Origin of the sequence: Actinoallomurus liliacearum (genome assembly GCF_039542035.1) — a bacterium.
Lineage (GTDB): Bacteria > Actinomycetota > Actinomycetes > Streptosporangiales > Streptosporangiaceae > Actinoallomurus > Actinoallomurus liliacearum.
Genome location: NZ_BAABHJ010000008.1, coordinates 169792 through 226420 on the forward strand (window position 1 = coordinate 169792; position 56629 = coordinate 226420).

At 71.9% G+C, this 56629-nt stretch carries 53 protein-coding genes and 1 pseudogene (2 of these 54 running past the window's edge); 30 read left to right on the forward strand and 24 right to left on the reverse strand.

Annotation, left to right across the window (positions count from 1 at the left end; genetic code table 11):
* Positions 1–304 carry the 5' end (the start) of a cytochrome P450 gene (locus ABD978_RS15525; protein ID WP_345354107.1) on the reverse strand. Its footprint begins 962 nt before the window's first position, so the window shows 304 of its 1266 coding nt (coding positions 1–304); it begins with the start codon at positions 302–304; its stop codon lies beyond the left edge, outside the window.
* Positions 305–540: 236 nt separating this feature from the next.
* Entirely contained in the window at positions 541–1014 is a 474-nt protein-coding gene (locus tag ABD978_RS15530; protein ID WP_345354109.1) for a MarR family winged helix-turn-helix transcriptional regulator, read from the reverse strand.
* A 157-nt stretch (positions 1015–1171) separates the two neighbouring features.
* Between ABD978_RS15530 and ABD978_RS15535 the strand changes: the two genes are divergently transcribed.
* From ABD978_RS15535 to ABD978_RS15545, 3 genes are all read left to right on the forward strand, one after another.
* Positions 1172–3235 (forward strand): hypothetical protein, encoded by a 2064-nt coding sequence (locus tag ABD978_RS15535; protein WP_345354111.1) that lies wholly within the window; start codon positions 1172–1174, stop codon positions 3233–3235.
* 26 nt (positions 3236–3261) lie between these two features.
* Positions 3262–3870, forward strand: a complete 609-nt coding sequence (locus ABD978_RS15540) for a GNAT family N-acetyltransferase (protein WP_345354113.1) — start codon at positions 3262–3264, stop codon at positions 3868–3870.
* A gap of 963 nt (positions 3871–4833) precedes the next feature.
* Positions 4834–4998 (forward strand): hypothetical protein, encoded by a 165-nt coding sequence (locus ABD978_RS15545; protein WP_345354115.1) that lies wholly within the window; start codon positions 4834–4836, stop codon positions 4996–4998.
* A gap of 489 nt (positions 4999–5487) precedes the next feature.
* Here the strand turns inward: ABD978_RS15545 and ABD978_RS15550 are convergent.
* Positions 5488–6055 (reverse strand): annotated as a pseudogene (locus tag ABD978_RS15550) (TetR/AcrR family transcriptional regulator).
* A 171-nt stretch (positions 6056–6226) separates the two neighbouring features.
* Between ABD978_RS15550 and ABD978_RS15555 the strand changes: the two are divergent.
* The gene (locus ABD978_RS15555; RefSeq protein ID WP_345354117.1) at positions 6227–7246 is read left to right on the forward strand and encodes an aldo/keto reductase; all 1020 of its coding nucleotides are present in this window, start codon (positions 6227–6229) and stop codon (positions 7244–7246) included.
* 61 nt (positions 7247–7307) lie between these two features.
* Here ABD978_RS15555 and ABD978_RS15560 read toward each other — a convergent pair whose 3' ends face one another.
* Positions 7308–7868 (reverse strand): MarR family winged helix-turn-helix transcriptional regulator, encoded by a 561-nt coding sequence (locus tag ABD978_RS15560; protein WP_345354119.1) that lies wholly within the window; start codon positions 7866–7868, stop codon positions 7308–7310.
* Positions 7869–7936: 68 nt separating this feature from the next.
* Here ABD978_RS15560 and ABD978_RS15565 point away from each other — a divergent pair, with 68 nt between their 5' ends.
* A complete protein-coding gene (locus tag ABD978_RS15565; protein ID WP_345354121.1) occupies positions 7937–8782 on the forward strand; it encodes an SDR family oxidoreductase in 846 nt (281 codons plus the stop codon).
* Here the strand turns inward: ABD978_RS15565 and ABD978_RS15570 are convergent, their stop codons facing one another.
* Complete coding sequence (locus ABD978_RS15570; RefSeq protein ID WP_345354123.1) at positions 8783–9610, reverse strand: NAD(P)H-binding protein; 828 nt, start codon at positions 9608–9610, stop codon at positions 8783–8785.
* Between the two features lie 59 nt (positions 9611–9669).
* Here ABD978_RS15570 and ABD978_RS15575 point away from each other — a divergent pair, with 59 nt between their 5' ends.
* On the forward strand, positions 9670–10173 hold the full coding sequence (locus tag ABD978_RS15575; protein ID WP_345354125.1) for a MarR family winged helix-turn-helix transcriptional regulator: 504 nt from the start codon (positions 9670–9672) through the stop codon (positions 10171–10173).
* A 13-nt stretch (positions 10174–10186) separates the two neighbouring features.
* Here the strand turns inward: ABD978_RS15575 and ABD978_RS15580 are convergent, their stop codons facing one another.
* The 3 genes from ABD978_RS15580 to ABD978_RS15590 are packed head-to-tail and all read right to left on the reverse strand — an operon-like array spanning position 10187 to position 13253.
* A complete protein-coding gene (locus ABD978_RS15580; RefSeq protein ID WP_345354127.1) occupies positions 10187–10825 on the reverse strand; it encodes a response regulator in 639 nt (212 codons plus the stop codon).
* Complete coding sequence (locus tag ABD978_RS15585; protein WP_345354129.1) at positions 10816–12099, reverse strand: sensor histidine kinase; 1284 nt, start codon at positions 12097–12099, stop codon at positions 10816–10818. The genes ABD978_RS15580 and ABD978_RS15585 overlap by 10 nt, the downstream gene beginning before the upstream one ends.
* On the reverse strand, positions 12096–13253 hold the full coding sequence (locus tag ABD978_RS15590; RefSeq protein WP_345354131.1) for a glycosyltransferase 87 family protein: 1158 nt from the start codon (positions 13251–13253) through the stop codon (positions 12096–12098). The genes ABD978_RS15585 and ABD978_RS15590 overlap by 4 nt, the downstream gene beginning before the upstream one ends.
* A 172-nt stretch (positions 13254–13425) precedes the next feature.
* Here ABD978_RS15590 and ABD978_RS15595 point away from each other — a divergent pair, with 172 nt between their 5' ends.
* Together ABD978_RS15595 and ABD978_RS15600 are read left to right on the forward strand one after the other, a co-directional pair.
* Entirely contained in the window at positions 13426–14169 is a 744-nt protein-coding gene (locus ABD978_RS15595; protein ID WP_345354133.1) for an ABC transporter ATP-binding protein, read from the forward strand.
* A gap of 2 nt (positions 14170–14171) precedes the next feature.
* Positions 14172–16751, forward strand: coding sequence for an FtsX-like permease family protein (locus ABD978_RS15600; RefSeq protein WP_345354135.1), 2580 nt, complete (start codon positions 14172–14174; stop codon positions 16749–16751).
* A gap of 32 nt (positions 16752–16783) precedes the next feature.
* On the opposite strand, the gene ABD978_RS15605 is transcribed toward ABD978_RS15600, so the two are convergent.
* The 3 genes from ABD978_RS15605 to ABD978_RS15615 form a co-directional block, all read right to left on the reverse strand.
* The gene (locus ABD978_RS15605; RefSeq protein ID WP_345354137.1) at positions 16784–17353 is read right to left on the reverse strand and encodes a DNA-3-methyladenine glycosylase I; all 570 of its coding nucleotides are present in this window, start codon (positions 17351–17353) and stop codon (positions 16784–16786) included.
* The gene (locus ABD978_RS15610; RefSeq protein ID WP_345354139.1) at positions 17350–17778 is read right to left on the reverse strand and encodes an SRPBCC family protein; all 429 of its coding nucleotides are present in this window, start codon (positions 17776–17778) and stop codon (positions 17350–17352) included. The genes ABD978_RS15605 and ABD978_RS15610 overlap by 4 nt, the downstream gene beginning before the upstream one ends.
* Positions 17779–17842: 64 nt before the next feature.
* Positions 17843–18553: a hypothetical protein gene (locus ABD978_RS15615; RefSeq protein ID WP_345354141.1), complete on the reverse strand. Its 711-nt coding sequence runs from the start codon at positions 18551–18553 to the stop codon at positions 17843–17845.
* Between the two features lie 86 nt (positions 18554–18639).
* On the opposite strand from ABD978_RS15615, the gene ABD978_RS15620 reads away from it, so the two are divergent.
* Entirely contained in the window at positions 18640–19170 is a 531-nt protein-coding gene (locus tag ABD978_RS15620) for a hypothetical protein (protein WP_345354143.1), read from the forward strand.
* A gap of 7 nt (positions 19171–19177) precedes the next feature.
* Here ABD978_RS15620 and ABD978_RS15625 read toward each other — a convergent pair whose 3' ends face one another.
* Positions 19178–19762, reverse strand: a complete 585-nt coding sequence (locus ABD978_RS15625; protein ID WP_345354144.1) for an LOG family protein — start codon at positions 19760–19762, stop codon at positions 19178–19180.
* A complete protein-coding gene (locus ABD978_RS15630; RefSeq protein WP_345354146.1) occupies positions 19762–20568 on the reverse strand; it encodes an LOG family protein in 807 nt (268 codons plus the stop codon). Before ABD978_RS15630 ends, ABD978_RS15625 begins: the two co-directional genes overlap by 1 nt.
* 115 nt (positions 20569–20683) lie before the next feature.
* On the opposite strand from ABD978_RS15630, the gene ABD978_RS15635 reads away from it, so the two are divergent.
* Positions 20684–21166, forward strand: coding sequence for a hypothetical protein (locus tag ABD978_RS15635; RefSeq protein ID WP_345354148.1), 483 nt, complete (start codon positions 20684–20686; stop codon positions 21164–21166).
* Positions 21163–23313: a bifunctional polysaccharide deacetylase/glycosyltransferase family 2 protein gene (locus ABD978_RS15640; protein WP_345354150.1), complete on the forward strand. Its 2151-nt coding sequence runs from the start codon at positions 21163–21165 to the stop codon at positions 23311–23313. Before ABD978_RS15635 ends, ABD978_RS15640 begins: the two co-directional genes overlap by 4 nt.
* 10 nt (positions 23314–23323) lie before the next feature.
* Here ABD978_RS15640 and ABD978_RS15645 read toward each other — a convergent pair whose 3' ends face one another.
* Both ABD978_RS15645 and dapE read right to left on the reverse strand, forming a co-directional pair.
* Entirely contained in the window at positions 23324–23719 is a 396-nt protein-coding gene (locus ABD978_RS15645; protein WP_345354152.1) for a MerR family transcriptional regulator, read from the reverse strand.
* A gap of 120 nt (positions 23720–23839) precedes the next feature.
* Complete coding sequence (dapE, locus tag ABD978_RS15650) at positions 23840–24895, reverse strand: succinyl-diaminopimelate desuccinylase (RefSeq protein ID WP_345354154.1); 1056 nt, start codon at positions 24893–24895, stop codon at positions 23840–23842.
* Between the two features lie 221 nt (positions 24896–25116).
* On the opposite strand from dapE, the gene ABD978_RS15655 reads away from it, so the two are divergent.
* Positions 25117–25944, forward strand: coding sequence for a peptidoglycan recognition protein family protein (locus tag ABD978_RS15655; protein ID WP_345354156.1), 828 nt, complete (start codon positions 25117–25119; stop codon positions 25942–25944).
* 89 nt (positions 25945–26033) lie between these two features.
* Positions 26034–26864 carry a lysozyme gene (locus ABD978_RS15660; RefSeq protein WP_345354158.1) on the forward strand — a complete coding sequence of 277 codons (831 nt, stop codon included), beginning with the start codon at positions 26034–26036 and terminating at the stop codon, positions 26862–26864.
* A gap of 62 nt (positions 26865–26926) precedes the next feature.
* On the opposite strand, the gene ABD978_RS15665 is transcribed toward ABD978_RS15660, so the two are convergent.
* Positions 26927–27763, reverse strand: a complete 837-nt coding sequence (locus tag ABD978_RS15665) for a 2,3,4,5-tetrahydropyridine-2,6-dicarboxylate N-succinyltransferase (protein WP_345354160.1) — start codon at positions 27761–27763, stop codon at positions 26927–26929.
* Between the two features lie 71 nt (positions 27764–27834).
* Here ABD978_RS15665 and ABD978_RS15670 point away from each other — a divergent pair, with 71 nt between their 5' ends.
* Positions 27835–28659 carry a hypothetical protein gene (locus ABD978_RS15670; RefSeq protein WP_345354162.1) on the forward strand — a complete coding sequence of 275 codons (825 nt, stop codon included), beginning with the start codon at positions 27835–27837 and terminating at the stop codon, positions 28657–28659.
* A gap of 70 nt (positions 28660–28729) precedes the next feature.
* Here the strand turns inward: ABD978_RS15670 and ABD978_RS15675 are convergent, their stop codons facing one another.
* Positions 28730–30364: a flavin monoamine oxidase family protein gene (locus ABD978_RS15675; protein ID WP_345354164.1), complete on the reverse strand. Its 1635-nt coding sequence runs from the start codon at positions 30362–30364 to the stop codon at positions 28730–28732.
* A 202-nt stretch (positions 30365–30566) separates the two neighbouring features.
* Here ABD978_RS15675 and ABD978_RS15680 point away from each other — a divergent pair, with 202 nt between their 5' ends.
* On the forward strand, positions 30567–32225 hold the full coding sequence (locus ABD978_RS15680; protein WP_345354166.1) for an outer membrane protein assembly factor BamB family protein: 1659 nt from the start codon (positions 30567–30569) through the stop codon (positions 32223–32225).
* A gap of 106 nt (positions 32226–32331) precedes the next feature.
* On the opposite strand, the gene ABD978_RS15685 is transcribed toward ABD978_RS15680, so the two are convergent.
* Genes ABD978_RS15685 through cysD form a run of 3 tightly spaced genes read right to left on the reverse strand, consistent with a single transcriptional unit; the run spans position 32332 to position 35467 of the window.
* Positions 32332–33291, reverse strand: a complete 960-nt coding sequence (locus ABD978_RS15685; protein WP_345354168.1) for a response regulator — start codon at positions 33289–33291, stop codon at positions 32332–32334.
* Positions 33292–33302: 11 nt separating this feature from the next.
* Positions 33303–34556, reverse strand: coding sequence for a sulfate adenylyltransferase subunit 1 (locus ABD978_RS15690; protein ID WP_345354170.1), 1254 nt, complete (start codon positions 34554–34556; stop codon positions 33303–33305).
* Complete coding sequence (cysD, locus tag ABD978_RS15695; protein ID WP_345354172.1) at positions 34556–35467, reverse strand: sulfate adenylyltransferase subunit CysD; 912 nt, start codon at positions 35465–35467, stop codon at positions 34556–34558. Before cysD ends, ABD978_RS15690 begins: the two co-directional genes overlap by 1 nt.
* A gap of 364 nt (positions 35468–35831) precedes the next feature.
* Between cysD and ABD978_RS15700 the strand changes: the two genes are divergently transcribed.
* From ABD978_RS15700 to ABD978_RS15720, 5 genes are read left to right on the forward strand one after another with little or no spacing between them, the layout of a single operon-like run.
* Entirely contained in the window at positions 35832–37166 is a 1335-nt protein-coding gene (locus ABD978_RS15700) for a M20/M25/M40 family metallo-hydrolase (protein WP_345354174.1), read from the forward strand.
* 5 nt (positions 37167–37171) lie between these two features.
* Entirely contained in the window at positions 37172–38116 is a 945-nt protein-coding gene (locus tag ABD978_RS15705; protein ID WP_345354176.1) for a GNAT family N-acetyltransferase, read from the forward strand.
* Between the two features lie 3 nt (positions 38117–38119).
* Positions 38120–38719 (forward strand): hypothetical protein, encoded by a 600-nt coding sequence (locus ABD978_RS15710; RefSeq protein ID WP_345354179.1) that lies wholly within the window; start codon positions 38120–38122, stop codon positions 38717–38719.
* On the forward strand, positions 38716–39735 hold the full coding sequence (locus ABD978_RS15715; RefSeq protein ID WP_345354181.1) for a BtrH N-terminal domain-containing protein: 1020 nt from the start codon (positions 38716–38718) through the stop codon (positions 39733–39735). Before ABD978_RS15710 ends, ABD978_RS15715 begins: the two co-directional genes overlap by 4 nt.
* Before the next feature lie 12 nt (positions 39736–39747).
* The gene (locus ABD978_RS15720; protein WP_345354183.1) at positions 39748–41067 is read left to right on the forward strand and encodes a DegT/DnrJ/EryC1/StrS family aminotransferase; all 1320 of its coding nucleotides are present in this window, start codon (positions 39748–39750) and stop codon (positions 41065–41067) included.
* A gap of 92 nt (positions 41068–41159) precedes the next feature.
* Here ABD978_RS15720 and ABD978_RS15725 read toward each other — a convergent pair whose 3' ends face one another.
* Positions 41160–42305 carry an MFS transporter gene (locus ABD978_RS15725; RefSeq protein ID WP_345354185.1) on the reverse strand — a complete coding sequence of 382 codons (1146 nt, stop codon included), beginning with the start codon at positions 42303–42305 and terminating at the stop codon, positions 41160–41162.
* A gap of 95 nt (positions 42306–42400) precedes the next feature.
* Between ABD978_RS15725 and ABD978_RS15730 the strand changes: the two genes are divergently transcribed.
* Both ABD978_RS15730 and ABD978_RS15735 read left to right on the forward strand, forming a co-directional pair.
* Positions 42401–43441, forward strand: coding sequence for a LacI family DNA-binding transcriptional regulator (locus ABD978_RS15730; protein ID WP_345354187.1), 1041 nt, complete (start codon positions 42401–42403; stop codon positions 43439–43441).
* Between the two features lie 223 nt (positions 43442–43664).
* A complete protein-coding gene (locus ABD978_RS15735; protein WP_345354189.1) occupies positions 43665–43958 on the forward strand; it encodes a hypothetical protein in 294 nt (97 codons plus the stop codon).
* A 49-nt stretch (positions 43959–44007) separates the two neighbouring features.
* Here the strand turns inward: ABD978_RS15735 and ABD978_RS15740 are convergent, their stop codons facing one another.
* From ABD978_RS15740 to ABD978_RS15750, 3 genes are read right to left on the reverse strand one after another with little or no spacing between them, the layout of a single operon-like run.
* On the reverse strand, positions 44008–44313 hold the full coding sequence (locus tag ABD978_RS15740; protein WP_345354191.1) for an AzlD domain-containing protein: 306 nt from the start codon (positions 44311–44313) through the stop codon (positions 44008–44010).
* Between the two features lie 2 nt (positions 44314–44315).
* Positions 44316–45098, reverse strand: coding sequence for an AzlC family ABC transporter permease (locus ABD978_RS15745; protein WP_345354193.1), 783 nt, complete (start codon positions 45096–45098; stop codon positions 44316–44318).
* On the reverse strand, positions 45076–45810 hold the full coding sequence (locus ABD978_RS15750) for a sulfotransferase-like domain-containing protein (protein WP_345354195.1): 735 nt from the start codon (positions 45808–45810) through the stop codon (positions 45076–45078). Before ABD978_RS15750 ends, ABD978_RS15745 begins: the two co-directional genes overlap by 23 nt.
* Positions 45811–45984: 174 nt before the next feature.
* On the opposite strand from ABD978_RS15750, the gene lysW reads away from it, so the two are divergent.
* The 8 genes in view from lysW to ABD978_RS15790 are tightly spaced (at most 29 nt apart) and all read left to right on the forward strand, a layout consistent with a single transcriptional unit that may run on beyond the window.
* A complete protein-coding gene (gene lysW, locus ABD978_RS15755) occupies positions 45985–46149 on the forward strand; it encodes a lysine biosynthesis protein LysW (protein ID WP_345354197.1) in 165 nt (54 codons plus the stop codon).
* Complete coding sequence (locus ABD978_RS15760) at positions 46146–47012, forward strand: RimK family alpha-L-glutamate ligase (RefSeq protein ID WP_345354199.1); 867 nt, start codon at positions 46146–46148, stop codon at positions 47010–47012. Before lysW ends, ABD978_RS15760 begins: the two co-directional genes overlap by 4 nt.
* Before the next feature lie 2 nt (positions 47013–47014).
* Entirely contained in the window at positions 47015–48040 is a 1026-nt protein-coding gene (gene argC / locus ABD978_RS15765; RefSeq protein WP_345354201.1) for an N-acetyl-gamma-glutamyl-phosphate reductase, read from the forward strand.
* 29 nt (positions 48041–48069) lie between these two features.
* Complete coding sequence (locus tag ABD978_RS15770) at positions 48070–48912, forward strand: [LysW]-aminoadipate kinase (protein WP_345354203.1); 843 nt, start codon at positions 48070–48072, stop codon at positions 48910–48912.
* Between the two features lie 5 nt (positions 48913–48917).
* Positions 48918–51056: a M20/M25/M40 family metallo-hydrolase gene (locus ABD978_RS15775; protein ID WP_345355907.1), complete on the forward strand. Its 2139-nt coding sequence runs from the start codon at positions 48918–48920 to the stop codon at positions 51054–51056.
* Entirely contained in the window at positions 51049–51993 is a 945-nt protein-coding gene (locus ABD978_RS15780; protein ID WP_345354205.1) for a transketolase family protein, read from the forward strand. Before ABD978_RS15775 ends, ABD978_RS15780 begins: the two co-directional genes overlap by 8 nt.
* A 20-nt stretch (positions 51994–52013) precedes the next feature.
* Positions 52014–56084, forward strand: a complete 4071-nt coding sequence (locus ABD978_RS15785) for a non-ribosomal peptide synthetase (RefSeq protein WP_345354207.1) — start codon at positions 52014–52016, stop codon at positions 56082–56084.
* Between the two features lie 10 nt (positions 56085–56094).
* A protein-coding gene (locus tag ABD978_RS15790; protein ID WP_345354209.1) for an acyl-CoA dehydrogenase family protein crosses the window boundary here: on the forward strand, positions 56095–56629 show its beginning. The gene runs 623 nt beyond the window's last position; only the first 535 of its 1158 coding nucleotides appear in the window; the start codon lies at positions 56095–56097; its stop codon lies off the right edge, out of view.

A 56629-nucleotide genomic window follows, 5' to 3' on the forward strand; every position in this document is an offset into this window, starting at 1 on the left:
AGGGCCGCAAGGGCCAGTCGGGCGGGATGTTGTCCCATTCGTTCCAGCGGCGGCAGTCGCGGGCGAAGACCTCCGGGTGGCTCAGCACGTGATGAACCTCCCGGTAGCCGATCACGAACCAGGCGGGGATGTCCCCCTCGAGCACCACGGGCACGACCGAGCCGTGCTCCTGTCGCATCTCGCGGTACAGCTCCGACGGATTCCGCAGGAACCGCGGCCCGTACAGCGGCAGTACGTCGGCGTGGGCGGGACAGCCGCCCGGCGACACGTCGGCGGAGGCGGTGGCAGGCGCAGGTTCGGTCATGGCCTTCTTCCACTATGGGCTCTGGATCCGCCGACGGCACGCCGGCGGGAGGTCACGGCTTGTTCGCGGGAGACTACGGTCAAGAGTCACCACAGGGCCAGCATCGGGACGAATCTCCCCGAAAAACGCGGCCCACCAGCACCCGAAACTTCGCTTTCCGGTTGATTTCGCCCCGCACAGACGACCCTCAAAGACGGCGTACGTGCGGGTGGCGGGTGCGCGGCCCGGAGGACCGCTCAGCGGTCGACGGTCACCTCGAACAACCGTTGCAGCAGAGTGTGCAGCGCGAGCTGCTCGTCGCCGGTCAGGCCGTCGAGGATGTCCCGCTCGATCCCCTCGCCCGCGCGGCGCAGCGTCTCGACCGTGGTGCGGCCTTCCGCGGTGAGCCTGATCGTGTGCCGGCGCCGGTCGGCGGGGTCCCGGGTCCGCTCGATCAGCGCCTGGCGCTCCAGGAAGTCGACCACCGAGACCGCGTTCCGCGGATCCACACCGATCAGTTCGGCGAGGTGCTGCTGATGGGTGACCTTCACGTTCTCCAAGGTCATGAGGGCGCCATAGTGATGCGGCGTCATGCCGTGCGCGGCCAGCATGCGCGCCCATCGCCGCCGCGACTCGGCACCGAGCCGGGTCAGCAGGTAGCCCGTACTGGCACGGAGCTCAGGCGGCGCAGCAGAAGCACTCCCTGCTGATTCGTGGCTATTGTCCGCCATATCGGTGATCATACGCTCTTGAGAACATCCTCCATGATGGTCATATTTGATGGCCATTCGCCGCTCAGGAGCATTAGAGACAACGCCGCACTTCCCCGTTACCGTCTGCACTGATACACAACAGGACAGATCACAGCGGAAGAACGCGGAGCGGACGATGGCCCCTCACCCCCCGGCGCCAACCGTCACAGGCCGACCCGTCGGCGACCGGTATCGCGGCGCCGGTCTGCTGCTCACCATTCCCGCCGCCCTCCTGGCGCTCGTCACCCTGGTCGTGCCGACCGGCCAGACGATCGTGCGAAGCCTCCAGGACTCGCAGATCTTCGGCCCTTCCCACAAATTCGTCGGCCTCGAGAATTACTCCAAGCTGCTCGAGCAGGGCTACTTCTGGCGCGCGCTCGGCTTCTGGCTCCTGCTCGCCCTCGTCCCGGTCCTCGTCGCAGTGCTGGTCGGCCCGGCGCTCGCCGCCGCCCTGGACGGGGCGGGCACCTGGCCCCGGCGGGCCGGCCGGGTGCTGATGTCCCTGCCGCTCGTGGTGTTCTCCCCGGTGGCGGTCGCCGTCGCCTGGCACATGGGCCAGGCGGGCGCCGGCGGGAGCGGGATCGCGAAGATCTTCGGCCGGATCGACAGCCCCGACAAGGCGTTCGGCGTCATCCCGCTGATCACGGCCGCCGCCACGTTCGGCGCGGTGTGCGGCCTGGCGCTGCTGGTCTTCCTGCCTGTCCTGCACGGCCGCGGCGAAGGCCGGCGGATCGCCCCGGCCATGCTCGCGGTCGCGGCGATCGTCGCGCTCGCGGTGATCGCGACGAGCATGCAGGCGTTCACCTTCCCGGCGGTGCTGAGCGACTCGCCGCGCTCGACCACTCCCGTCGGACTGGAGTACAACGTGGCCTTCCTCCGGGCCGAGTTCGGCTTCGGTTCGGCCCAGGCCACCATCGTCGGCCTGACCGTTGCGGTCCTCGGCGTGGCCGCGGCCCTGATCGCGATCAAGACGAGCCTGGGCGTCAAACTCGCTCCGGCTCCCCCGCGCGGAGCACCGGAGCCCGGCCCACAGCCGGACGCGGGCCGTGGAGTGCTCGGACTGCTGGCCGTGGCCCTCGTCCTGATCCTCGCCGTCCTGGGCTCCTGGCCCTGGCTCTCCGCGCTGTTCTCCCACGGGCCCAAAGGCTCGTCCACCGCGTCCACGGCCCGCCTCTACCTGAACACGTGGATCCCGCCGCTGCTGGGCGCCATCGTCTCCGTCTGCGCGGCGTTCCTGGCCGCTCTGGGCATCGGCGGCCTCCGCCCGCTCGGCCGCCGCAGCGAATGGCTCCTCCTGCCGTTCGCCCCGTGGCTGTTCGTGGGCATCGGCCCGCTCGGCATCGCCGACTACCAGAACGAGCGGGACCTCCACCTCCTCGGGAAGTTCCCCTCCCTGTTCTCACCGATCCTCGTGAGCGTCCCCGCGCTGTTCATCCTGACGCTCTTCTGCCGGAGACACGCGGCGCGCTGGCGGGCGCAGCGCGCCGCCGGCGCCCCGGCCGGACCGTCGTTCTTCGCGACGATCGTCGTCCCGGCACTGCCCCTGGCCGGCCTGCTCGTCGGTGCGATCACCCTGATCGGCGGGCAGGGCCTGCTGTGGCCGTACCTGATCGGCGACCGTCCCGACACGCGGACGGCGCCGATCGAGCTGGTGGTCCGCGTCGAGCAGACGTTCAGCGCGAACGCGAAGGTCGGGCTCACCACGCCGATCGTCGTGGTCGTCCTGGCGCTGATCGCGCTGGCCGCGCTGCAGATCCTCTATCTGGACCGGCTCGTCATCACGACCGGCCCCGACGAGGAGGCCGTGGGTCTCTCTCAGCCGATCCAGCCCGCGGGACCGCACGTCCCGGTCCCGGGCCACGGCGGCCCCGGCCTCCCGCCGCCCTCCGGACCGGCGTTCGCCTTCCCTCCCCCACCCGGCCTGGCCCCGCCGCCGCCGTACGGGCCTCCCCCTGGATACGCGCCGCCACCGGGGTACGCGCCCCCGCCCGGCTACGGACCACCGCCTTCGCCGGCACTGCCGTCACCCGAGAGGACACCGGCCGAGCCGAAGCAGGAGCCGTCGGCCGGTCCGGAGCACGCCCCCGACCCCGCTACTGAGGCGCGGACGAGGAGCGACGCGGAGACACCCTCCGCCGCGAGAGAGGACTCGGCTCCGGAGGACACTCCCGCCGACGACCCGCAAGGCAAGGACGACTGAGGCGGCCCGCCGCCCCCGGAGGATGGATGCTCTCCCTGCCCGCCAGGGCCCGACGCGTCAGCGGATGTCGCGGCGGACGTCACGCCTTGAGCACCCCGCGGCTCGTCCTGCAGACGGCCACGCTCATCGACCTGAACATGGCCGCGGCCGCCGCCAGTGACCCGGAGGCGCAGCGGTGGCTGGGGTGGCCGCCCGATCGCCTGATCATGGAGGGTCACCGGGATCGCCTTCTCGCCCAGCGGCCGGGTCGAGGGCGCCCGTATCGGGGACCGGACGACGACTTCAGGCTGATCGCCATGGATCGCCGGAGCGGCGGGCTCGCCGGCTCCGTCTACGTGCACGGCGAAGGAGAAGCCGGCGGATTCCTGGCCCCGCGATTCCGGGCTCACGGTCTGGGCACCGAGCTGTTCGCGGGGGCTGCGGCTTTCGCACACGACCATCTGGGCATGGCCGTGGTACGCGCCGGCGCCGAAATCTCGAATTCCCCGTCGATCGGCGCCCTGCTGTCGGCAGGCTTCGTCCCGGCTGAGGGGCTGGGAGAACACGAACTCCCGGACGGACGTGTCATACCGAGCCGCTGGTTCTGTCACAGGTCCGATCAGCCGACCCGATGTGCCATCACCGGGGGCCGGTGAGCCTGCGCCGACGCTTTGTCATCAAATGCGGAGAGCGCCGAGCCGTGAGGTGACGCGCGGCGTTGGGTCCGCCGCCGGGCCGTACGAAACACTCGGCGAAGCGAGTCGTGAGTGGGGACGTTCCGGGATGATTCGCCGTTGCCGATCACCTTCACCGAGCGTTGTGTACGCCAGACCGACCGCCGCTGCGAAGCGGAGGCAGCCAGGTCGATCGGCCCCTGCCGACCCTCGACAAGAGCGACGCCGAACGCCTCGCCGTTCTCACCGAGAACCTGTTGCGTCCACTCCCCCATCGGCAGGCACACGATAGGACCTGGCGCGAAGTCGCTGTACGGGCCGACCGACCTCGTGGCGTCAGAGAATCGGGTGGCCGTGGCGGGGCATGACTCGGCCCCACGTCCGACGCCGTAGCGACGTTGCCGCCATCGTGGGACGTCAAAGTGGCTGATCGATCCGGATGGATACCGCGTAGAACCGATTTGAGCCGACCTCGCACTCGGGGGCGTACTCAAAGGGTCGGCGAACGCTCGCGCTGCCGGGTGGTTCGTGCCGGTAAGAGACGCGTTTTCGGTGGCTTCACCGAGCGTTACGTCCGCCGCAGTCATGACCCAAGCCCCCAGCAGCACCGTGATCAGGGGAGGCCCCCGCCGAGTGCGCGGGAACTCCCGCAAGGAAGGTGGGGTACGCGGGCGCCGGCCGCACGACCGCCTTCGGCGGGGATGACGCCGGAGCCCTCGGCGACACGCCTGGGTCGCGTCCCACCCACCAGGTGGTGTCTACCTGGCCGAGACGATTCATCGCCCGGGTGGACAGCGCCAAGCGTTATGGGTCACTCGGCGGGCGAGTGGGCGAGGTAGGCATCGCCGAAGTCGTCTCGGTGCTCGCCGAAGCCACTTTTCCCTGGACAGTTCTCACTAAGACGTCCCACAGCTTGTACGGGACCCAAAGAGGGAGAAGATCGACATGGGCATCAGAGACCGCCTCGCACGGCTGAGCGACAACATGACGCTGAACTCGGCGATCCGCGCGGCCGAACAGCAGGAGCTCATCGATCGCATGACGAGCAAGGCGAAGGGGAAGGGGAAGGGGACTCGCGGGGGAAAGGATTCCCAGCGGTCCGACGGCTGACCCTGCAATGAACCCTGCCCCGAACTGCGGTGATGGCGGACGCCTGACGGCGTCCGGCGACAGCCGTCGAGGGCGGAGCCAACGCAAACGGTGGCCGGGCATGTCGCCCGGCCACCGTCTTTCGCATGCTCGGATCGACCGACCCGTAACTCACTCGCGGTGCGCGACTGCTGTCACGTTCGCGCTGTCACCGGCTGGTCGCGGTTGTCGGTCAGCCGCGGGGGTAGCCCAGGCTCGTGCCGCCGACGATCTGCTTGAACTTCTCGTCGGTGCTGTCCTGCTGACCCTGGCCGTTCTGCGTTCCCTGCGCGTTCGTGGCGGACATAGGAAGCCTCTTTCTGTTGACGACGACCTCCGCGAAGTCGCGGAGTAGCTGACCCGCTCTAGGGGTGCTACAGAGGGACTGTCCGCGGAACTGAAGATCGTCAAGGCCGAACCGCCCACTATCGAAGGCGAAAGAGGGTCCCAGAGCCCTTCCCGCTCCCAGGTTCAGGAGGGATCCGGGTCGGTGGGGCGGCGTAGGCCGGCGATGAGGAGCGTGACGAGTCGGCGTGCGTCGTAGCGGGTGTCGCTGTCCGCGCCGATGCAGAGGTTCCCGACGCCGCGCATGAGCTCGTAGGCCTCCAGGTCGGAGCGGATCTCGCCCGTGTCGGCTGCGGCGTCGAGCAGTTCGGTGCACACGGGCACGAGCCGATCGAGGAAGTAGGAGTGCAGGGCGTCGAACTGGGCGCTGTCCGACCGCAGCGCCGCGGCCAGTCCGTGCTTGGTCACGAGGAGGTCGACGAACAGGTCGATCCATCGCGCCAGGGCGGCGTACGGGGTGGTCGCGTCGGCGAGGCAGGTCGGGCCGACCTCGGCGCATGCCTCGACCTGGTGCCGGTAGACGGCGACGACCAGGTCCGCTCGCGTCGGGAAGTGGCGGTAGACCGTGCCCAGCCCGACGCCCGCGTACCGGCGCGTCGACGCCCGAGGCGACGAAGACCGCTGCGGCGGCGTCGAGCAGAGCCTTCTCGTTGTGTCGGGCGTCGGCCCGCCTACGGGGGGCCTGTCCTGCCATGTCCGTCACTGTGCCGCTTTCCTGCTGCTGCGTCATCGTCGGCTTGCCAACCGGAACAGTGTTCCGTATGTTTAGCGGAACACTGTTCCGCATAGGCCAGTATGGCAGGCGGACGAGGATTGACACAGCCGGGGGCTGCGATCGCTCGCAGCCTCAGTAAGGAATGCGCTCATGCAGTACCGCACCTTGGGTCGTACCGGAGTGCAGGTCAGCACTCTCGTTCTCGGCGCGATGAACTTCGGCGCGATCGGGGGCACCACCCAGGACGACGTCACCGCCATCGTCGATGCCGCCCTCGACGCGGGGATCAATCTCATCGACACCGCCGACATGTACAGCAACGGCCAGTCCGAGGAGATGGTCGGCAAGGCCATCGCCGGCCGCCGCGACGACATCGTGCTGGCGACCAAGGCGAACATGCCGATGGGCGAGGACCGCAACCGGCGGGGCAGCTCGCGCCGCTGGCTGGTCACCGCGCTGGACGACAGTCTGCGCCGCCTCGGTGTCGACCACGTGGATCTGTACCAGATCCACCGGTGGGACCCGGCCACCAGTGACGAGGAGACGCTGTCGGCGCTGACCGACCTGCAGCGGGCCGGAAAGATCCGGTACTTCGGCTCCTCGACCTTCCCGGCCTACCGCATCGTCCAGGCCCAGTGGGCCGCCCGCGAGAATCACCTGAGCCGTTACGTCACCGAGCAGCCCAGCTATTCCATCCTCCAGCGCGGGATCGAGGCGCACGTCCTCCCCGTGACCGAGCAGTACGGGCTCGGCGTCCTGGCCTGGAGCCCGCTGGCCTCGGGCTGGCTGTCGGGCGCGATCCGCGAGGGCCGGGAGGTCGCCACCGCCCGCGCGAAGTTCATGCCGGAGCGCTTCGACACGTCCATCCCGGCCAACCGCGCCCGGCTCGAGGCGGTCGAGCAACTGGCCAAGGTCGCCGACCAGGCCGGCCTGACGATGATCCAGCTCGCGCTCGGGTTCGTCACCGCGCATCCCGCCGTCACCAGCGCGATCATCGGCCCCCGAACGCCGGCCCACCTGCACTCGCAGCTCGCCGCCGCCGACACCGTGCTCTCCGCCGACGTGCTGGACGCGATCGACGCCATCGTCGCTCCCGGCGTCGACCTGGCCGCGCACGAGAAGCACGACACCCCTCCCGCCCTGCTCGACCCGGCACTGCGGCGCCGCTGACCGCTCTCGGCCGTCGCTCCGCTCATCACCCGTCGGCCTAGCCGGAGCGGACGCGGGTCGGTCAGGAGCCGGGGCGGGGGCGGTCGTGGCGGGGGGCGGGGCCGAACTCCTCCTCCAGGCGGAACAGCAGCGCGCCGAGCAGGGAGTTCAGCCGGTCGACCTGGTCGGGGGCGAGCGCGCCGCCGAACAGGCGCTGCTCCTCCAGCGTCCGCTGGGCGGTGGCGGCGCTCCAGAGGCGGCGCCCCTCCTCCGTCAGCCGGACGGGGCGGCTGCGACCGTCCGTGGCAGGGGCGGGTTCGACCAGGCCGCTGCGGGTGAGGCGGTCGATCCGGACGCTGACCGTGCCGGAGGTCAGGCCCAGCGCGTCGGCCAGTTGCTTGGGCGTGCGCTCGTACGGGGGCCCGGATCGTTGCAGGACCGACAGCGCCGCCCAGTCGCCGACGGTGATCGACTCCCGCCCCGCCGCCCGCTCGAGGACGTGCTCGAAGAGGCGGGCGATCCGGCCGATCCGCTGGCGGGCGGCCTCCACGCCGGGGTCGACGCCGGAGGGCATCTGTCCGATCCACTGGGGCAGGTCGGTGCCGACCGAGTCGGGCGGCGTCTCCCCACGATCTCCGGTCACTGGACACATCCTTGAGTCTCAAGCTACTTTCCCTTGAGTCTCAAACTATCTGATTCGAAGGATCGACCATGCCTGAAACCGCGAACGACCCCCGCGTGTGGTTCATCACCGGCACCAGCAGCGGCCTCGGACGGGCGATCGCCGACGCCGCGCTGGCCCGCGGTGAGCGCGTCGTCGCCACGGCGCGGGACCCGCAGAGCGTCAAGGACCTCGTCGAGCGGGCACCGGAGCTGGTCCGCGCGGTCGCGCTGGACGTCACCGACCCGGCCCAGGTGACGGCCGCGGTCGGCACCGCCATCGAGGAGTTCGGCCGGATCGACGTGCTGGTCAACAACGCCGGACACGGGTTGATCGGCGCGCTGGAGGAGCTGTCCAGCGAACAGATCGACGCGGTGCTCGCCACGAACGTGCTCGGCGTCATCGGCGTGACCCGTGCCGTGCTGCCGCACATGCGGGCCCGGCGGCGGGGCCACATCGTGCAGATGTCCTCGGTCGGCGGCGCGGTCGGCAACCCCGGCCACTCGATCTACGCGACCTCCAAGTTCGCGCTGGAGGGGATGTCCGAGGCACTGGCCGGCGAGGTCGGGCCGCTGGGCATCCGGGTGACCATCGTCGAGCCGGGCCCGTTCCGGACTGACTTCGCCGGCCGGTCGATGCGGTTCGCCGACCCGATCGACGACTACCGCGACACCCCGGCCGGCGCGTTGCGGCGGCGCTTCTCCGACCAGAACGGCGTGCAGCCGAACGACCCGGCCAAGGCCGCCGAGGCGATCGTCAAGGCGGTCGACGAGCCGGACTCGCCGCTGCGTCTCCCGCTCGGCCCGGAGGCGGTGGAGCGGATCCGCCAGAAGCTCCGGCGGCAGCTCGCCGACCTGGACGCCTGGGAGCAGGTGTCGCTGGACACCCGGTACTGATCAGCGGAAGCCGTCGGCGTGGCGGGCGGCCCATTCGGCGTACGTGTGGGGCGCCCGCCCGATCAGGTCGGCCGGGGCGGGCGACACCTCGGCCATCTCCTTCGACTCCGCGCGCATCGCGATGAGGGCGTCGACGACCGGGGCGGGCACGCGCGCGGACATGGCGGCGCGGTACTCCTCGGCCGACAGCCCCTCGAACCGCAGCTCACGGCCCAGTACGTCACCGAGTATCGCCACCCGCTGTGGGTCGGTGAGCGCCTCGGGCCCGGTCAGCAGGTAGGTCCGGCCGGCGTGACCGTCGTCGAGCAGCGCGCGGACGGCGACAGCGGCGATGTCGCACTCGTCGATCGGCGTCCCGGCCACGCCGTCCCCGAGCCCGCGGACGACCCCGGTGGCCCGGATCTGCGGGGCCCACCACTGCAGATCGTTGGCCATGAACGCGCCGGGCCGCAGGATCGTCCACGACAGGCCGGAGTCCGTCACCGCCTGCTCGATGCCCGCGTGCAGACGCCCGATCGGGTTCGGCCGCTCGTACCTGACCGCCGAGGCGGACAGCAGGACCACGTTCCGGAGCCCGGTCTCCCGCGCCGCGGCGAGGAAGCCGGCGGTCCGGTCCGGCACCGGGAACAGGAACGCTCGCTCCACTCCGCGCAGCGCTTCGGGCAGGGTCTCGGGCTCCGCGAGATCGCCCCGGACGACCTCGACCCCGTCCGGCAGGTCCGCCCGGTCGGGTCGGCGGGTCATCGCCCGTACCTCGGCGCCCTCCTCCAGCAGCTGCCCGACCACTTGCCGGCCGACGTTCCCGGTCGCTCCGGTCACGAGGATCACGGACGTCTCCCTTCGACTTCCCAAATACTTCGTATTTCCGAATATATACACTGGGCGTCGTGACCGAGCACGCACCACCGCAGGCGAGCCGCCGTCCCGAGCCCGCGGAGATCAGGGAGGTCCTGGCCCACGTCCCCCTGGTGGCGGCGTACTTCCAGCGAGCGCGCGGCGACATGCCGCCGGAGTTCTACGAGGCGTTCCGGAAGCACGGGCTCACCGCCCGGCACGGCGCGGTGCTCAGCCACCTGTTCGTCGAGGAGTCCCTCAGCGTCACCGAGCTGTCGCGGCGGATGGGCGTCTCCCTGTCCACCGCCAGCGAACTCGTCGGTGACCTGAGCCGGGCCGGCTGGGTCGAACGCCGCGAGGATCCGGCCAACCGTCGCCGGACGCTCGTGTCGATGCCGGACCGGCAGCGCCCGGTGATGGAGGAGTTCATCGCGCGCCGATCCGCACCGCTCCTGCGCGTGCTGGAGAGCCTCTCCCCACGGGACCGCGCGGGGTTCGTCGCGGGCCTGACCGCCTGGGCCCACGAGGTGCGCGACTGGCAGAGCACGGGCCCCTGACCCGTGCGCGCCGTCAGCCGCGCAGGTGGGCGAGGACGGCGAGCACGCGGCGGTGGTCGTCGGGGGCCGGTGGCAGGTCCAGCTTCATGAAGATCGAGCCGACGTGCTTGACGACGGCGGCCTCGGTGACGACCAGGCGGCGGGCGATCGCGCCGTTGGAACGGCCCTCGGCCATCAGCTCCAGCACCTGGCGTTCCCGGACCGTCAGCCGTCGCAGCGGTGAACCGTCGTGCCGGCCGGACAGGAGCCGCCGGACGACCTCGGGATCGATCACGGTGCCGCCCTCGGCGACCCGGGTCAGGCCGTCCATGAACTCCGCGATGTCGCCGACGCGGTCCTTCAGCAGGTAGCCGACGCCGCCGCCGGTCTGCAGCAGGTCGGCGGCGTAGGACCGCTCGACGTACTGCGACAGCACCAGTACCGGCAGGCCGGGATGGTCACGCCGCAGCTCCAGCGCGGCCCGCAGTCCCTCGTCGCGGTGGCCCGGCGGCATCCGCACGTCGGTGACGACGATGTCCGGCGGGTCGGCGGCGACGGCGGCGACCAGGGCCGGCGCGTCGGCGACCGCCGTCGTCTCGTGGCCGAACCGGCCGAGGATCTGGATGAGGCCCTCGCGCAGCAGCACCGAGTCCTCGGCGAGCACTACCCGCACGGCATCTCCACCCGGACGATCGTAGGGCCGCCCGGCGGGCTGGACAGCCGGAGGGTTCCATCGTGGACCGCGACCCGGTCGGCGAGGCCCTGCAGTCCCGTGCCCTGCCCCGGATCCGCTCCGCCGGACCCGTCGTCGTGGATCTCGACGACGAGCAGCCGGTCGAGCATCCGCGCGGACACTCGGGCGTGCCGGGCGTCGCCGTGCCTGGCCGCGTTGGTGAGGGCCTCGGCGACGACGAAGTACGCGGCCGACTCGAGCTGCTCCGGCGGACGTACGGGCAGGTCGACGTCCACCTCGACGGGCACCGGGGAGCGCTCGGCCAGGGCTCGTACGGCCGCGTCCAGGCCACGGTCGGTGAGGATCGAGGGATGGATGCCCCGGACGAGGTCGCGGAGTTCGGCCAGGGCGGCGCGCGCCTCGTCCTGCGCCTTGCCGATCAGCTCGCGATCCCCATCGAGCCGCGCGAGTCCGAGCAGCATGATCAGCCCGGTGAGCCGCTGCTGCGCTCCATCGTGCAGGTCGCGTTCGATGCGCCGCCGCTCGGCCTCGAACGCGCCGGCCATCCGGGCCCGCGACGCGGTCACCGCGACCAGCCGCTCCCCCAGCTCCGCTTCGCCGGACCGTACGAGGAGCGCGCGGGCCAGCGCGGCCCGGGCGCCCGCGAGCAGCGTCAGCGCGTAGAGGCCGGCCACCGCCACCACGACCCCGACCGGCACGAGCGCCCACGCCTCGCCCGGCGTGTCCACCGTCACCAGCGAGCCGTACTGGATCCGGTCGCCACCGCCCACCAGCGCCGGCGCGGCGATCTGCACGGCCGCGACGGCGATCAGGTTCGAGACCACGGCGCCGTCGAACACCGACAGCGCCCCGTGCAGGAGTCCGTAGCCGAGTTCCCGCCAGGACGCGGTCTCCCGCAGCCGGTACCGGATCCAGGGCCGTAGTCCCGGGCGCGGCACGGCGCCGTGCGGCGACGGCGCCGGGCGCGGGTCCAGCCAGCGCAGCCTGCGGCGTTCGACCGCGGCCAGCGCCACCGCGAGCAGCGGAACGCAGGCCAGCAACACCACCCCGGCGACGACGGGCGTCAGGAGCAGGCCCAGGCCGAGCAGCGCGAGGGTGAACGCCAGCCAGACCAGGCCGATCGGCACGCCGGTGACGACGTACGCGAACGCCCGCCAGGGCCACGCCGAGAACAGGAAACGCAGCGGGTTCCGCGCCATCGACCGCCAGACCGTCGTGCGTCCGCCCGCACCGTGGTCCCCCGTCCCGCTCACGCCACGACCGTACGCGACCAGGCCGCCAGCACGGTCGGGTAGAGCAGGTAGCCCCAGCGGGTGGCGGGCAGCAGGCAGATGGCCAGGCCGAAGCCGAGCGCCGTCCGGCGTGCGGCGTCCGCGGCGTCCCGGGGCGGGCGGAGACACAGCCAGGCGGCGATCGTCACGGCGGTAAGGCCGAGCAGCGCCAGGGCCACCGCGTGCCCGGCCGGTCCGAGGCCGGCGAGCAGATGCCCCGGCAGTGGGCTGTCGGCGGGCGAGGTCACCGGCGTGAGCCCGAGCGGGAACAGCACGACGTTGGTCAGGAAGGCGGCGGGGTCCAGCAGGGCGGGCACGCCGATGACCGGGACGAGCACCGCGGCCGCGGTGCCGACATACCTCGGCGCGCCGGACCGCCCTGTCAGGAACAGCGCCGTCACCAGGACCGGCCAGGCCGTCGGCTTCAGCGTCGCGGCGACGCCCAGGACCGGCCCCGCCCATCCGGGGCGCCGCCGGGCCAGTACGAGGCCCAGGCAGGACAGGCCGAGCACCGGCAGATCGTCGCCGCCCACCGCGATCGGCAGCGCGACGACCGGCGAGACCAGAACGAGTACCGGCAGGCCGCCCCACTCAACGCCCCGCACAACGCCGCCCCGCTCAAGGCCGCCTCGGGCGACCAGGCCGGCGAGGACCATCGCGACGGCGAACACGGCGGTGAACAGGAGACGGGGGTCGAGCCCGGTGGTCCCGAACACGGCCATGCCCGGCAGGTACGGGTCGTACGCGGTGTACGCGCCGGCCGGCACGGCGCTCGCCGGGTACGGCGTGCCGTGCCGCAGGAGGTGGGCGCCGGACCGGGCCACCACGGCCACCTCCTCCTGCGCCGTTCCAGTGACGACCAGAACGACGAGCGGGACCAGCGCCGCACCGGCGAACGCGCAGCCGCGACCGGCGGTACGGCTCACGGTGGAGACACCGGCGGCCATCGCGTACCCGACCGCCGCGATGACACCCCACGTGCGATGCGCCGCGGGACCGGCGACGACCGCGAACACGCCCGCGAACCCCGAGAACGCCGCGAACCAGAGGGGTTCCGGCGGGAGGCGACGCGGCAGGCCGCCGGTGGGGCGGGGTGTGGTCCGTCGTGCGTCGGGCGGCGACGCGATGATCGTCATGCCGGAGCTCTTCCGTCGAGGGTGGGTCACCACCAGCGAACCGGCGACGCGCGGAAAGATCAGTAGAGCGGGATGCCGAGGTGAGGTAGGCCCTGCCGGGTGGGGGCAGCCCTACCGGGAAGCTCCAGACCGCGCCAGTGCGGCCGGGCTCCGCCACGGGTTGGCTTGAGGCATGACACAGACGACCGCCCTGCTACCCGTCGCCCGGGCGTACTCACTCGTGAAGACGTACGGCTCCGGGGAGAACACGGTGGCCGCGCTGCGTGGCGTCTCGGCCGCGTTCGCCCGCGGCCAGTTCACCGCGATCATGGGCCCGTCCGGGTCGGGCAAGTCGACGTTCCTGCACTGCCTCGCCGGGCTGGACACCGTCTCGTCCGGTGCCGTCGTCATCGACGGGATCGACATCACCAAGCTGTCGCGGACGCGGCTGACGAGGCTGCGCGGCGAGAAGCTCGGCTTCGTCTTTCAGTCCTTCAACCTGCTGCCGATGCTGACCGCCGAGGAGAACATCCGGCTCACCGCCCGGATGGCCGGGCGACGGGTGGACCGCGAGTGGTTCCGGATCCTCGTCGACGCGCTCGGGCTGCGGGAACGGCTCGGCCACCGGCCCGCCGAGCTGTCCGGCGGCCAGCAGCAGCGGGTCGCGGTCGCGCGGGCCCTGCTGACCCGGCCGGAGGTGGTGTTCGCCGACGAGCCGACCGGCAACCTCGACTCCTCCGCGGGCGGAGAGGTGCTGCGGTTCCTGCGCGCGGCGGTGGACACGTACCGCCAGACCGTCGTGATGGTGACCCACGACCCGCTCGCCGCGTCGTACGCCGACCGGGTGCTGTTCCTGGCGGACGGCCGGATCGTCCACGAGCTGGCCGGTCCGACGATCGACGCGGTGCACGGCGTCATGCGCCGGATGGAGGGCTGACCATGTGGCTGATCGCCCGCCGGTCCTTCGCCCAGGACTGGGCGCGGCTGACCGCGACGGTGCTCGCCGTGCTGTTCTCCGTGGGGCTGATGTCGGGATCGCTGCAGTTCGCACTGCGGGCGCAGGCCGCGGTGTCCGGGTCGGACGCGAGCGAGTACGCCAACGCGGACGTGGTCGTGCAGCCGCCCGGCGCGGACCCGGAGGAGTCGTTCGCCGTTCCCCGGGGTCAGGTGCGGCCCGGCGCGATCGGCTCCGTACCGGGCGTCGCGGCGGTCGCCGGGGACGCCGCCGTGCCGGTCACGGCCATCGGGGCGCACGGCCGGCCGGTGCTGCCCCCGGCGGGCGCGGGGACCATGCTCCGCCCCTGGATCCCCGACCCGCGCCTGAACGCCTACCACCTGGTGGCCGGGCGGGCCCCGGCCGCCGACGACGAGGTGGCCGTCGTACGGCACGTCGCGACGGCCGGGCACCTGGCGACCGGGACCACGATGACGTTGCTGCTGCCCGAGACGTCGAGCAGGGTGCGCATCGTCGGTGTCGTCACCGTCCAGGGCCGGGGGTCCGTGGCGTCCGGCGACCTGGTCCTGGGCACGCCCACCGCCGTTCAGAAGGCGGCGGGCCTGGCGCCGGGTACGTGGCAGAGCCTGTGGGTGAAGGCCGCGCCGGGCGTTCCGGCCGGCGAACTCCGGAACCGGCTGACCGCGCCGATGCGCCCGGCCGTCGTGCGCACCGCCGCCGGCCTGCGGCGCCACCAGTCGGCAGAGCTGCAGAGCATGGGCGCGTCGGTGGGCGGGGCGATCGGCATGCTCTCCTCGGTGGCGGTGTTCACCGGCCTGTTCGTCGTCGCGAACGCCTTCGGGACGATGGTCCGCCAGCGGACCCGGCGGCTGGCCCTCCTGGCGGCGATCGGGGCCCGGCCCCGGCAGATCAGGCGGCTGGTCCGTCTCGAGGCGCTCGTCCTCGCCGTGGTCGCGTCGGCGGGCGGCCTCCTCGTCGGGTACGGCGTGTCGGACGTTCTCACCCGGCTGTTCGCGCAGGACGGCTTCGACATCTCCGCCGGCGAGGTCACGGTCGGCTGGATCTCACTGGTCTTCCCCTTCGCGGCGGGCGTCGTGACCACGCAGCTGGCGGCCTGGCGGCCCGCCCGCCGCGCGTCGCGGGTCGCGCCGATCGAGGCGCTCCGATCCGCGACGACGGAGAACCAGAACCGGAGGTGGCCCCGGATCGCGGGCGCCGTCGCGATCTTCGGGGCGTCCTGGATGTTCTTCGGCCCGGTCTTCGCGGTGGCGAACGACCCGACGTCCGTCGGAACCGACCGGACCGTGGGGATCATGATGCTCATCATGCTCGGATGCATGGTGTGCGTGTCCGGGCTGGCCGTGCTCGCGCCCTTCTTCGTGGGCCCGCTCGGCGGCCTGGTCGGACGGCTCGGCATGCTCGTCAGCGGCGAGGCGGGCCGGCTCGCCCGCGCGACCATCGTCCGCAGCCCGCGCCGGGTCTCCTCGGCCGCCGCCTCGCTCATGCTCGGCGTCGCGCTCGTCGTCACCACCGGGCTGCTGATCACCTCCATCAACGACCGGTCCCGCGCGGCCGGGGCCGAGGCCCTCGCCGCCGACCACGTCATCGCGGGGACCGGCCGTACGTCGAACGGGGCCGCGACGCTCCCCACCGACACGGCGGCCCGTGCCGCGCGCGTCCCCGGCGTGACCGCCGCGGTCGCGCTGACGCGGACGGAGGTACGGCTCGTGTCGCCGAAGGTCAAGGCGTTCGACAGCGACCCCGGCATGCCGATCTTCCTGGCCGTCACCGGCGCGTCCGACGTACGGCCGGTGCTGCGCTTCGGCGGGCACCTTCCCGTGCTGCGGCCCGGCGAGATCGGCGTCACGTCCCCGCTGGCGAAGGCGTACGGCCTGCGTCCGGGCCGCCGGATCGTCGTGCACGGCACACGCGGCGACGTGACGCTCACCGTGGCCGGCCGGTACCACGACCCCTCGCACCTGTTCGCCGACCAGGCGCTGGTCGCGCCGGCCACGATGGCGACGCTGGATCCAAGCGCGAGCACCTCGGCCGTCCTCGTCCGGGGCACCGCGTCGGCGGCGGCCCTGACGGCGGCCGTCTCCGACGTTCCGGTGGCCCGGGTGTACGGTCGGGCGGCCTACGTGCGGGTGGCGGCGGCCGCCATGCGGCAGGGCGTGCGCGTGATCTACGGGTTCATCGCGATGTCCCTGGTCATCTCGCTGTTCGGCATGGCCACGACGGTGGCGCTGAGCGTGTCGGAACGGACGAAGGAGTTCGGGATGCTCGGCGCGGTCGGGACCACCGTCCGGCAGATCCGGTCGATCGTCCGCTGGGAGGCCGCGACGGTCGTCCTGCTGGGGGTGCTGCTGGGCCTGGGCACGGCCGTCGGCACCGTCGCGCTGCTGCACGTCGCCACCGGCAGTTCTTTCATCCGGGTGGACCTGCCGTGGTGGCTGCTCGCCGCCGTGGTGCTGGGCGCCGCCGTCGTCACCTGGGCGACGTCCGCGCTGCCCGCCCGCCGCGCCGCCGGAGTGCCGGTCCTGGAGGCCGCGAAGGCGGAGTGACCCTCACCACGTGGCGCCTGCCGGGTCGTCCCCTACCGGTAGGCGCCGCGGCGGTGGCAGTCGACGAGGTGGTCGTCGACCAGGCCGCAGGCCTGCATGAGGGCGTAGACGGTGGTCGGGCCGACGTGCCGGAAGCCGTGCTTCTTGAGCTTCTTGGCGAGCGCCGTGGAGCCGGGCGTGGTGGCGGGCACGTCGCTGCTCGTCTTGGGCGCCGGGGCGGCCGGGTCGGCGTGCGCCCAGACGAGGGCGGCCAGGCCGTCGGGCAGGTCGAGCGCCGCCCGGGCGTTCGCGATCGTCGCGTCGATCTTGCGGCGGTTCCGGACGATGGCGGCGTCGGCCAGCAGCCGCTCGACGTCGGCCGGGCCGTACGCCGCGACCTTCTCCAGGTCGAAGCCATCGAACGCCCGCCGGAAGCCCTCGCGCTTGCGCAGGATCGTCAGCCAGGACAGCCCGGACTGGAACGCCTCCAGGCACAGCCGCTCGTACAGCCCGTGGTCGTCGCGGACCGGGCGGCCCCACTCGTCGTCGTGGTAGGCGATGTAGTCGGGAGCGGAGACGCCCCATGGGCACCGCGCCAGCCCGTCCGGTCCGATGACAGTCATTCGAACATGTTAGCGAGGCGGTGCAGCGATGTCCGCAACATGACGCGGGCGGCCGGACCGACCGCGAACCAGCCGACGCGGCCGAGCGGCCCGAGCGGCAGGTCGAGCAGCTCGGCCCAGGTGACGCGGCACCGGCCGTCCGGCAGGTCCAGGAGATCGAACCGTCCCTCGCCGCGTACGAGACCGCCGGTGTGTCGCACCAGGACACGGTGCGGTGGCCGCCACTCGCTGATCACCATGGTGTCGAGGAAGCCGACGGGACCGACGCCCGTCCACGCCTCGACGCTCGCGCCGTCACCCGCCCCGCCCTCCGCGCGGGTCAGCGGCACCCACTCGGAGTGCCGCGGCCAGTCGACGAGGACGTTCCACACCTGCTCCGCCGTCGCCGGTACGTCGGCCGACGCGTGCACCGCAACTCTGCTCATGCGTCCTCCTTCGTCGGAGGAGTGACCAGAGGCGCTGCGCTCATGATTCGCTCGCTGCGCTCACTCATGCGTCCTCCTCCCGCCGCTCGGTCTCGGCCGCTCGTTCCGCAGCGTCCTCGTCGTCGGCCGCCGGGCCCTCGTCGGCGTCGCGGTCGGCCCGCGGGTCGAAGACGACCTTGTCGACGATGGTCTGCGGCGGACTCGCGGGCCGATCCTGTACGGTCTGCGGCGGATTCGCGGGCTGGTCCTGCACGGTCTGCGGCGGATTCGCGGGCCGGTCCCACAGCGTCTGCGGCGGATCCGCGGGGCGGTCCCGGGGCTCCTCACGGGTGTGGTGCGGAAGCGGCGGCAGGTCGCCCTCACGCGAGGACGGCGGATCGGACGGCGCGAACGGATCGCGCAGGTCCATGGAGTCGGGCGCCGGGGAGGCCGACGGGACGGCCGGGCGCCAGGTCTGCTCCGGCGGCTCGTTCAGGTGCCGGCGCGCCTCCGCGAGCTCCTGCTCGAGCACGGCGATGCGCGTGTCCCGCTCGGTCAGCTCGTGCGCGAAGCGTTCCAGCGCCTCGTCGGTGATCTGCTTGTGGTAGCCCCAGAGCCCCATCGGCAGGCGGAGCAGCACGGCGTCCGTGCCGCCGACCGGGCGCCGGCCCGGCAGCGACAGCCGTGGATGGTCCGGATGCTCGACGGAGAGCTCTCCGCCGCCACCGGTGGCCACGACGACGATCGCCGCCAGGACGGCCAGCGCGGCGAGGGCCACGGTGATGGTGACAAGCATGTACCGATCGTGCCACAACCACGCGGTACGGTGGGTCAACCCGCTCAGCGGACGCCGCACGCGCCGCATATGCCACGATCAGGACCATGGAGCTGCGTCTCGGGACCCGGGTCATCTTTCCCGGCGCTTTCACGGTGATGACGGAGGGCCCTGCGGAGGGCGCCGACATCGCCGAGGTCGCCGCCGACCCGGAGATCGTCCGCGCGGTCCGGGCGGATCCGCGGGCACCGGTCATCGCGGTGACGCCGTCCTCGGAGGAGCAGGCCGCCGCCTGCGTACGGGCCGGGGCCGACCTGCTGATCGGGGACGCGTTCGCCGGCGTGGCCGCGGCCACCGGGGCCGCGCTGCTCTGCTCGGCGCCCGAGCGGGCCGTCGGGGTGCGTCCGGACGGTGTGCTGGTCCGCGTCACGGACCCCTACGAGGCCGAGCGCCTCGCGGAGGCCGGGCGGGCGGTGATCGTGGACGCGGCCGAGCCCGCCGTCGCGTCGGTGTTCGCCTGGGCCGGCGCCCGGGTCTTCCGTGCGGCCGACGCCGACGCGATGCGGCAGGTGCTCGACATGGTGGCCTCGATCAAGGGCACCCGTCCACCCGCCGTATCGCGGCGCGGCCTGGCCTGACGGCGGATCAGGGCTCGGACTCGACGTAGTCCTCGGCGGTCGGCTGCATGCGCACGGGCGTGCGTTCCAGGTGGTCGAACGCCTCCTCGACCGTGGTGGCCCAGCCGATCGCGTCGAAGATGCGCGGCCGGGCGAACCCCTCGTCGAGCAGGTGCTTCATCAGATCGCGCAGCGGCTCGTACAGGCCGTACGGGTCGAGGATCGCGATCGGCTTCTCGTGCATGCCGAGGACGCGCGAGGTCCAGATCTCGAAGAGCTCCTCGAGCGTGCCCAGCCCGCCGGGCAGGACGAGGAAGGCGTCGGACCGGCGGTCCATCTCGCCCTTCCGCGCCCGCATGTCCTCGGTGACGACCAGCTCGGCGGAGTCGTCGTCGGCGATCTCCACGTCGACGAGCGCCTTGGGGATGACGCCGACGGTCTGGGCGCCGCCCTCGCGCGCGGCGCGGGCGACGGCCCCCATGCAGGACACGGTGGCGCCGCCGCTGACCAGGCTGTGTCCTCGCCGGGCCAGCTCGGCGCCGGCCTCGGCGGCCAGTTCGACGTAGCGGCCGTCGATGCGGCCGCTGGACGAGCAGAAGACGCAGACGCGCATCAGCTTCCGTTTCCTCCCGCCTCCGCGTCGGCCTCCTGGGCCGCGCGCTCCTCCCGTTCCCGCTCCTGCGTCTCGTGGGCGCGTTTGATGCGCTCGACGACCTCGTCGGGGTCGTCCGTGACGTACATCAGCTCGAGGTCCTCTGGGGAGATCTTGCCCGCGGGCAGCATCTGATCCTTGATCCACTGGATCAGGCCGCCCCAGTAGTCCGTGCCGACGAGCACGATCGGGAAGCGGGTGATCTTCTTGGTCTGCACGAGCGTGATCGCCTCGAACAGCTCGTCCAGCGTCCCGAACCCGCCGGGGAGCACCACGAACGCCTGGGAGTACTTGACGAACATCGTCTTGCGGACGAAGAAGTAGCGGAACTCCACGCCGATGTCGATGTGGTCGTTCAGCTTCTGCTCGAACGGCAGCTCGATGCCGAGCCCGACCGACAGGCCGCCGGCGTCGTCGGCCCCCTTGTTGGCGGCCTCCATGATCCCCGGCCCGCCACCGGTGATCACGGCGTATCCGGCCTCGGCGAGCAGCGCGCCGATCCGCTCCGCCAGCTCGTACTCCTCCGAACCCGGCTTCGTACGGGCGGAGCCGAAGACGCTCACCGCGCGCGGCAGCTCCGCCAGCAGGCCGAACCCCTCGACGAACTCCGCCTGGATACGGAGCACCCGCCAGGGGTCGGTGTGCAGCCAGTCCGAGGTGCCGCGGGAGTCGAGCAGGCGCTGATCGGTGGTGGTGGCGGGGATCGCGTTGCCGCGGAGGGTCACGGGACCCTGTCGTCTCCTGCGCGGCGTCTCGTCAGGTCGCATGGCCTAACCGTAGCCAGCGACGCGACCGCTTTCGGCCGACCTCGGGGTATACCCGTTGGCGAAGAAACGATGCTTTCGTAATGTATGTCGATTTGTCGGGTTCTAGACTCCTCCCGTGAACCAAGCGACTGAGGTCCTGGAGCCGGACCCCGTTTTCGTCGATCCGACGGGCCGACGGGGACGGATCATGCGCCGTGCCGGGATCGCGCTCGGGTGCCTCGTCGCCGGCTACCTCGTACTCATCGGGGTCGGGCTGGCCACCGGGGCGCGGGTGCCGCTCACTCCGTGGCCCCAGGCGCGTCCCGCCACGTCCGGCCACGGTCACGCCGCACAGCTGCTCATGCCCCGCGGCGGGGCCCGCAGCTCGCTCCCGACCCCGGGCTCGACCGATCCCCGGTCGCCGAGCGGCCCGACACGGACCGGCGGCGCGTCCGGCTCCCCGAAGGCCGGTGCCGCTCCCGCCGGTACGAAGCCCACCCCGGCATCCGCGACCCCGACCACCGGGCCGACCACCTCCGCTCCGACCGCCACGCCGGCCACCCACGGCAAGGGCAAGGGCGTCGGGCTGACGAAGAGCCCGCACCCGAAGCACTCATGACGGGCCGCGAGAAGCGGCGGCGTGACCCACGCGGCCACTGGATCCTGTTGTTCCTCGGCGCCCTGACGCTCGTCGGCGGTCTCCTGCTGGGGGGATACGCCCACGGCGTCGTCGGAGAGTCGACGCAGCACGAGTACACCAAGAGCGGTTCGGCGCCGGCCGCCGTCGCCGACGGCGGTCCCGTCGTCAACCTGTCGGGCGGTGCCCCCGAGAGCGTCCGGGCCCCCCGCCGTACGATCGCGCTCACCTTCGACGACGGACCCGACCCCCGCTGGACCCCGCAGATCCTGGACGTGCTGCGACGTCACGGGGCGCACGCGACGTTCTTCGTCATCGGCGCGCACGTCGCCGACCATCCCGACATCGTCGACCGGGCCATCCGCGAGGGCGACGAGATCGGCTCGCACACCTACACCCACGTCGACATGGCGAGTTCGTCGCCCTGGCGCATCCGCTTCGAGCTCGACCTGACCCAGCGCGCGCTCGCCGGCGCGGCCGGAATCCACACCCGGCTCATGCGGATGCCGTACTCCTCGGTGCCGGACGGCCTGTCGGCGCCCGAGTACCGCGCGGCGCAGGAGGCCGGACGGCAGGGCTACGTCGTGGCGCTCACCGACCAGGACACCGAGGACTGGCGGCGCCCGGGCGTGGACAGGATCGTGCAGGCCGCGACGCCCCGGAAGGGCGCCGGCGCGGTCCTGATGTTGCACGACTCGGGCGGCGACCGGAGCCAGACGGTGCAGGCCCTCGACGTGCTGCTGACCCGCCTGTCCGCCAAGGGGTACCGGTTCACCACGCTCAGCCAGGCGATGCGGCTGCCGTCCGCCGACGTGCCCGCCTCGACCCTCGACAAGGTGACCGGAACGGCGCTGATCGACGGCCAGCGCTGGTCCGGCCGGCTGACCGGCTGGCTCGGCGTCCTCTTCGCGATCGCCGGTGTGCTGACCACGCTCCGGCTGCTCGCCCTCCCGCTGTTCGCGCACGTCCACGTACGGCGGGTGCGTCGCGAGCGCCGTCGCCGCGCCGGCGTGCGACAGGAACCTCCGCCGCCGGTGTCGGTGATCGTCCCGGCGTACAACGAGGAGGTCGGACTGGCGGCGACGGTGCGCTCCCTCGTCGCCACCGACTACCCGGCGCCCATCGAGGTCCTGATCGTCGACGACGGGTCCAGCGACGACACCCCGGTCATCGGCGCCCGGCTGGAGCGGGAGCTCGCGAACGTCCGGCTCGTCCGGCGACCGAACGGCGGCAAGCCGGCCGCGCTGAACACCGGCATCGCGCACGCCTCCCACGAGGTACTGGTCCTCGTCGACGGCGACACGGTCTTCCAGCGCGACACGATCGGCAACCTCGTCCGCCCGCTGGCCGACCCGCGCGTCGGAGCGGTCAGCGGCAACACCAAGGTGGCCAACCGCAAGGGCCTCATCGGCCGCTGGCAGCACCTCGAGTACGTCATCGGGTTCAACCTCGACCGGCGGATGTTCGACGTGCTCGAGTGCATGCCGACCGTGCCCGGCGCGATCGGGGCGTTCCGGCGGGAGGCGCTCGCGTCGGTCGGCGGCCTCAGCACCGAGACCCTGGCCGAGGACACCGACCTGACCATGGCGATCTGCCGGGCGGGCTGGCGGGTCGTGTACGAGGAGACCGCCCTCGCCTGGACCGAGGCGCCGTCGTCCCTGCGGCAGCTCTGGCGGCAGCGGTACCGGTGGTGCTACGGGACCCTGCAGGCGATGTGGAAGCACAAGCGGGCGCTGGTCGAACGCGGCCGGTCGGGCCGGTTCGGCCGCCGTTGCCTGCCGTACCTGACCATCTTCCAGGTCGCGCTGCCGTGCCTCGCCCCCGTGGTCGACGTCTTCGCCGTGTACGGCATGTTCGTCATGAACCCGTTGACCGTCGCGGTGTCCTGGGTGGCGTTCACCGCGGCGCAGGCGGCGGCCGCGACGTACGCGCTGAAACTCGACGGCGAACGCCTCAGGACGCTGTGGGTCATGCCGCTCCAGCAGATCGTCTACCGGCAGCTGATGTACCTGGTCGTCATCCAGTCGCTGGTCACGGCCGTGCTGGGCGCCCCGCTGCGCTGGCACGTCATCCGCCGGACCGGGACGTTCTCGGAGGGAGACCCCCTGCCGTCCCGGGTCGGCGTCTGACGGCCCGCGGTCACCGGCCGAAGCGGGTGCGCTCGATCTCCTCGTACGCGTTGATCTTGTGGTCGATGAGCTCGAGGTCATGCTGCAGCTCGTCGATCCGGGCGGCCACCTCCGCGCGGTGCGCCACGAGCAGCGCCTTGCGGTCGGCGGCCGTTCCGTTGCCCTCCCGGGCCAGCTCGGCGTAGCGCAGGAGGGTCGCGATGGGCATCCCGGTCGCGCGCAGCCGGGTGAGCAGGGTGATCCAGGACAGGTCGCGCTCGGTGTAGCGGCGGTGTCCGCTGACATCGCGCTCCGGGGGCTCCCGGAACGCGCCGATGCGCTCGTAGTAGCGCAGGGTGTGGGTGGAGACGCCGGTGCGCTCGGCCGCCTCCGCGATCGTCAATCCGTCAGCCAGGACCTGGCCCATCAGGCCACCTTCCCGCGTCGATGCCGCTCTGGGGTCCGGGGGAACTCGTCGGTGTCGTCGGTGTCGTCGGTGCCGCGGCCCACGTCATGAGCCGCGCCGCTCGGATCTCGGCGGCGGCGCTCACGAAGTGAGCCAGGCCCGCATCCGCTCCTCACTCGCGAAGATACGCGGAATCTCGACGTACTCATCACGGGTGTGCGACAGGCTCGGTTCACCGGGGCCGTAGTTGACGGCCGGGATGCCCAGCTCGGAGAACCTCGCGACGTCGGTCCAGCCGAACTTGGCACGCACCGCGCCGCCGGTGGCCTCGGTGAACGCCGCCGCGACCGGATGCGTCAGGCCCGGGCGCGCACCCGGCGCGCCGTCGACCACGGTGACCTCGTAGCCGTCGAACAGCTTTCGGAGGTACCGCTCGGCGTCGGCCAGGGACTTGTCGGGCGCGAACCGGTAGTTGATCGTGACGACGCACTCGTCGGGGATGACGTTGCCCGCGACCCCGCCCCGGACGAACACCGCGTTGAGTCCCTCGTGGTACTCCAGGCCGTCCACCACGGGCCGCTTCGGCTCGTACGCGCGCAGGACGTCGAGCACCGCGGCGGCCTGGTGGATGGCGTTCGTCCCCATCCACGACCGCGCGCTGTGCGCCCGCTCGCCGGCGACCTTGACCTCGATGCGGATGGTGCCCTGGCAACCGCCCTCGACGATGCCGCCCGACGGCTCCATCAGGACCGCGAAGTCGGCCTGCAGGAGCTCGGGCCGGGTCAGGCCGATGCGCCTGAGGCCGTTGCGCTCCTCCTCGATCTCCTCGCACTCGTAGAAGAAGTACGTGACGTCCCGGGTGGTCTCGGGGATGGTGGCCAGCTTGAGCTGTACGGCGACGCCCGCCTTCATGTCCCCGGTCCCGCAGCCGTACAGCCGGTCGCCCTCCACGCGGGAGGGCAGGTTGTGGTTGATCGGCACGGTGTCGAGGTGCCCGGCGATCACGACCCGCTCGCTGCGGCCCTGCGACGTCCGCGCGATGACCGTGTCGCCGTCCCGCTCGACGGACAGGTGGGGCAGGGCACGCAGCGCCTCCTCGACCGCGTCGGCGAGGGCCTTCTCGTTACCGCTCACCGATTCGATGTCGACGATCGCCGCGGTCAGGGACGCGACGTCCTGAGTCAGATCAAGCCGCATGGGGCCTGAGCCTACGCCAGTGATGCCCGGATCCGGCCAGCCGCCCGGCGGTCTGCGGCCGCGCCGTTAATCAGCCTGAACTGCGCGGATCTGCCGACCTGCCAACGAAGGCGGCAATATTAGGGGATTTTTCCACTTACTTACGGCTTGCCTCGTTGGTTATTTACCTATGAGAGGGAGCGAATCGCCGTTTGTTTTCGCCCGGAAGGACCTCCCCCGCCATGGACCATCCCCCCGCCCACCCCCGCAGCCGGCCCGCCGCACCGCCCGACCCCGCCACCACCGGCCCCGACCTCGCCCGCCGAGACGTGCTCATGCGCGCGGCCGCCGTCGCGGGCGGCGCCGTCCTCCTCGGCGCCGCCGACCTGACCCGCCCGCGCTCCGCACACGCCGCCACCAGGCCGTACGTCTACACGCGCGCCGAGTGGGGAGCACGGCCCCCGACCTCACCCGCCACCATCATCAAGGCGCCCGATCACCTGATCGTGCACCACATGGCCTTCCCGAACTCCACCGACTACTCGCTCGCCCACGCCTTCCAGCTGTCCCGCGACTGCCAGGACCTCCACATGGACACCAACGGCTGGAGCGACACCGGGCAGCAGCTCACGATCAGCCGTGGCGGCTACGTGATGGAGGGCCGCAACCGCTCCATCGAGGCCATCGGCAAGGGCGCGAACGTGATGGGCGCCCAGTGCGCGAACGAGAACGGCCACACCCTCGGCATCGAGAACGAGGGCACCTACACCACCGAACTGCCGCCCACCGCCCTGTGGAACTCGCTCGTCCAGACCCTCGCCTGGCTCTGCGACCTCTACGGGCTCTCCCCGGCCACCGCGATCGTCGGCCACCGCGACTACAACACCACGCAGTGCCCCGGCGACGCGCTCTACGCCCAGCTCCCCCGGCTCCGGTCGGAGGTCGCCGGTGCGCTCGGCCTGGCGTACGCCGCGCGCGCCGAGGCGTCCGGCACGCGATCCGGCCTGCCCGGACCGCGGAGCCTCGGCGACCACGGCCCCGCCGTGGGCGCCGCCGACCGCCGCCCCTGATGGCCGGGCCACTCCGCCCCCGGCCACCCGAGTCCACCCGCCCGCACGGTAGTCCCACCCCCGCCACTCCCGATCCCCAGGAGGAATCCGTGGCCCCGTCCCCCCGCCACCGCATCGCCCGCAGGCTGACCACGGCGTTCGCCGCGCTCGCCGTCGCCGGAGGCGTCCTCGCCGCCGCGCCCGCGGCCGGCGCGTCTCCGAACCCGATCACCCACCCCGACAAGGACCACGCCGGCTCGGGTCTCGCCGCCCGGAGCACCTCCGACGGCACGGTCAGCCCGCTGGTCGCCGGGCTCCCCGGCCTCGACGTCTCCAGCCACCAGGGCAACGTCGGCTGGAGCACGGTGAAGAGCAACGGCGCCAAGTTCGCCTACGTCAAGGCCACCGAGGGCACGTCGTACCAGAACCCCTACTTCTCGCAGCAGTACGTCGGGTCCTACAACGCCGGACTGATCCGCGGTGCCTACCACTTCGCCACGCCGAACACCTCGAGCGGCGCGGCGCAGGCCGACTACTTCGCCGCCCACGGCGGCGGCTGGTCCAAGGACAACCAGACGCTGCCCGGCGCGCTCGACATCGAGTACAACCCGTACGGGGCCACGTGCTACGGCCTGAGCCAGGCCTCGATGAAGAGCTGGATCCACGCGTTCATCAACGAGTACCACGCCAAGACCGGCCGGTATGCGGTCATCTACACGACCCTCGACTGGTGGACCTCGTGCACCGGCAACAACGACGCGACCTTCGCGACGAACAGCCCGCTGTGGATCGCGAAGTACAGCAGCTCGGCCGGCACCCTGCCGTACGGCTGGAGCTTCTACACCATCTGGCAGTACGCCGACAGCGGCACGTTCCCGGGTGACCAGGACACCTTCAACGGTGACGCGTCGCGTCTGCTCGCCCTCGCCAACAACACCTGATCAGAACTGACCGAGGTGCCGGGGCCGTGCCCCGGCACCTCGCGCGTTCAGCGGGATGTGGGTCAGGCGCTCAGGCCGTGGTCCCGCAGGACGTCGTTGAGCTGCGACTTGTCGTGCCGCACACCGGGCTCGAGACGCTTGATCACCAGCACGGCGGGCATCCCGAAGGTGCCGCCGGGGAACTCCTTCAGCCGCGTGCCGCCGACCGCGACGCACCAGTCGGGGATGCGACCCCGGCCGAGCTCCTCGCCGGTCTGCACGTCGATGACCGGCATCGAGGCGGAGAGGTTCGTCCCGGAGCCGACGACCGCGCCCGTGCCCACGCGGGCCCCTTCGACGATCATCGAGCGGCTGCCGATCATGGCCTCATCCCCGATGATGACGGGCTTGGCGTTCGGCGGCTCGAGCACGCCGCCGATGCCGACGCCGCCGGACAGGTGGACGTTCTTGCCGACCTGCGCGCAGGACCCGACCGTCGCCCAGGTGTCGACCATCGTGCCGGAGTCGACGTACGCCCCGATGTTCGTGAACGACGGCATGAGGACCACGCCCGGCGCGAGGTAGGACCCCCAGCGGGCGATGGCGCCGGGCACCACGCGCACCCCGTCGAGACGGGTCTTCAGCGGAATCCGGTCGTGGTAGTGGAAGTCGCCCACCTGCGCGCGGGCCATGCCCAGCACCTTGAAGCTCAGCAGGATCGCCCGCTTGGCGCGCTCGTCGACGATCACCTCGTCGGTGGCCTCGTCGACGAACGCCACACGCGCCTGCCCGGCGTCGATCAGATCGACCGCGCCCACGATGGCGGCTCGGGCGTCGGTGTCCTCGGGGCTCAGGTCGGCCCGGCGCTCCCACAGCTCATCGATGACGCTTGAGATCGGGCTGGTGAACGTGTCGGTCATGCCGGTGAGAATAGCGGCGGCACCGTCGATGAATGTCCGGCAGGGTGTAAGGAACGGGTACCTTCGTGCCCGTGAGTCGGACGAGTGGGAGGCGGCTGCGGCTGGCCGTCATCGCGTTGATCACCACGCTGGTCATCGTCGGCGGCGGTGTCGCGCTGTACGTCCACTTCCGTCCGTATCTCCACGGCACCAACTGCGAGGCCCGTACGAGCACCGGAGTCATGCCGCTCGACCTCGACCAGGCCGCCAACGCCGCCACGATCGCCGCCGTGGCCCTGCGCAAGAAGCTCCCCGAAGAGGCCGTCGTCATCGCGTACGCGACGGCGCTGCAGGAGTCACACCTGCGCAACCTCGAGAGCGGCGACCGCGACTCCGTCGGCCTGTTCCAGCAGCGCCCGTCGCAGGGCTGGGGCACGTCCGCCCAGCTGAAGGACCCGGTCTACGCCGCAAACCGGTTCTTCAACGCGCTCGTCAAGGTCAAGGACTACACCGGGCTGCCCGTCCACGACGCGGCCCAGCGGGTGCAGCGCAGCGCGGACGGCAAGGCGTACGCCCGGCACGAGGAGGACGCCCGGGTCATGGCCGCGGCCTACACCGGCCGCGTGCCCGGCGCCGTACGCTGCTGGTACCCGCCGAACAAGCGCAAGAAGCAGGACCAGTCGGCGCAGGCCCTCGACACCCTGCGCAAGACGCTCAAGCGCAAGGACACCGGCGACGGGATCACCGCGGCCAACGCCCGCAGCGGGTGGACGATCGCGACCTGGATGGTCGCGCACGCCCAGCCGTACGGCATCCACGAGGTGCGCTACGCCGGCCGGCGCTGGCGGTCGGCGCAGGGCCACGACGGCTGGACCAAGGACTCCGACGCCCCCACGGACCGCGTCCTGATCAACTGAGACTGACGTCCGCTCTAGGTAGATGACATCTACGTAGATTCGTTCTACCAAGCGAAAGGCCTCACGGGTCCTACCGAGGGGTGGCGAGGGCGCGCTGGTGGATCTCGCTGACGACGTAGCGGGCGGACAGGAACGCGCCCGCCTGCCAGCCCATGAAGCGCGTCAGCCACTCACCGGCGAAGTACACGCGGCCGTGCGGCTGGTTCAGCAGGTCGTACTGGCCGCTCGTCCAGGACGGCCAGGCGACCCACCCGGTCTCGATGTGCGGGATGCGGTCCCACGCCACGGCGAACGCCGAGACGACCTCCTTCGCGTACTTCGGGCCGTGGATCTTCACCCCCTGGGCGAGGGCGTGCTTGATCCGGTCCGCCGGCGACATCCGGTCGAAGGCGTCGGTGCCCGGCCCCTGCGTGTAATAGCCGAGCAGGACGCCGCCCTTGCCGTGGTACCCGTGGGAGGGGTACCAGATCTGGCTGATGTCCAGGTCGGTGTTGGTGATCCCGCCGTAGATGCGGTCGTCCTCCTCCCACCACCGCCGCCGGTACTCCAGGCCCAGCTTGCCGACGTGGACCCGGGTCGGGTACTCCAGGGCCGCCTTCACCGCGGCGCCCAGGTTGTTGGGGACCCGCGCCATGAGATAGGCGGGCAGGGTCGCCACGCAGTAGTCGCCCTGCGCCATCCGCTGCCGGCCCTTCGCGTCGCGGTACCGCACGTGGACGGCGTCCGGCTGGTCCGTCACCTCCAGGACCTCGGCCTGGTACTCGATGCGGTGGCCGCCGATGCGGTCGGCGAGGGCGTACGGGATGCGGTCCATGCCGCCGATCGGCTGGAACATCATCATCGCCTGGTCCCAGCCGAGTTCGAACGACAGGTTCCGGCCGAGCTGGGAGGCGAGCACGTTGTGCAGGGACGGCGGCGGCCCGAGGACCGTGCCCGGGTGGTCGGCCGCGTCGGGCAGGACCGAGTATCCCCGGCGGTCGGTGCCGGTGTACCTCCACTCGCCGCCCGTGCGGGTGAGGGCGCCGAAGTCCTCGAGGAACGCCATCAGCCGGTCCTTGTCGTCGGCGGACAGCTCCGCGTCGAGCGCACCCTGAGTGGTCGCCTTGGCCAGCAGCTCACTGATGTAGCCGTACGTGTCGGCCTTGACGGCGCGGTCCGTCGTCCGGACATCGGACATCGGCCCGGCGTTCTGGTAATAGACGTAGGCGTCGGCATTCTGATTGACGAACGGCTCGATCGCCACGCCCAGTTCGCGGCAGTAGTCGAGCGTCAACATGAACTGCGCGATCCGTGCCGGACCGGCGTTCAGATAAAGCCCGGGCGCGAACGTGGCGCGCTGTTCGTAACCGCCCAGTTCGCGTTCGACGGTGCCGCCGCGGACCGTCCAATTGCGCCCGCCGGGACGGTTCTTCGCCTCCAGGATGCGGCAGTCGTATCCCGCCTTGCCCAGTTCGTACGCGGTGGCGAGCCCGGCGATGCCGCCGCCCAGGATCACGACCTTCGGGGCCTTGCGGCCCGACAGCGCGAAATCCGCGCGGCTCGGCGGGACGAACGGGCGTCCCGCCGCGTCCGCCGCCGTCGGCGCCAGGCCGAGTGCGCCCATCGTCTCGAACAGGACTCCGGCTCCGCCGGCGATGCCGACGGCCCGCAGGAATGATCTTCTGGTGACCGCACTCCCCATGACGCCCTCCGGCCGATTGCCCATCGGCTGGGGACGATAATCGCTTTGCGGTTCCACTTTAACGAATCGCAGGAATTGTCATCCGGAATTCGTCGGACCGATTATCCGGCACGACCTCTTCATCGCCGTGATTACCCGCCGGTCATCCATATGACGAATATTGGCGGCGCTCGGAGCACGCCCATTTCGGCCGGTTACCGTGGATAAGCCGTCAAGGAGGGAGCTTATGCGATTTCCAGCGGGAAGACCTTTGCAAAGACTGTGGGTGGCACTGGCCGGGGCATTCCTGGTCGTCGGCGCGCTGGCGGGCGCCGTGGCGTGCACCTCCCATTCCGCCTCTGATGTCTCGGCGCGTGACGCCGCAGCGCCACAGCGGACCGCGGGCGAGTGGCCGTCCGGCGGCCAGAACATCTACGACACGCACGGCAACCCGTACGAACACCAGATCAACGCCTCCAACGCATCCCAGTTGACGACGCGCTGGACGGCGACCATGCACGGGGACGTCTCGGCGACCCCCGCGGTCGTCGGCGGCGCGATCTACGTGCCGGACTTCGGGGGGTACTTCACCAAGTACGACGCCCGGACCGGCCGGGTGATCTGGTCGCACAAGGTGTCGGAGTACACCGGAGACCAGAAGAGCTTCTCCCGGACCAGCCCCGCCGTCTCCGGGGACACCGTCTACATCGGCGACCACTACGGCCTGCACGCCACCGGCTCGGCGCCGCCGGTCACCGCCGACGCCGCCCGGCTGCTCGCCGTCGACGCCGCCACGGGCAGGCTGCGCTGGAAGCTCGTCCTGGACAAGCAGTTCGCGGCCTGGCTCACCCAGTCGCCACTCGTCCACGACGGCGTCATCTACGAGGGCATCGCGTCGGGCGAGGAGGACCAGGCGGCCGCGCCGAACTACCAGTGCTGCAAGTTCCGCGGCAACCTGGTGGCGATCAGCGAGCGCACCCACAAGGTGCTGTGGCGGACCTACTTCCAGCCGCCGAACGGCGGGACGACCGGCGGCTACAGCGGTGCGGCGATCTGGAGCGGCACCCCCGCCATCGACCCGGTGAACAAGACGGTCGTCATCACCACCGGGAACAACTACGCCGTCCCCGCCAGCGTGGAGAAATGCCGCAAGGCCGGCGGCACTCCGGAGAAGTGCTTCTCCTCGGAGAACCGCATCGACTCGATCATCGCCGTGGACCTGCGCACCGGAAAGATCCGGTGGTCGACCGGCGCGAAGATGTTCGACGACTGGAACTCCGGATGCCTGCCCGGCGCACCGCCGAACAACTGCAAGCCCGACCACGGCCCGGACGCCGACTTCGGCGACGGCGCGCACATCTCGGTCGTCAATGACCACGGGAAGCAGCGGGTGCTGGTCGGAGCCGGGCAGAAGAGCGGCATCTACTGGCAGCTCGACGGCGCCACCGGCAAGATCCTCTGGAGCGCGGCCCCCGGCCCGAGCGGGCAGCAGGGCGGCATCCAGTGGGGCAGCGCGACCGACGGCAGGCGGGTCTACGTCGCCGAGTCCAACGCCGACTCCCACCCGTACAAGCTGCCGAACGGCAAGACGATCGACTACGGCTCCTTCTCCGCGCTCGACGCTCTGACCGGAAAGCTCGTCTGGCAGATCGCCGATCCGTCGAAGGGGCATGACAAGGCGCCGCTCACCGTGGCGAACGGCGTGGTGTACGCCGGTTCGACGACCGGCCACATGTACGCCCTGGACGCGGCCACCGGAAAGGTCCTGTGGGACCGGAAGGGCCAGGGCTCGTCACTCGCCGGGCCGGCCGTCGTGGACGGGCTCGTCTACTGGGGGAACGGCTACACCGCCAAGTGGGCCACCCCCGGCACGACGTTCTACGTCTTCGGGCTGCCCGGGCACTGACCGAAGGGTCGCGGAACGACCGGGCGGCGGCGCGGCGGACGAACTTCCAGTCCGTCCGCGCGGCCGCCCGGTCTCGTCGTCCGGGCGACCCCGGTGGTGCGTTCGGTCATGTCCGCGTCCGCGCGGCCCTGGTGGAGTGTTCCGTCTTGTCCGCCCGGCCGTTGACCATCCCGCTCCCGGGTGATCCGTCGTGGGACGGACGACCGTTCATGGCCCGCCGGTTCACCGACGTGCCCCGGGCCGGCCCGTCCACCGGCGGGCGGCCGTTCGCCACCCGCCCGTTCACCGGGGTCCTCCGGGGCGGCCCGTCCACCGGCGGGCGGCTCTTCCGGTCGGCTCCGGGCGCGGTACGACGGCCGCTCGGGCCGTCGGCCGGTGAGCGGTCGCTCCCTCCCGGCCCCAGGCGCCGGGCCTCCTGCATCAGGCCGGCGCGGTAGGCGAACGAGACGAGTTGCGCCCGGTCCTTCAGGCCGAGCTTGCAGCGCAGCCGGTAGACGTGGGTCCGTACGGTGGTGGTGCCGATGAACAGCTCGGCGGCCACGTCCTCGATCGACAGTCCCCGCGCGAACAGGGTGAGCACCTCGCGTTCGCGGGCGGTGAGCGACTCGACCTCGGACTGGAGAGGGGTCTCCGTCGGCGCCTCCTGGCGGCGGAACCAGTCCACCAGCCGGGTCGCGACCTGGGGGGCCAGCATGGTCTGACCGTCGGCCGCGGCGCGCACCGCCGAGCCCAGCTGCTCGCGGGTGACCTCCTTGACCAGCAGGCCGTTCGCCCCGGCGTGCAGGACCCGCGAGATCGTGTCCTCGTTCTCCATCATCGACAGGACGACGACCCGCGGCTTCGGGTCGAGGTCCTCCTGGTTGAGTCGCCGTACGAGCTCGAGGCCGGAGATGCCGTCCAGGGCCAGCCCGGTGACCACCACGTGGGGCTGGTGCCGCCGCGCGAGGACCATGGCGTCGATGCCGCTGCCGGTCTCGTCGATCACCTCGATGTCCTCTTCGGCCGCGAGCAGGGCGGACAGCCCGTGTCTGACGATCGACAGCCGGTCACAGACGAGTACACGCATGAATTCTTCCCTCAGTCCTGGGTTCGGGTGTCGACCATCCCGCCGGCGACCGTACGGTTCGTGTTCGGGTCGAGGAGGATGAAGCTGCCGGTGGTGCGGTTCCTCGCGTAGTCGTCGCACATGATGGGCTGCGCCGTGCGCAACTTGATCCGGCCGATGTCGTTCGGACCGAGCGAGTCGGTGTTCTGGCGGTGCAGGGAGTTCACGTCGACCCGGTAGACGATCTCGCGGAGCTGGGCACGGACGCTGCGGCTCGTGTGCTTCAGGACCAGGCGCGCGCCCGGCTGCACCGGCGTGCTGTCCATCCAGGAGACCATCGCGTCGACGTCCTGCGTGACCACGGGATGGTTCCCCGGCCGGCAGATGAGGTCGCCGCGGGCGACGTCCAGGTCGTCGGCCAGCCGCAGCGTCACCGACATGGGCGGGAACGCCTCGTCGATCGGGCCTTCGGCGGTGTCGATCGACTCGACGCGGCTGCTCATGCCGCTCGGCAGCACCAGGACCTCGTCGCCCGGCCGGAAGACGCCACCGGCGACCTGACCGGCGTAGCCTCGGTAGTCGTGGAAGTCGTCCGAGCGCGGGCGCACGACGTACTGCACCGGGAACCGCGCGTCCACCATGTTGCGGTCGGAACGGATGTGCACCGTCTCCAGGTGGTCGAGGATCGTGCCGCCGTGGTGCCAGTCCATCGTGTCCGAGGGGGTCACCACGTTGTCCCCGCGGAGCGCCGAGATGGGGATGAACGCCAGGTCGGGCACCCGCAGACGGGTCATGAACCGCGAGCACTCCTCCCGCAGGCGGTCGAAGTCGGCCTGCCGGTAGTCGACGAGGTCCATCTTGTTCACCGCGATCAGCCAGTGCGGCACGCCGAGGAGCGATAGCAGGAAGGCGTGCCGCCGGGTCTGTTCGGTGAGTCCGGTCCGGACGTCGACGAGCAGCAGCGCGAGGTCGGCGACCGAGGCGCCGCAGACCATGTTCCGGGTGTACTGCACGTGCCCGGGCGCGTCGGCGATGATGAACTTGCGGCGGGACGTGCTGAAGTAGCGGTAGGCGACGTCGATGGTGATGCCCTGTTCCCGCTCGGCGCGCAGGCCGTCGGTCAGGAGCGCGAGGTTGGTCTCCTCCAGCCCCATGCGGGTGCTGGAGCGGGCGACCGCCTCGATCTGGTCCTCGGTGATGGACTCGGTGTCGTAGAGCAGACGCCCGATCAGCGTGCTCTTGCCGTCGTCGACCGAGCCGGCGGTCACGAAGGTGAGCAGTTCCATCAGAAGTAGCCCTCCCGCTTGCGGTCCTCCATGGCGGACTCGGCGAACCGGTCGTCGGCGCGCGTCGCGCCGCGTTCGCTGAGCCGGGAACGTGCCATCTCCTCGATCACCTCGGCCGGGGTGCTCGCGTCGCTCTCGATCGCGCCGGTGCAGGTCATGTCGCCGACCGTCCGGAAGCGCACCCGCATCTCGCGCGCCTCCTCGCCCTCCTCCTGCGGGAGGAAGGGATTCTGCGCGAACAGCATGCCGTCGCGGCTGAGGACGGGCCGGTGGTGCGCGTAGTAGAGCGCCGGCAGCGCGACCTCGTACCGCTCGATGTACTGCCAGACGTCGGCCTCGGTCCAGTTGGACAGCGGGAAGACGCGCAGGTTCTCCCCCGGCGCGATCGTGGCGTTGTGCAGGGTCCACAGCTCGGGCCGCTGGTCTCGCGGGTCCCACTGCCCGAACTCGTCGCGCAGCGAGAAGATCCGTTCCTTGGCGCGGGCCTTCTCCTCGTCGCGCCGTCCGCCGCCGAACAGGGCGTCGAAGCGGTGCTCGGTGACCGCCTCGACCAGGGCGGTGCCCTGCAGGCGGTTGCGGCTGACGGTTCCGGGCGGCTCGGTGAGCCGGCCGTCACTGATCATGTCCGGCATCGAGACGACGACCAGCCGTATACCGAGGTCGGCGAGGAACTTGTCGCGGTACTCGATGACCTCGGGGAAGTTGTGCCCGGTGTCCACGTGCAGCGCGGGGAACGGCACGGGCGCCGGCCAGAACGCGCGGCGCGCCAGGTGCGCCATGACGGCGGAGTCCTTGCCCCCGGAGAACAGCATCGCGGGGTTCTGCAGTTCGGCGGCGACCTCGCGCATCACGAAGATCGCCTGCGCTTCCAGTACTTCGAGATGGGACAGGTGCAGATCTTTCTCGACCATCGGCCCTCCACGGATTGACCCTGCAGCGAGGTACCCAGCAATGTCGAAATAAACACGAATCACGACCAATACCCAAAACGTTCACTTTGCCAGTGACCCGATGTTTATACGCCCAGTAATCCCACTTCACCGGCCGCGATGTTGATCTTGAATGACCGGGAAAGACGTACGTCAAGACCCGTGATCCGTCGTCATCACCGCGTCCAAATATCTCCCCGAAAAGGCGCGAAGCGGCTGACCTTGCCAACGATGTATCAGCGTTAGGCTCCTCTTAGTCCCCATCCGATACGGCGCAGGTAGCGGCGTTGATGCCGCTTTTCCGGCGCCCGTACACCGCCATTTTCGGTCAACCGAAGGGTCACGCATGCCTGACCGACTCGACACGGCGGCCGACCCGGTGACGCTGACGCAACGACTGATCCGGTACGACACGACGAACCCTCCGGGGAACGAGGCGGCGTGCGTGGAGTTCGTCGCCGGCCTCGCCGCCGACGCCGGACTGCCGCATCGCCTCGTCGCCGCACAGCCCGACCGGCCGAACCTGCTGATCCGGCTCCCGGGCCGCGGCGCGGCGCCGGGCCTGCTCATGCACGCCCACGTCGACGTCGTCCCCACCAAGGACCAGCAGTGGTCGTACCCGCCGTTCGACGGCGCCGTCCGCGACGGTCACGTCTGGGGGCGCGGCTCGCTCGACATGAAGGGCGGCCTCGCCATGATGCTCACGGCTATGCTGCGCCTGCACGCCGAGGGGGTCCGGCCGGCGGGCGACGTACTGCTCGCGGTCGTGCCCGACGAGGAGGCGGGCAGCGCGGTCGGCGCGCGGTACCTCGTCGACCGCCACCCCGAACTGTTCGACGGCATGCGGTACGCCGTCGGCGAGGACGGCGGAGCGGACCTCGAACTGGACGGCGCCGTACGCCTCCACCCCATCGTCGTCGCGGAGAAACGGGCCTGCTGGCTGCGGATCACGCTGCGCGGACCCGGCGGGCACGCGTCCCGCGTCGCGCTCCCCGACAGCCCGGTGCGCCGGTTGACCCGCCTGCTGGACGCGATCGAGCCCGGCGGCCTGCCGCCCGTGCTCACGCCGACCGCCGACCGGATGCTGCGCGAGCTGAGCGCCGCGCTGCCCGAACCGCAGGCCGCCGTCTTCGAGCGGCTGCGCGCCGACCCGGCCGACGAGAGCGCCCTCGGCGAGCTGTCGGCGGCGGACGCGCAGTACCTCCGCTCGATCCTGCGGCACTCGGTCAACGCGACGGTCGTCCGGGCCGGTACGGCGACGAACGTCCTGCCGGAGGAGATGACCGTCGAGCTCGACTGCCGCGCCCTCCCGGGCGGCTTCGGCGCGGCGGACTTCGTCGCGGCGCTGTCCGAACGGGTCGGCGCCGACCTCGACGCCGAGGTGATCGTGGAGGGCGAGGCGATGCCGGAACCGGAGTTCGGCCCCTTCTACGACCAGCTCGCCGAGGTGCTGCGCGCCGCCGATCCGGACGGGGTCCCGGTGCCGATGGTCACGACCGCGTCCACCGACGCCCGCCTCTTCCCCCGGCTCGGCATCGCCTGTTACGGATGGCTGCCCCTCATGCTGCCCGCCGGCTCGGGCTACCGGGGCCTGCTGCACCGGCCGGACGAGCGCGTCCCGGTCGATGCGCTGCGGTTCGGGGCCTCCTGCTTCGCCGATCTGCTCCGCGGCTACCGGTGAGGACGATGAGCGACCTGAAGCGGCCGCCCACGACGGCGGCAGGAGACCTCGAGCCGGACCCGGACGGCCTGGAGTTCGTCCGGCTCGACGGCGACGAGGTGACGATCAGCAAGTGGGCCGGCGTGGTCGCGGTGATCACGCGGCAGGCGTACGACGGATCGGACCCGATCCACGGACTGCCCCCGCCGGACGGGTCCCGGGACACCGCCGCCGAGGTCGCCGACGAGCTGCGGGCCGGGATCGGCGTCTGGCTCGCGCTGACGCCGGACGGCACTCCCGCGGGCGCGACCCGTGTCCGCGCGCACGAGGCCGGGTACTGGGAGGTCAGCCGCGTCGCCACCGCGCCGGCCGGCAAGAAGCGCGGCGTGGCGCGCCGGCTGCTCCGCGCCATCGAGGACGCGGCGCGGGACGCCGCGGTCCCCCGGGTCCGGCTGAACGCCGTCGTCGAGCGCTGCCTGCCGTCGTTCTACGCGGCGCTCGGCTACCGGGTGGTCACGCACTGGCCGAGTCCCGACAAGCCGCTCACCGAGGTGACCATGGAGCGGGACCCGGCGACGCCCTGGGAGCCGGACCCCTTTCCCTGGACCGCCATGCCGCCGCCCGCCGCGCCGGTCGTCTGCTGGCTCACCGACCCCGCCGGGCTGTGGGCCGTGGTCGTCGACGACGCGGACGACGTGTCCGCGGCGGTGCGCGCCGCGAGCGCCCGGCTGGTGAGCGGCGGCGTCCCCGCCGTACGGCTCGCGGGCGTCGACCTGCCCACCGAGCACGCGCCCGACCCGCAGGAGCTCCTCGCCGGGATCGGCGAGGAGGGGGCCGACGTGCGGTACGCGGGCCCGGTCCGCGCCTCGGTGCCCGCGCACGTGGCCCCGCGCACCGTCCATCCCGAGTACCACGCGTTCTGGCGGCTGCCGCCGGGCCGCGAAGCAGAGATCTCCCCCTGGAGGTGGTGACCCTTGACGTCCGTTCGGCAGGAGACGACCGGGTCGATGACCCAGGTCGACCTGACCTCCTTCTTCGACAACACCGGGCTCACCGGGCGGGACGACCTGTCCGGCGGCGCCTTCAACATCTGGCGTAACACCTTCCCGGCCGAGGAGCTGCCCGGCGAGCCGCCGACCGTGCTCGGCGGCGTGCCGTTCCGGTTCCCCGACCGCGGTCCCTCGGGGGCGGACAACGTGCGCTGCGCGGGCCAGCTCGTGCCCGTGCCACCCGGCCGGTACGACTGGGTCTACCTCGTCGCCGCCGCCGAGCGCCGTACGGAGGACTTCGTCCTGCTGCACTACGCGGACGGCGCGATCGACCCGGAGTGGCTGCGCGTGTCCGACTTCTGGCCGGAGACCGACCCCCGCTTCGGCGAACGCCACGGGCTGCGCTGCCGGGCCCTGCACTACCCCCGGCACGTGCAGGAACGGATGGGCCCGGCGATCTGGCGGGAACGGGTGCCCGTGCCCCGCGAGACACCGCTCACCGCGATCCGGCTGCCCGACAACCCGGCCGTCCACGTGTTCGCCATGACGCTGCTGCCCGTGACCGAGGAGGTGGGCGCGCCGTGAAGGTCGTCCTCGACGGCGTACGGCCCTGGCGCCACGATCTGGCGGGCTGCCTGCACGCCTGTGCCGCCACGCTGCTCGCCCACCAGGGCCTGCCCCCGCTCGACGCGCTCGGCGCGGCGTGGGGCTTCTACTACCCGCCGGGCGACTTCCGGCAGGAGGAGTACTACTACCCGTGCCGGCCGGGATCCTCCCTGCTGTCGGCGATCGCGCCGTACCATCCGGTCACGTCGCGGTGGCACCTGCCCGGAGACGCCGACCGCGGCTGGGCCGAGGTCCGCGACCAGGTCGCCGCCGGCACCCCCGTCGCGGTCGCGGTGGACAACTTCGAGCTGCCCTTCCGGCCCGCCTACCAGGACGTGCACGCCAACCACATGGTCATCGTGTACGGCTTCGACGACGAGGAGCGGACCGCCCGCGTCCTCGACACGGTCCCCCCGCGCTTCGACGGCGACCTGCCGATCGAGGTCCTCACCGCCGCCCGGCACTCCGGCAACGAGGCGCAGCACGACCGGGACATGTTCTTCGCCGAGAGCCCGATCGCGGACCGCTGGCTCGAGGTCACGGTGGACCACGCGCGGCTCCGGCCCGTCGACCGGGAGGTCGTCACCGCGCGCCTGCTGCGCAACCTCGCCGGGTTCACCGCCCCCGACGACGGCGACGACCACGTGGGACTGCCCGGCCTGGAGAGCTTCCTGCGCGGCATGGAGCAGCGGCTCGTCCGCGGCGACGAGGTCGCCGACGAGCTGTTCGTCGTGGCCGGCGGGGTGCTGGCCACGACGGCGCTGCACGCCGACTGGCTGACCGACGCCGGGCGCGAACTCGACGCGCCGTTCCTCCGCGAACTGGGCCGGACCGTGGACCGCGTCGCGCACCACTGGACCGCCCTGCGCATCACCGCCGCCCTCACGCGCAAGGGGGACGTCTCCCCCCGCCGGCTCCGCCGGCGGCACGACGCGATCCTCGGCGCGACCGAGCAGGCCCTGTACCAGACCGAGGCCGTGCTGGCCGACCTATGACCGGGAGTGACCATGGACAAGCTCGCGATGCTCGGCGGCACGCGGACCGTTCCGCGTGACCGCCGTATCCCCAAGTGGCCGGTGGTCACCCCGGACGACGAGGAGGCCGTACGCCGCGTGCTGGCGAGCGGCCGCTTCACCACCGCCTCGTCCGGCGAGAAGGAGATCGCGGGGCTCGAACGGGAGTGGGCGCGGGAGACCGGCACCCGGCACTGCGTCGCCGTCAGCAACGGCACCACGGCGCTGTCCCTCGCCCTCGCGGCGGCCGGGATCGGGCCGGGCGACGAGGTGATCGTGCCCGCGCTGAGCTTCATCGCCTCCGCGATCGCGCCCCTGCACGTGTTCGCCGTCCCGGTGTTCGCCGACATCGACCCGGTGACGTTCAACGTCGACCCGGCGGCCGTCGAGGCGGCCGTGACGCCGCGGACCAAGGCCGTCATCGTGGTCCACCTGCACGGGCTGCCCGCCGACCTCACCGAGCTCATGGCGGTGGCCGAGCGGCACGGCCTCACGGTGATCGAGGATGCCGCCCAGGCCCACGGCGCGCGCTACCACGACCGGCCGGCCGGCTCGTTCGGCGCGATCAACACCTTCAGCCTGAACGTCAGCAAGAACCTCGCCACCTGCGGGGAGGGCGGCCTGGTCACGACCGACGACGCCGACCTGTACCAGCGGGCGACGATGATGCGGCAGTTCGGCGAGGTGATCCCGCGCCGCGGGTCGCGCAGCTACGTCTCCCACCTGCTCGGCTGGAACCACAAGCCGGCCGCGATCCAGTGCGCCTTCACGCGCAGCCGGCTCGCGCGGTTCGGGCACGAGTCCGAGCTGCGCGACCAGAACGTCCGGCACTTCCTCGGCCGGCTCGCGGAGCTGCCCTGGCTGCACGTCCCCACCGCGCCGGACGACCGCACCCACGTGTGGCACATCCTGCGGTTCCGGATCGACCCCGAACCCTTCGGCCTCGGCCCGGAGTTCGCCGGGCCGCTCCGCTCGGTCGTCATGCGCGCCCTGCGGGCCGAGGGAGTGCCCGCGACGCACTACCAGCTGATGCCGCTCCCGGCGCAGCGGCTGTTCCAGTCGCCGCTGCCGGGCGTCGACCGCAAGTACCGCGGCGAGGACCACCCGAACACGCTCCGGGTGATCGACGGCTCGTTCACCATCCAGAAGGCGCACCTCCATCCGGACGCCCGCCCGCTCCTCGACCTGTACGCCGACGCCGCCACCAAACTCTGGGAGAACCGCGACGTCATAGCGGCAGAGGCGAAGTCTTTGGATTACATGCCACCGTGGCGCGAGGCCGAGCAGATCGCCGACGCCGAGTGGGAGGGCTGACCGCTCGCGAGATGTCGAGATCCCTGGCGTTCGCTGCCCTTAGAGAACAGTGAACGCCAGGGATCTTCACTGGCCGTCCCCCCGCTTGACCTCTACACGGTTTCCTTGCTTGGCACCGCTCCGGCTGCTCTTCGTTTGAAAGCGACGGAGCGGGCGGTGGCGATGGTGACGGAGAGGCCGCAGACCGCCGTGACGGCGACCGCCGCGGGCAGCGCGCCGTGATCGACGAAGGTACCTCCGATCGCTGCTCCAGCGGCGATGCCGATCTGGTAGGCGACGATGTAGACAGCGGAGGCGAGGTCCTTGCTGACGGCGGCGGTGCGCAGGACCGCGGCCTGCAGCACCACGGGCATTCCACCGGCGGGCACGGCCCACAGCACGATCGCAGCGCCTGCGGCGAGATGGGAGTCGGCGCCGACGATCAGCAGTACGAGCATGCAGGCGGTCAGGCCGCCGGTGACGATCAGTGCGGTGGTTCGCGGATGACGGTCGACGTGCCGGCCGATCAGTGTCAACCCGAGCAGACCCGCTGTTCCGTGTGCGAAGAGGAGACTCGATGTCGTGGAGCCGGTGAGGTGCGCGTAGTGGGCGATGATCGCGGTGATGTAGGTGAACGCCGTGAAGTGCCCGAAAATCACGATCATCGTGACCAGGTTGACGGAGATGAGGGATCGGTCGGTGACGGTCGACCGGACATCGGCCGGTCTTCGGCCTGACGTGGCCTCTTCCGGTGGCAGTGGGTCGATCGTGGCATGGATCACCGCTAGGGACAGTGCCGCGGCGCCGGCCACGGCGACGGCGGTGAGCCGCCATCCGGCCGTCGCGCCCAGCCATGAGGTCAGCGGCAGCCCGAACAGGAACGCGAGTGAGTTCCCCGCGAAGACCACCGCGGTGGCCCGGCCGGCCTGCTGCGGACCGAGCATGCGCGCGGCGATCGGGGCGACGACCGACCAGAACACCCCGTGGCCCACGGCCGAGACCACCCGCGCGACCACCGCGACGCCGTAATTCGGGGCGACGGCCAGCAGCAGGTTGGACGCCGCGATCGCCGCCACCGGGACCAGGACCGCCGTCCGGCGATTCCAGCGAGCGGTCAGAGCGACCAGCGGCACCACCGTGACCGCGACCACGATCGCATACCCGGTGACCAACAGACCGATGGCCGAGTCGGGGACGGCGAAGCCGGCGGCCAGGTCGGGCAGCAGCGCCACCGGCAGGTTCTCCGAAGTCACTGACACGAAGCAGGCGCCACTGAGCGCTCCGAGGGCGACGCCCGCACGAGTCAACGTCATCCGCATCTGTTTAACGATACACATCCGGCTACCATGGGCCCATGTCCAGTCCCCGGTCATCGCGCGTCACCATGGCCGAGGTGGCACGCCGTTGCGGGGTCTCGGCGATGACGGTGTCGTACTGCTACAACCAGCCGGATCGGGTGGCCGCGGACACGCTGCGCCGGGTCCGGCAGGTCGCCGCCGAGCTGGGTTACCAGGGACCAGACCCGACGGCACGGTCCTTGCGCCGTCGCCAGAACGAGGCGATCGGCGTCGTGCTCGGCGAGCACCTCGCCTACGCGTTCGAGGACCCGCAGGCTCGCCGCTTCCTGGCCGGTGTCGCCGAGGTGTGCCGCGAGCGCGGGATCGGCCTGAACCTCATTCCGACCACCGGCGAGGACAAGGATGTCGACCGCGTCAGGTCGGCATCCGTCGACGGTTTCATCGTCTGGACCACGGTCGACGCCGACCCCGTGCTCACCACCGTGAGCGGGCTCGGCAAGCCGGTCGCCGTCCACGGCGGTCCCGCCGTCCCCGGCGCCGAGGTGGTCGGCATCGACAACCGTGCCTCCGCCCGCGAGCTGGCCGCGCACACCTTTCCCGGTGCCCGCCGGCCGACCGTGCTCAGCCAGCCCTTCGGCCGCGATCGCCTACCGAGGCTGGAGATCGGACCGGACCCCCAGCACGTGGAATTCCCGGTCACTCGCGAACGACTCCAGGGCGTCTACGACCACTGTCGGCACGCGGGACGCGATCCGCACTGCCTGCCGGTGGCCGTCGTGGCCCGCAACGACCGCGACGAAGCGGCAGCGATGGCCGATGTCCTCCTCGAATCCTGCGCGAGCGATGCCGTGATCGCCATGAGCGACCAACTCGCGTTCGCCGTCCTCGACAGCGCACACCGCCGTGGACTCCACGTCCCCGGCGACATCGCGGTCGCGGGTTGGGACGACGGCCCGGACGCGAGCCGGGCAGGACTCACCACCATCACCCAGTCACTGTTCGATCAGGGGCGCGCCTGCGCCCGGATCGCGCTCGGCGATCGCGGAGCGAACGGCGAAGCCGCGTGGAACGCCACAGTGCGAACGAGTACGCGATGAGCCGACCACCGTTGAGGAAGTCGGCTAAGGCCGGGTGACGAGATCCCTGGCGTTCACCGCCCTCTAAGCGCAGTGAACGCCAGGGATCTTCACTGGTCATCCCCCGCTGAACCTCATCGTGAGTGTGTGCGGAAGTGGTCGTGGCCCGCACAGTCATCCCCGGCGCCCTCGTACATCGGTCAGGGCGCACGACAAATAGGGACAACGAATAGGGAGCTCCACGATGAGCGGCCATTTCACTGTGAACGGTGGCGAGCGCAGGACCATCCGCGGCGACCACCACACCATCGGGAACGTCACCAACAGCCGTCGCGTCGACGTCCGCGAGGGCAAGACGGCCATCAAGAAGGTCGCCGACGGCGGCAGCGCCGTCCTCCGCGGCGGCGACTCCACCATCAGGGAGGTGGGCGACGGCGGTCGCGTCGAGGTCTTCTCCGGCTACCACGACGTCGGCCACCCCACCGAGGTGATCCGCCTCTCCCCGCGAACGACTCGGCCCGCGCACCGCACACGGTGACGGGGGCCGACCTGTGTCCGAGGCGCTCGACGCGAGCGACCACGGTCGGTCAGACGGCCAGGCGGAGCAGGATGGTGACGAGGACGCCGCACAGGATGGCGGGCAGGTCGGGCCAGCGCAGCAGCCGCGCGGCGCCCGCGCCGCCCAGGCCGGCGACGACGGTCCAGTCGAACTTGCTCCAGTGCGCGCCCGCGACCTCGGCGACGATGAGGGCGGCGAGCAGGGCCGGCGCCAGCATCGCGATGACGTCCCGTACCCGCTGCGGCAGGGCCCGACCGCCGAGCACGGTGGGGCCGAGGGCCTTGAACAGCACGTTGATGACGGCGACGGAGAAGATGGCCGGCCAGAGGGACATGATCACTCCTTCTCGGCGTAGCTGTCGGCGGGCTCGTCGGCCGCCCCTCCGGTGCGCTCGCCGGAGGCACGGTCGTCGGCGGCGCCGCTGGAGGGGAGGAGACCGAGCAGCGCCGCCGACGAGGCACAGAGCAGCGCCACCCCGGTCGGGACCACGAGGACGAGCAGCGCGGCGATCACGGTGGCGAGCGCGGCCGCGCGCCGCGCCGCCGCCGACTCGCGGAGCTCGTCGATCAGCAGGACGAGGAAGAACGCCGGGAAGATCACGTCGAGGGCGAAGGTCTGGACGACGTGCGGTGACGGGTGCAGGACCGCGCCGATCGCCGTGCCGCACACCCAGGCCGGCCACTGCGGGATCGTCGCGCCGATCATGCGTTCGGGATCGAAGCGGCCCTCCCCCCGGTGCGCCGCCACCCACGAGCCGTCGACCACCGTCTGGCCGATGAGCGCCCGGCGGAGGACGCCGCCGCGCAGGCTCGGCGCGACCGCCACCGCCATCGGGATGAACCGGGCGTTGATCAGCGCGGCCGCGGCCACCGCCGGGACGGCTCCGCCTCCTCCGGCGAGCGCGGTGGCGAGCGCGAACTGCGCGGAGCCGGAGAAGACGACGAGCGAGCACACGATCGCCGGGGCCATCCCCCAGCCGAGCGTCCGGGCGCTCGCCCCGAACGTGATCGCGAGCGCGAAGGACGCGGCGGCGAGGCCGAGGCCGGTCCAGATCCCCTCGCGCAGCCGCTGCCGGGGCGTGCCTTCGAGACGCGGCTCAGCCGGCGAGACGTCGGGCATGGAGCATCTCGTAGAAGGGGAGGTGGTGGCGGAGGTAGTCGCCGTAGACGGGATGCGCTTCCACGTCGACGTCATTCTCCTCCGTGATCCGGGTGAAACCGGTGCTCTTTGCGGCGTCGGCGTGCCAGCGCCCGGACGGCGCCCATTCCCTGCGCTCCCCGGCCTCCCAGGACATCGCCTCGGGCAGGAACGGGATGCCGACGCGCTCGCAGTAGGACTTGACCACGGCCTCCGGCCGGTCGAGCAGGTCGTCGGAGTCGATGACCACCGGCTCGCGGCCGGTCACGTGCTCGACCTGCGTGAACAGCTCGTACTGCGCCTCGAACCCGATCTGGTGCCGGACGACATTCGGGTTGAGCTTCTGGTAGGAGGCGATCGTGTCGCGCGGGTGCCGGATCAGGAAGGTGTGCACGGCGTCGGTGGTGAGGAACTCCCGGTCGGCGAGCACGCCCGGGTACCGCTCGTCGGTCGTGTCCTTGATGAAGACCGGCTTCCGCGCGGCGAGCGACCGCAGCCGCTCGATGAGCGCGGGCTCGGACGTGACGCGGTCGCCGTCGATATCGACGTATCCGAATTCGGCCAGATAAGAGAATGGCTCGTGCACCGGCGTGAAATCGCCGCGCTCGGCCATCATTCGGAAAAAGGCGGTGGACCGGCTGCGCGGCGCGCTCCACAGCACGAGAATTCCGGGCAGCGAGGATCGGTCTGACATGGCTGCTCCCGCAAACGGGCGACGTGAACGGATCGTCTCCAGTCCATCCCGAGGCGCCGCCCGAGGGGGTAATCACCATGACGAACCTCCTCGTCACAGCATCAACGCGTGGCCGATCCGGTCATCGGCGGCTCTCCCTAACGTGGATCGTGAAGTCGAAGGAAAGGGAGAACCGTGCCTACCTGTCCCGAATGTTCCGCTCAGATCGGTGTCGACAACGAACCCCAGCTGAACGAGATCGTGCAGTGCCCGGAATGCGGTTCCGAACTCGAGGTCGTGAAGACGTCGCCGGTCGGGCTCGCCACCGCTCCTGACGTCGAGGAGGACTGGGGGGAGTGAGCGGGGCCGCGGAGTCGGGGCCGATCGGCGTCGTCGCGTCACGCGTGCGCCTCGACGAGAAGCGCATCATGGCGGCGTTCGATCGCCGGGCGGTGAAGTACGACTACGTCGACAGCCGTACCTGCTGGTACGAGCTGGACGGGACAGCCCCGCGATGGCCCGTCGCGCTCAACCGGGAGATCGGCCAGGTCCGCGCCGCCGCGGCGGCGCGGGGCCTGGAGGCGAACGGCGTCGAGGTGCTCAACGGCTCGGCCGCGATCGAGTTGTGCGGCGACAAGTGGCGCACCTCGGTCGCGCTGCGCGACGCCGGCCTGCCCGTGCCCCGCACCGCGCTCGCCCTGACCCCCGAGTCCGCGCTGGAGGCCGTCGAGCGGATGGGATACCCCGCGGTGATCAAACCGCTCACCGGGTCCTGGGGCCGGCTGGTCACCGCGCTGTACGACCGGCACGCCGCGACGGCCGTCCTGGAGCACGTCGCGGCGCTCCCGTCCCCACAGTCCCACATCGTCTACGTGCAAGAGATGGTGCCGACACCCGAACGCGACATCCGGGTGATCGTCGTCGGCGGCGAGGTCCTCGGCGCCACCTACCGGCGCGGCGACCAGTGGCGTACGAACGTCGCGCTCGGCGCCACCACCGAGGTCTGCCCCGTCACCCCCGAGCTGGAGCACCTGGCCCGGTCCGCCGCGCTGGCGGTCGGGGCCGACATCGCCGGCGTGGATCTGCTCGAGGAGCCCGACGGCCGGCTGCTGGTCCTGGAGGTCAACTCCGGCGTGGAGTTCTCCGGGTTCCAGGCGGCGATGGGCGACCAGGTCGACGTCGCCGGCCGAATAGCCGACCACGTATTGACAAGGATGGTCTGATCATGCTCAGGGTCGCCGTAGTCGGCGGTTCCGGATACATCGGCGGTGAGCTGATCCGGATTCTGCTCGGTCACCCCGAGGTCGAACTCTGCGCGGCCACGTCGAACCGGTTCGCGAACCGTCGTGTCGACTCGGTCCACCCCAACCTGCGCAACGTCTGCGACCTCACCTTCACCCACCCCGAGGACCTGGGGACGTACGACGTGGTCTTCCTGGCCGTCCCGCATCTGGAGAGCATGAAGCAGGCGTCGGGGCTGCTGAAGCTGGGCGACGTCGTCATCGACCTCACGGCCGACTTCCGGCTGCCGGACGAGGAGGTCTTCCGGCGCTACTACAAGGTGCCGCACGAGGCACCGGAGCTGCTCGGCGAGTTCGTCGGCGGACTGCCCGAGCTGCACCGCAAGGAGCTGCGCGACGCCGACCGGATCAGCGTGCCCGGGTGCATGGCCACCGCCGCGATCCTCGCGCTCTGGCCGGTCGCCGACGTGGGCCTGCTGGAGCCGGACGTGTCCGTGGACGCGCGCACCGGGTCCAGCGGCTCGGGCGCGTCGAGCGGCCCCGCCGACACCCACTCCGAACGCGCCAACGTCCTTCGGGTGTTCGCCCCCATCGGGCACCGCCACGAGGCCGAGATCGAGCAGGCGACCGGACTGCGGGTGACCATGACGGCCACCGGCGTGGACGCGGTGCGCGGCGTCCAGGTGCTGTGCCGGGGCCGGTTCGTCGGCGAGGTCGACGAGAAGCTGCTGCGGACGATCTACCGGGAGTACTACGGGGACGAGCCGTTCGTCCGCGTGGTGGCCCAGCGCCGTGGCGTCTACCGGCTGCCCGAGCCCAAGATCCTGTCCGGTTCGAACTTCTGCGACGTCGGCTTCGCGCTGGACACCGCGGAGCGCCGCCTCGTACTGATCGGCGCGCTGGACAACCTCGTCAAGGGCGGTGCGGGCAACGCGGTGCAGTCCATGAACATACGGTTCGGCTGGCCCGAACGGCTGGGACTGGAGTTCCCCGGCCTGCATCCGAACTGAGCCGGCGCCCGAGTCGAAGGGGATTTCCAATGGCCGGGATCACGGTGATCAAGTGCGGCGGCCACGAGGCCGTCGATCCGGGAGCGGTCTGCGCCGATGTGGCGGAGCTGTACCGCCAGGGACGGGACGTCGTCCTGGGCCACGGCGGGTCCGCCGACATCGAGTCGCTGGCGGAGCGGCTGGGCGTCCGGCGGCGCCGGCTCGTCTCGCCCGACGGCGTCTCGGCCCGGTACACCGACGACGCGATGCTCGAGGTGGTCACGCTGGCGCTGGCCGGCCGGGTGAAGCCCCGGCTGGTCACCGCCCTCGCCGCCCACGGCGTTCCCGGCGTCGGGCTGACCGGGCTGGACGGCGGCCTCCTGCGGGCCCGCCGCAAGGCCGTGCACCGGGCCGTCGTCGACGGCCGGCGCGTCCTTGTCCGCGACGACCACAGCGGCCGTGTGAACGCCGTGCGCGCCGACCTGCTGACGGGACTGCTCGACGCCGGTCTCGTCCCGGTCGTGTCGCCACCGGCGCTCGCCGAGGACGGCACCCCGGTCAACACCGACGCCGACCGGGCGCTGGCCGCCGTCGCCGCCGCGCTCGGCGCCGAGACGCTGATCATGCTCACCGGCGCACCGGGCGTCCTCGCCGACGTCTCCGACGAGCGTTCCGTGGTGCCGGTCTACCGGGTCCCGGCCACCGGCGCGCCGTCGGACGTGTCCGGCGGGATGCGGCTCAAGCTGGTCGCCGCCCGTGAGGCGCTGCTGGGCGGGGTAACGCGCGTGCTGATCGCCGACGGCCGCTGCGCGAACCCGGCGGCGCGAGCGCTGTCCGGAGAGGCGACCCGGATCGAACTGGACGAGGACAACACCGAGGAGATGACGGCGTGACCGACATGAGGACGGAGGAGTCCCCCCGTCGAGACGATCCGATAACGGAGGAGTACGCGGTCGACCTGCTGCGCCGGATGCTGGAGATCCCGTCACCGTCGTACGAGGAGGGAGCGCTGGCGGCGTTCCTCGTCGATCGGATGCGCGAGCTCGGATTCTCCGCGTACGTCGACGAGGCCGGCAACGCCATCGGCGAGATCGTCCACGGCGACGGGCCGACGGTCATGCTGCTCGGGCACATGGACACCGTGCCCGGCGAGGTCCCCGTACGCATGGAGGGCGGCAGGCTGTACGGCCGCGGCTCGTCGGACGCCAAGGGCCCGCTGGCCGCGATGATCTGCGCGGCGGCCCGCGTCACGGACCTGCCCGGCCGGGTGGTCGTCGTCGGCGCCGTCGAGGAGGAGACCGCGCTGTCCCGCGGGGCGATGAAGATCCGCGAATCGCTCCCGGCCCCCGACACCCTGATCATCGGCGAGCCGAGCGGCTGGTCGACCGTCGTGCTCGGTTACAAGGGCAAGCTCGACCTGCGGTACGAGGTGGAGTGCGAGCCGATGCACCCGACACGGCCGGTGCCCAAGGCCGCCGAGCTGGCCGGCCGCTGCTGGGCGACGCTCCTCGACCTGCTCGGCCCCGACCTCGGCCACGACTCGTTCGACCGGCCCGGCGCCGACCTGATCTCCTTCTCCGGCGACCTGCTCCGCGCGGACGCCGAGTTCAGCATCCGCACGCCGCCGGGCTTCGACGCCGAGGAGTTCGTCGAGCGGCTCCAGACACGGACGCCGCACGGACGGCTGACCGTCATCAACTCGGTGGCCGCGCACCGCGTCGGCCGTACGGACCCGGTGGTGCGGGCGCTGAGCGCCGGCATCCGCGCCCACGGGGTACGCCCCGGGGCCAAGCTCAAGACCGCGACCGCGGACCTCAACATCCTCGCCGAGAAGTGGCACGTGCCGATGGCCACGTACGGACCGGGCGACAGCGAGCTCGACCACTCCGCCCACGAGTCGACCGAGGTCGCCGACTACCTCCGCGCCATCTCGGTCCTGACCACCGCGCTGTACCGGCTCGCCGACGGCCCGGCCGGCGACCGGGAGCCCGCGCGACCGGTCCCGCCGAGCCGCCCGGCCGACGAGGACGGCGCGCGGCGTACCGCGAGCGGCGCGGCGACGACCGACCGGAACGAGCAGGCCGGCGGGAACGAGCAGGCCGGCGGCGCGGCGGCGGCCGACGGAGACCGGCAGGCCGACGGAGGCGGCCACACCGACGGCACGCCCAGCGCCGGCGGCGCGGCGCGCACGGACGGCCCGCGGGGACTGGCGGAGCTCGAGGACCGCGCCGCCCGGATCCGCGAACGGATCATCGAGATGTGCACCGGGCGCAGCGGCGGCCACCTGGGCGGGTCGATGTCCCTCGTCGAGATCCTGGTGACCCTGTACTCGCGGGTGCTCCGGATCGACCCGGACGACCCGGAGGCGCCCGACCGCGACGTCATGATCCTCAGCAAGGGGCACGGGGCGATCGGCCTGTACGCGACGCTCGGCGAGTACGGCTTCTTCCCCGCCGAACGGCTCGGAGACTACGGAAAGGCCGGGTCGCCGTTCATGGCCCATCCGAACACCAGCCTGCCCGGCGTCGAGGTGCCGTCCGGCGCGCTCGGGCACGGGCTGCCCCTCGCCATCGGATTCACCCTCGCCGCCAAGCTCGACGGCGCCGACCGCCGGACCGTCGTGCTGATGGGCGACGGCGAGCTCCAGGAAGGCTCGGTCTGGGAGGGCGCGATGGCCGCGAGCAGCCTCGGCCTGGACCGGCTCACCGCCGTGATCGACCGCAACCGGCTGCAGATCACCGGCGGTACCGAGGACGTCGTCGGACTCGAACCGCTCGCCGACCGCTGGCGGAGCTTCGGCTGGACGGCGCGGGAGGTGGACGGCCACGACCTGGGCGCGCTGCTCGAGGCGTTGACGGCACCGCCCGAGCCCGGCCGTCCGACCGTGGTCATCGCCCGGACCGTCAAGGGCCGCGGCCTGCCCTACATCGAGGGCGACGTGCGCAGCCACTTCGTGAAGTTCAGCGACCGCCAGCAACGGCGCGCCCTGACGACCCTGCAGAAGACCACCCGGAAGGAGGAGAAGAACGATGAGTGACGAGACGCCTCCGGATCGGAACGTCTTCCGCGACACGCTCGTGCCGCTGATGGCCGAGGACCAGCGGCTGGTCTGCCTGGACAGCGACACGGGGCTGTACAACGGCACGGACTTCGGCCCGGCCGCCGACCGGTACATCAACCTGGGCATCGCCGAGCAGGACCTCATGGGCGTCGCCGCGGGCCTGGCCAAGAGCGGCCGGATCCCGGTGGTCAACACGATGGCGACGTTCGCGAGCACCCGGGCGCTGGAGTTCGTCAAGATCGACATCGCGTACAACGCGGTGCCGGTGCGGATCGCGGCGACGCACAGCGGACTGTCCGCGGCGAGCCTCGGCCCCACCCATCACAGCCTGGAGGACCTGGCGGTGATGCGGGTGCTGCCGAACATGACGGTGCTCGTCTCGACCGGTGGGGAGAGCACCGCGCAGCTCTTCCGGCAGAGCGTCGACCTGCCCGGCCCCGTCTACCTGCGGCTGGGCCGCGGGGCCACGCCGCAGCTGCCCGAGGACGCGCCGCCGGTCCGGATCGGTGAGGCGCAGGTCCTGCGGCACGGCGAGGACGTGACGCTCGTCGCGTGCGGCCCGTATCCGGTGCACGCGGCGCTCCTGGCCGCCGAGCGGCTCGCCGAGCGCGACCTGTCGGCGAGCGTCCTGAACATGCACACGATCAAACCGCTCGACGTGGCCACGCTCGTGGAGCACGCGCGCGAAAGCCGGCTGGTGATCTCCGTCGAGGAGCACTGGGAGCACGGCGGCCTGGGCGCCGCCGTCGGCGAGGCGCTGGCCGGCCGGCTGCCCGTGCTGGTCCGCCGCGTCGGGGTGTCCGACGAGTTCGTCTCCATGGCCGGCGACCACCCCTACCTCCTGGAACGGAGCGGCATCACGCCGGACGCGGTGGTGGACGCGGTTCTCGAGGCGCTGGGCGACATCGACTGAGGGGCGATACCGGGATGACGGTGACGGAGAGGGAAGACCGACTCGAGGACGTGCGGCGGGCGCTCCTGGACCTCCGGTGGCGCCGCAGCCGCGCGGCGCAGCACGCCGCCGCGCCCATCACCCCGGTGGACCGGGGCGGCCGGCACCCGCTCACGTTCGAGCAGGAACGCCTGTGGTCCGACGCGATGGCCGGGCTGCCGCCGGAGGCGACGGTCGAGGTGGTGGCCGTGCGCCTGCGCGGCCGGCCGGACGCGGTGACGATCCGGCGTTCGCTGGCGGCCGCGATCGCCCGGCACGAGCCGCTGCGGACACGCTTCGGCAGCGCGCACGGCGTTCCCCACCAGATCGTCGATCCCCCACCGGACGACCTGCCCTCGGACGCGGTCCCCGTCGTGGACCTGCGCGGGGCCGACGGGCCGGACCGCGACCGGCGGTGCGCCGAGGTGCTGCGCGCGGCCGTCGAGCACCCCTTCGACCTCGCCGCGGGCCCGCTCCTGCGGTTCCGTCTCCTCCTGACCGGAGCGGACGAGAGCGTGCTCGTAGTGGCCGCCCACCGGATCGTCGCGGACGCCTTCTCGCTCCGCGACGTCGTACGGGAGGTGTGCGGCCGGGTCCCCTGGGAGGGCGGCGGTCCGGCGGCGCAGTCCGTGGACTTCGCCGCGTGGCAGCGGGCGTACCGCGGCGGGGAGCACCTCGAACGCGAGCTGGACCACTGGACCGAACGCCTCGCCGACCTGCCCGTCCTCGACCTGCCGACCGACGCCCCGCGACCGGCCCGGCGGTCGTGGGCCGGGGCCGTGCACGAGTCCGCGCTGCCGCCCGAGCTGTACGCGAAGGTCCGCGGCCTCGCCGACCCGCGCGGCGTGCTGCTCGCCGGGCTCCTCTTGGTCCTGGCCCGGTACACCGGCCAGGACGACTTCGCCGCCGCCGTGGTCGTGGACGGCCGGACCCAGGAGGCGCTGCGGGGAGCGGCCGGCCCGTACGCGCGGACGCTCGTCGTGCGCGCCGACCTGTCCGGCGACCCGGCCTTCGGCGAGCTCGTACGGCGCGCCGAGGAGTCACTCACCGAGGCCCTGGACCACCGCGACACGCCGTACGGGACGCTGGCCGACGCGCTCGGCACCGACCCGGCGCAGGTCGCGTTCTCCCTGGTCGAGGGGGTGCACGAGCGGTTCGGGGAGCTGGCCGTCGAGGAGGTGCCCGTCGCCTGCGGCGGTGGCCGGTTCGACCTGACGCTCCAGGTGGTCGAGACGCCGGACGGCGGGGCGCGGTTCCGGCTCGCGTACGCGACGGAGCTGTTCGAGGCCGACCGGATCGAGCGGCTCGCCGGTCACCTGCGCACGGCCCTGGACGCGGCCACGGACGACCCCGACCGGCCCATCGGCCGCGTGCCGATCCTCGGCGATGACGAACGCCGGCGGATGCTGTGGGAGTGGAACCCGGAGCCCCGGCCGCGCCCGACCGACGGACGGCTGCTGCACGAGGTGGTCGCGGAGCGGGCGGCCGGACGGCCCGACGCGCCCGCGGTCCGCTTCGAAGGGCGGACGGTGTCCTACGCGGAGCTGACGGAAAGCTCCGACCGGCTGGCCCGCCTGCTCGCCGAGGAGCGCGGCGTCGGCACCGGGCGGCTCGTCGCGCTGCTGCTGGACCGCGGTCCCGACGCGCCGATCGCGCAGCTCGCGGTCGTCAAGGCCGGCGGCGCCTGGCTGCCGCTCGACCCGGGGTACCCGCCGAAGCGGATCGCGTTCCAGCTCGAGGACTCCCGCGCCGACCTGGTGATCACGACGAGCGCCCTGGCCGACCGGCTGCCGGACGGCGTCGACCTTCTCCTGCTGGACGACGACGATCTGCGAGACGCGCTCGCGAGCCGGGAACCGGGCCCGCCGCCCTGCCCGGCCGGCGCCGACGACCTGGCGTACGTCATCTACACCTCCGGCTCGACCGGCACGCCCAAGGGCGTCATGATCAGCCACCGCGCGGTGGTGAACTTCGTGGCCAACTGCCGGGACCTGTTCGGCATCACCCCCGACGACCGGATCCTGCAGTTCGCGAACCTGGCGTTCGACGTCAGCGTCTTCGACATCTACGCCGCCCTCGGACACGGCGCCGTGGTGGTCGCGGCGCCGCGCGAGGAGCTCCTCGACCCCGACCGGCTAACCGCGCTGATGCGCGAGGAACGTGTCACGCTGTCCGACCTGCCGCCCGCCGTCCTCAAGCTGCTCGACCCCGAGGCGCTGCCCGACCTGCGGGCACTGTTCGTCGGGCTCGAGCCGTTCCCGGGTGAGCTCGTCAACCGGTGGAACACCGAAGGGCGGCAGTTCCACAACGGGTACGGGCCGACCGAGGCGACCGTCGCGTGCATCGACTACCGGTGCCCGCACGAGCCGCTGCGCGCCATGCCCCCGATCGGCCGCGCGATGGGCAACCACCGCGCGTACGTCCTGGACCGGAACTTCGAGCCGGTGCCGGTGGGAGTGCCGGGCGAGCTGTTCATCGGCGGAACCGGGCTGGCCCGCGGCTACCTGAACCGCGCCGAGCTCACCGCCGAACGGTTCATCAAGGACCCGTTCACGCCCGGCGAGCGGATGTACCGCACCGGCGACCTGGTGCGCTGGCGGTCCGACGGCAACCTGCAGTTCGTCGGCCGAGCCGACGACCAGATCAAGATCCGCGGCCTGCGGATCGAACCGGGCGAGGTCGAGCACGCACTGACCTCCCGGCCGGAGGTGCGCGAGGCCGCGGTGGCGGCGCAGGACGGCCCCGGCGGGCAGCGCCTCGTCGCGTACGTCGTCGGGGACGGGTTCGACGTCGACGCGCTGCGCGACGGCCTGGCCGACGAGCTGCCCGCGCACATGGTGCCCGCCGAGCTGATCCCGCTCGACGAGATCCCGCGCAACGCCAGCGGCAAGCTCGACAAGTCCCGGCTCCCCGCCACGGGCGAGGGAGGATCGGCCGGGCCGGCTCGGGACGACGCCTCCGACCGGCCGCCGACCGCGACGGAACGCACGCTCATCGACCTGATCCACGACGTCCTCGAGCTCGGCGACGACCCGGTCGGCCCCGGCGACAACTACTTCTCCGTGGGCGGCAACTCGCTCAACCTCATCCGGCTTCTCAACCGGATCGAGGAGCAGACCGGCGTACGGCTGGAGAACCGCGACGTGCTGCTCGCCCAGGACATCCGGAAGATGGCGTCGCTGATCGACGAGCGCGGCGGAGGCGGCGGGGGCGGCGCCGCGGAGGGCGACTCCGGTTCCGGTTCCGGGCCGGCGACGCCCGACTGGCTCGTGCCGATCCGCACCGAGGGCGACCGCACCCCGTTCTTCTGCATGCACCCCTCCGGCGGGTCGGCCGTCCCGTACCTCCGGCTCGCCGGGCTGCTCGACGAGCGGCAACCGTTCTACGGCATCGAGGCCGTCGGCCTGCACGGCGAGGCCGACCCGCCCGACGTGCCGGCGATGGCCGCCCGCTACCTGGAGGCCGTGCGCCAGGTTCAGCCGCACGGCCCGTACCTGCTGGGCGGCTGGTCCATCGGCGGGACGCTGGCCTTCGAGATGGCTCGGAAGCTCCAGGCCGACGGCGAGACCGTACGCCTGGTGGTGCTGATGGACTCGGCGGTGCCTCCGCGGCTGAAGGAGCCGCCCACGCACACGGAGATGCTGGAGTCCTTCGCGCACGACCTGTCCGGCCTGCAGGGCAAGGAGCCGCCGCAGGTCGACTGGGAGCGGATCGTCGAGCTGCCCCCCGAGGAGCAGACCGCCGAGGTGGTCGACGCCCTCGAGCGCAGCGGCCGCATCCCCGCCGACATCCGCGACGAGCTCGGCCGGCGGATCCAGGTGTTCATGGCCAACGCGGCCACGGCCCTCACCTACCGGCCCGGCCACTACGACGGCTCGCTCGTCTCGCTCGGCGCGAAGGAGGGCCAGTACGACGGAGGGTGGGAGCCCCTGGTCTCGGGCGACATCGTGGAGCGCACCGTGCCGGGCACCCACTACACGATGCTCCAACAGCCGAACGTGGACACGCTCGCGGCCGAACTGGGCCGAATCCTGGACGAGGCTGCCGCCGGTCGCGCGACCGGCGACGAATGAGGTGATGTCGGTGGAGTACGGGCTCAGTCCCGACGAGGAGTCCTTCCGGCGGGAGGTCTGCGACTTCCTGTCCCAGGACGCGGTACGCAAGGTCGTCGACGAGGTCCGGCACCGGCCGGCCCGCGACGAGCCGGGACTGCTCGAGGTGTACCGGTGGCTCGGCGAGCGGCGCTGGCTCGCCGTGAACTGGCCCGAGGAGTACGGCGGGCTCGGCCGTGGGATCGTCGAGAAGTCGATCCTCACCGAGGAGCTGATCCGGCACGGCGTGCCCGACCTGGTGCACATCGTCAGCGTCGACATCGTCGGCCTGATCATCCAGATGGTCGGCACCGAGGAGCAGAAGAACCGCCTCCTGCCCCCGCTCGCCCGCGGCGAGCAGGCGGCGAGCGTGCTCTACAGCGAGCCCGGCGTCGGCTCCGACCTGAGCGCGCTGCGAGCCCGTGCCGTCCCCGACGGCGACGGCTGGCGGCTGTACGGACGCAAGATCTACAGCCTGAAGTCGCAGTTCGCCGACTTCGCGCTCTGCGCCGCCCGTACGACCGAGT

Coding starts and splice junctions, on each gene's coding strand:
- ABD978_RS15530 (WP_345354109.1), bottom strand. CDS start 1,014: ATGGCGGACAATAGCCACGAATCAGCAGGGAGTGCTTCTGCTGCGCCG.
- ABD978_RS15535 (WP_345354111.1), top strand. CDS start 1,172: ATGGCCCCTCACCCCCCGGCGCCAACCGTCACAGGCCGACCCGTCGGC.
- ABD978_RS15540 (WP_345354113.1), top strand. CDS start 3,262: ATGCTCTCCCTGCCCGCCAGGGCCCGACGCGTCAGCGGATGTCGCGGC.
- ABD978_RS15545 (WP_345354115.1), top strand. CDS start 4,834: ATGGGCATCAGAGACCGCCTCGCACGGCTGAGCGACAACATGACGCTG.
- ABD978_RS15555 (WP_345354117.1), top strand. CDS start 6,227: ATGCAGTACCGCACCTTGGGTCGTACCGGAGTGCAGGTCAGCACTCTC.
- ABD978_RS15565 (WP_345354121.1), top strand. CDS start 7,937: ATGCCTGAAACCGCGAACGACCCCCGCGTGTGGTTCATCACCGGCACC.
- ABD978_RS15590 (WP_345354131.1), bottom strand. CDS start 13,253: ATGACGATCATCGCGTCGCCGCCCGACGCACGACGGACCACACCCCGC.
- ABD978_RS15595 (WP_345354133.1), top strand. CDS start 13,426: ATGACACAGACGACCGCCCTGCTACCCGTCGCCCGGGCGTACTCACTC.
- ABD978_RS15600 (WP_345354135.1), top strand. CDS start 14,172: ATGTGGCTGATCGCCCGCCGGTCCTTCGCCCAGGACTGGGCGCGGCTG.
- ABD978_RS15605 (WP_345354137.1), bottom strand. CDS start 17,353: ATGACTGTCATCGGACCGGACGGGCTGGCGCGGTGCCCATGGGGCGTC.
- ABD978_RS15610 (WP_345354139.1), bottom strand. CDS start 17,778: ATGAGCAGAGTTGCGGTGCACGCGTCGGCCGACGTACCGGCGACGGCG.
- ABD978_RS15615 (WP_345354141.1), bottom strand. CDS start 18,553: ATGCTTGTCACCATCACCGTGGCCCTCGCCGCGCTGGCCGTCCTGGCG.
- ABD978_RS15620 (WP_345354143.1), top strand. CDS start 18,640: ATGGAGCTGCGTCTCGGGACCCGGGTCATCTTTCCCGGCGCTTTCACG.
- ABD978_RS15625 (WP_345354144.1), bottom strand. CDS start 19,762: ATGCGCGTCTGCGTCTTCTGCTCGTCCAGCGGCCGCATCGACGGCCGC.
- ABD978_RS15630 (WP_345354146.1), bottom strand. CDS start 20,568: ATGCGACCTGACGAGACGCCGCGCAGGAGACGACAGGGTCCCGTGACC.
- ABD978_RS15640 (WP_345354150.1), top strand. CDS start 21,163: ATGACGGGCCGCGAGAAGCGGCGGCGTGACCCACGCGGCCACTGGATC.
- ABD978_RS15645 (WP_345354152.1), bottom strand. CDS start 23,719: ATGGGCCAGGTCCTGGCTGACGGATTGACGATCGCGGAGGCGGCCGAG.
- dapE (WP_345354154.1), bottom strand. CDS start 24,895: ATGCGGCTTGATCTGACTCAGGACGTCGCGTCCCTGACCGCGGCGATC.
- ABD978_RS15655 (WP_345354156.1), top strand. CDS start 25,117: ATGGACCATCCCCCCGCCCACCCCCGCAGCCGGCCCGCCGCACCGCCC.
- ABD978_RS15665 (WP_345354160.1), bottom strand. CDS start 27,763: ATGACCGACACGTTCACCAGCCCGATCTCAAGCGTCATCGATGAGCTG.
- ABD978_RS15675 (WP_345354164.1), bottom strand. CDS start 30,364: ATGGGCAATCGGCCGGAGGGCGTCATGGGGAGTGCGGTCACCAGAAGA.
- ABD978_RS15680 (WP_345354166.1), top strand. CDS start 30,567: ATGCGATTTCCAGCGGGAAGACCTTTGCAAAGACTGTGGGTGGCACTG.
- ABD978_RS15685 (WP_345354168.1), bottom strand. CDS start 33,291: ATGCGTGTACTCGTCTGTGACCGGCTGTCGATCGTCAGACACGGGCTG.
- ABD978_RS15690 (WP_345354170.1), bottom strand. CDS start 34,556: ATGGAACTGCTCACCTTCGTGACCGCCGGCTCGGTCGACGACGGCAAG.
- cysD (WP_345354172.1), bottom strand. CDS start 35,467: ATGGTCGAGAAAGATCTGCACCTGTCCCATCTCGAAGTACTGGAAGCG.
- ABD978_RS15700 (WP_345354174.1), top strand. CDS start 35,832: ATGCCTGACCGACTCGACACGGCGGCCGACCCGGTGACGCTGACGCAA.
- ABD978_RS15705 (WP_345354176.1), top strand. CDS start 37,172: ATGAGCGACCTGAAGCGGCCGCCCACGACGGCGGCAGGAGACCTCGAG.
- ABD978_RS15720 (WP_345354183.1), top strand. CDS start 39,748: ATGGACAAGCTCGCGATGCTCGGCGGCACGCGGACCGTTCCGCGTGAC.
- ABD978_RS15730 (WP_345354187.1), top strand. CDS start 42,401: ATGTCCAGTCCCCGGTCATCGCGCGTCACCATGGCCGAGGTGGCACGC.
- ABD978_RS15735 (WP_345354189.1), top strand. CDS start 43,665: ATGAGCGGCCATTTCACTGTGAACGGTGGCGAGCGCAGGACCATCCGC.
- ABD978_RS15740 (WP_345354191.1), bottom strand. CDS start 44,313: ATGTCCCTCTGGCCGGCCATCTTCTCCGTCGCCGTCATCAACGTGCTG.
- ABD978_RS15745 (WP_345354193.1), bottom strand. CDS start 45,098: ATGCCCGACGTCTCGCCGGCTGAGCCGCGTCTCGAAGGCACGCCCCGG.
- ABD978_RS15750 (WP_345354195.1), bottom strand. CDS start 45,810: ATGTCAGACCGATCCTCGCTGCCCGGAATTCTCGTGCTGTGGAGCGCG.
- argC (WP_345354201.1), top strand. CDS start 47,015: ATGCTCAGGGTCGCCGTAGTCGGCGGTTCCGGATACATCGGCGGTGAG.
- ABD978_RS15770 (WP_345354203.1), top strand. CDS start 48,070: ATGGCCGGGATCACGGTGATCAAGTGCGGCGGCCACGAGGCCGTCGAT.
- ABD978_RS15775 (WP_345355907.1), top strand. CDS start 48,918: ATGAGGACGGAGGAGTCCCCCCGTCGAGACGATCCGATAACGGAGGAG.
- ABD978_RS15780 (WP_345354205.1), top strand. CDS start 51,049: ATGAGTGACGAGACGCCTCCGGATCGGAACGTCTTCCGCGACACGCTC.